Origin of the sequence: Sulfitobacter sp. 15WGC (assembly GCF_005068605.1) — a bacterium.
Taxonomy (GTDB): Bacteria; Pseudomonadota; Alphaproteobacteria; order Rhodobacterales; family Rhodobacteraceae; genus Sulfitobacter; species Sulfitobacter faviae.
This window is the reverse complement of the sequence record NZ_SZNL01000017.1, coordinates 6,919-47,536: the sequence shown is the minus strand read 5'-3', so window position 1 is coordinate 47,536 and position 40,618 is coordinate 6,919. Positions and strand designations below refer to the sequence as shown.

The 40,618-nt window shown below is 63.1% G+C and carries 39 protein-coding genes; 20 read left to right on the top strand and 19 right to left on the bottom strand.

Annotation, left to right across the window (positions count from 1 at the left end; all coding sequences use genetic code 11):
• Positions 1-49: 49 nt before the first annotated feature.
• Both cpaB and FCK22_RS14170 read right to left on the bottom strand, forming a co-directional pair.
• On the bottom strand, positions 50-910 hold the full coding sequence (gene cpaB, locus FCK22_RS14175; RefSeq protein WP_067267253.1) for a Flp pilus assembly protein CpaB: 861 nt from the start codon (positions 908-910) through the stop codon (positions 50-52).
• A 410-nt stretch (positions 911-1,320) separates the two neighbouring features.
• A complete protein-coding gene (locus FCK22_RS14170) occupies positions 1,321-1,515 on the bottom strand; it encodes a hypothetical protein (protein WP_067267255.1) in 195 nt (64 codons plus the stop codon).
• Positions 1,516-1,875: 360 nt separating this feature from the next.
• Here FCK22_RS14170 and FCK22_RS14165 point away from each other — a divergent pair, with 360 nt between their 5' ends.
• The gene (locus FCK22_RS14165) at positions 1,876-2,691 is read left to right on the top strand and encodes a lytic transglycosylase domain-containing protein (protein WP_067267256.1); all 816 of its coding nucleotides are present in this window, start codon (positions 1,876-1,878) and stop codon (positions 2,689-2,691) included.
• Between the two features lie 45 nt (positions 2,692-2,736).
• On the opposite strand, the gene FCK22_RS14160 is transcribed toward FCK22_RS14165, so the two are convergent.
• The 6 genes from FCK22_RS14160 to tldD all read right to left on the bottom strand — a co-directional run bounded on the left by FCK22_RS14160 (position 2,737) and on the right by tldD (position 10,483).
• Entirely contained in the window at positions 2,737-3,360 is a 624-nt protein-coding gene (locus FCK22_RS14160; RefSeq protein WP_067267257.1) for a CoA transferase subunit B, read from the bottom strand.
• Entirely contained in the window at positions 3,360-4,064 is a 705-nt protein-coding gene (locus tag FCK22_RS14155; protein ID WP_067267259.1) for a CoA transferase subunit A, read from the bottom strand. The genes FCK22_RS14160 and FCK22_RS14155 overlap by 1 nt, the downstream gene beginning before the upstream one ends.
• 95 nt (positions 4,065-4,159) lie before the next feature.
• Entirely contained in the window at positions 4,160-4,747 is a 588-nt protein-coding gene (locus FCK22_RS14150; protein WP_067267261.1) for a L,D-transpeptidase, read from the bottom strand.
• Between the two features lie 150 nt (positions 4,748-4,897).
• Positions 4,898-7,567 carry a type I DNA topoisomerase gene (topA, locus tag FCK22_RS14145; RefSeq protein WP_067267263.1) on the bottom strand — a complete coding sequence of 890 codons (2,670 nt, stop codon included), beginning with the start codon at positions 7,565-7,567 and terminating at the stop codon, positions 4,898-4,900.
• A gap of 243 nt (positions 7,568-7,810) precedes the next feature.
• Complete coding sequence (dprA, locus tag FCK22_RS14140; RefSeq protein ID WP_136720517.1) at positions 7,811-8,965, bottom strand: DNA-processing protein DprA; 1,155 nt, start codon at positions 8,963-8,965, stop codon at positions 7,811-7,813.
• Positions 8,966-9,061: 96 nt separating this feature from the next.
• On the bottom strand, positions 9,062-10,483 hold the full coding sequence (gene tldD / locus FCK22_RS14135; RefSeq protein ID WP_067267783.1) for a metalloprotease TldD: 1,422 nt from the start codon (positions 10,481-10,483) through the stop codon (positions 9,062-9,064).
• A 179-nt stretch (positions 10,484-10,662) separates the two neighbouring features.
• Between tldD and coxB the strand changes: the two genes are divergently transcribed.
• From coxB to FCK22_RS14085, 10 genes are all read left to right on the top strand, one after another.
• Positions 10,663-11,580, top strand: coding sequence for a cytochrome c oxidase subunit II (gene coxB / locus FCK22_RS14130; protein ID WP_067267785.1), 918 nt, complete (start codon positions 10,663-10,665; stop codon positions 11,578-11,580).
• 60 nt (positions 11,581-11,640) lie between these two features.
• Entirely contained in the window at positions 11,641-12,576 is a 936-nt protein-coding gene (cyoE, locus tag FCK22_RS14125) for a heme o synthase (RefSeq protein ID WP_067267787.1), read from the top strand.
• Positions 12,576-12,743, top strand: coding sequence for a cytochrome C oxidase assembly protein (locus FCK22_RS14120; protein WP_067267789.1), 168 nt, complete (start codon positions 12,576-12,578; stop codon positions 12,741-12,743). The genes cyoE and FCK22_RS14120 overlap by 1 nt, the downstream gene beginning before the upstream one ends.
• Positions 12,743-13,318 carry a cytochrome c oxidase assembly protein gene (locus FCK22_RS14115; RefSeq protein WP_067267790.1) on the top strand — a complete coding sequence of 192 codons (576 nt, stop codon included), beginning with the start codon at positions 12,743-12,745 and terminating at the stop codon, positions 13,316-13,318. The genes FCK22_RS14120 and FCK22_RS14115 overlap by 1 nt, the downstream gene beginning before the upstream one ends.
• A gap of 35 nt (positions 13,319-13,353) precedes the next feature.
• Positions 13,354-14,160 (top strand): cytochrome c oxidase subunit 3, encoded by an 807-nt coding sequence (locus FCK22_RS14110; protein ID WP_067267792.1) that lies wholly within the window; start codon positions 13,354-13,356, stop codon positions 14,158-14,160.
• Positions 14,161-14,255: 95 nt separating this feature from the next.
• Complete coding sequence (locus FCK22_RS14105) at positions 14,256-14,942, top strand: SURF1 family protein (protein WP_067267794.1); 687 nt, start codon at positions 14,256-14,258, stop codon at positions 14,940-14,942.
• Positions 14,943-14,946: 4 nt separating this feature from the next.
• Positions 14,947-16,335 (top strand): threonine synthase, encoded by a 1,389-nt coding sequence (gene thrC / locus FCK22_RS14100; RefSeq protein WP_067267796.1) that lies wholly within the window; start codon positions 14,947-14,949, stop codon positions 16,333-16,335.
• Positions 16,332-17,594, top strand: a complete 1,263-nt coding sequence (locus FCK22_RS14095; protein ID WP_067267797.1) for a pitrilysin family protein — start codon at positions 16,332-16,334, stop codon at positions 17,592-17,594. The genes thrC and FCK22_RS14095 overlap by 4 nt, the downstream gene beginning before the upstream one ends.
• A complete protein-coding gene (locus FCK22_RS14090) occupies positions 17,591-18,175 on the top strand; it encodes a GNAT family protein (RefSeq protein ID WP_067267819.1) in 585 nt (194 codons plus the stop codon). Before FCK22_RS14095 ends, FCK22_RS14090 begins: the two co-directional genes overlap by 4 nt.
• A 135-nt stretch (positions 18,176-18,310) precedes the next feature.
• Complete coding sequence (locus FCK22_RS14085; RefSeq protein ID WP_067267799.1) at positions 18,311-19,726, top strand: FAD-binding oxidoreductase; 1,416 nt, start codon at positions 18,311-18,313, stop codon at positions 19,724-19,726.
• On the opposite strand, the gene FCK22_RS14080 is transcribed toward FCK22_RS14085, so the two are convergent.
• Entirely contained in the window at positions 19,723-20,253 is a 531-nt protein-coding gene (locus tag FCK22_RS14080) for an adenine phosphoribosyltransferase (protein ID WP_067267801.1), read from the bottom strand. The genes FCK22_RS14085 and FCK22_RS14080 overlap by 4 nt on opposite strands.
• Before the next feature lie 167 nt (positions 20,254-20,420).
• Positions 20,421-21,293 (bottom strand): S-methyl-5'-thioadenosine phosphorylase, encoded by an 873-nt coding sequence (locus FCK22_RS14075; protein WP_067267802.1) that lies wholly within the window; start codon positions 21,291-21,293, stop codon positions 20,421-20,423.
• 266 nt (positions 21,294-21,559) lie between these two features.
• Here FCK22_RS14075 and FCK22_RS14070 point away from each other — a divergent pair, with 266 nt between their 5' ends.
• Positions 21,560-23,191 (top strand): SulP family inorganic anion transporter, encoded by a 1,632-nt coding sequence (locus FCK22_RS14070; protein WP_067267804.1) that lies wholly within the window; start codon positions 21,560-21,562, stop codon positions 23,189-23,191.
• Positions 23,192-23,480: 289 nt separating this feature from the next.
• Here FCK22_RS14070 and FCK22_RS14065 read toward each other — a convergent pair whose 3' ends face one another.
• Positions 23,481-24,086 (bottom strand): flavin reductase family protein, encoded by a 606-nt coding sequence (locus tag FCK22_RS14065; protein ID WP_067267806.1) that lies wholly within the window; start codon positions 24,084-24,086, stop codon positions 23,481-23,483.
• A gap of 105 nt (positions 24,087-24,191) precedes the next feature.
• Between FCK22_RS14065 and FCK22_RS14060 the strand changes: the two genes are divergently transcribed.
• Both FCK22_RS14060 and FCK22_RS14055 read left to right on the top strand, forming a co-directional pair.
• The gene (locus tag FCK22_RS14060) at positions 24,192-24,671 is read left to right on the top strand and encodes an N-acetyltransferase (protein ID WP_067267820.1); all 480 of its coding nucleotides are present in this window, start codon (positions 24,192-24,194) and stop codon (positions 24,669-24,671) included.
• A gap of 51 nt (positions 24,672-24,722) precedes the next feature.
• On the top strand, positions 24,723-25,490 hold the full coding sequence (locus FCK22_RS14055; RefSeq protein ID WP_067267807.1) for an EcsC family protein: 768 nt from the start codon (positions 24,723-24,725) through the stop codon (positions 25,488-25,490).
• Here FCK22_RS14055 and modC read toward each other — a convergent pair whose 3' ends face one another.
• Genes modC through modA form a run of 3 tightly spaced genes read right to left on the bottom strand, consistent with a single transcriptional unit; the run spans position 25,491 to position 27,995 of the window.
• Complete coding sequence (modC, locus tag FCK22_RS14050; RefSeq protein ID WP_067267809.1) at positions 25,491-26,579, bottom strand: molybdenum ABC transporter ATP-binding protein; 1,089 nt, start codon at positions 26,577-26,579, stop codon at positions 25,491-25,493. It abuts the gene before it with no gap.
• On the bottom strand, positions 26,576-27,268 hold the full coding sequence (gene modB, locus FCK22_RS14045; RefSeq protein ID WP_067267810.1) for a molybdate ABC transporter permease subunit: 693 nt from the start codon (positions 27,266-27,268) through the stop codon (positions 26,576-26,578). The genes modC and modB overlap by 4 nt, the downstream gene beginning before the upstream one ends.
• Positions 27,258-27,995, bottom strand: a complete 738-nt coding sequence (gene modA, locus FCK22_RS14040; RefSeq protein WP_067267812.1) for a molybdate ABC transporter substrate-binding protein — start codon at positions 27,993-27,995, stop codon at positions 27,258-27,260. The genes modB and modA overlap by 11 nt, the downstream gene beginning before the upstream one ends.
• Before the next feature lie 110 nt (positions 27,996-28,105).
• Here modA and FCK22_RS14035 point away from each other — a divergent pair, with 110 nt between their 5' ends.
• The 5 genes from FCK22_RS14035 (at position 28,106) to ptsP (ending at position 33,537) form a co-directional block, all read left to right on the top strand.
• Entirely contained in the window at positions 28,106-28,573 is a 468-nt protein-coding gene (locus FCK22_RS14035; protein ID WP_067267814.1) for an NUDIX hydrolase, read from the top strand.
• Between the two features lie 94 nt (positions 28,574-28,667).
• Positions 28,668-29,135 carry a DUF1178 family protein gene (locus FCK22_RS14030; protein ID WP_067267815.1) on the top strand — a complete coding sequence of 156 codons (468 nt, stop codon included), beginning with the start codon at positions 28,668-28,670 and terminating at the stop codon, positions 29,133-29,135.
• 26 nt (positions 29,136-29,161) lie between these two features.
• Positions 29,162-29,806 carry an SDR family oxidoreductase gene (locus FCK22_RS14025; RefSeq protein ID WP_067267817.1) on the top strand — a complete coding sequence of 215 codons (645 nt, stop codon included), beginning with the start codon at positions 29,162-29,164 and terminating at the stop codon, positions 29,804-29,806.
• An 87-nt stretch (positions 29,807-29,893) separates the two neighbouring features.
• A complete protein-coding gene (locus FCK22_RS14020) occupies positions 29,894-31,132 on the top strand; it encodes an aspartate kinase (RefSeq protein ID WP_136720516.1) in 1,239 nt (412 codons plus the stop codon).
• Positions 31,133-31,293: 161 nt separating this feature from the next.
• The gene (gene ptsP, locus FCK22_RS14015; RefSeq protein WP_067263814.1) at positions 31,294-33,537 is read left to right on the top strand and encodes a phosphoenolpyruvate--protein phosphotransferase; all 2,244 of its coding nucleotides are present in this window, start codon (positions 31,294-31,296) and stop codon (positions 33,535-33,537) included.
• A gap of 9 nt (positions 33,538-33,546) precedes the next feature.
• Here the strand turns inward: ptsP and FCK22_RS14010 are convergent, their stop codons facing one another.
• Positions 33,547-34,569, bottom strand: coding sequence for an NAD-dependent epimerase/dehydratase family protein (locus FCK22_RS14010; RefSeq protein ID WP_067263816.1), 1,023 nt, complete (start codon positions 34,567-34,569; stop codon positions 33,547-33,549).
• Positions 34,570-34,766: 197 nt separating this feature from the next.
• On the opposite strand from FCK22_RS14010, the gene FCK22_RS14005 reads away from it, so the two are divergent.
• Entirely contained in the window at positions 34,767-36,395 is a 1,629-nt protein-coding gene (locus FCK22_RS14005; protein WP_067263819.1) for an alkaline phosphatase family protein, read from the top strand.
• 51 nt (positions 36,396-36,446) lie between these two features.
• Here FCK22_RS14005 and FCK22_RS14000 read toward each other — a convergent pair whose 3' ends face one another.
• The 4 genes from FCK22_RS14000 to FCK22_RS13985 all read right to left on the bottom strand — a co-directional run.
• Positions 36,447-38,135 (bottom strand): amidohydrolase, encoded by a 1,689-nt coding sequence (locus tag FCK22_RS14000; RefSeq protein ID WP_067263820.1) that lies wholly within the window; start codon positions 38,133-38,135, stop codon positions 36,447-36,449.
• Positions 38,136-38,210: 75 nt separating this feature from the next.
• Entirely contained in the window at positions 38,211-39,230 is a 1,020-nt protein-coding gene (locus FCK22_RS13995) for an extracellular solute-binding protein (RefSeq protein ID WP_136720515.1), read from the bottom strand.
• Positions 39,231-39,250: 20 nt separating this feature from the next.
• On the bottom strand, positions 39,251-40,054 hold the full coding sequence (locus tag FCK22_RS13990; protein ID WP_136720514.1) for an ABC transporter permease: 804 nt from the start codon (positions 40,052-40,054) through the stop codon (positions 39,251-39,253).
• Positions 40,047-40,618: ABC transporter permease (locus tag FCK22_RS13985; protein WP_136720522.1), on the bottom strand; the 572-nt coding region annotated here is incomplete at its 5' end. The genes FCK22_RS13985 and FCK22_RS13990, both read right to left, overlap by 8 nt.

The window sequence follows — 40,618 nt, the reverse complement described above, 5'->3', positions numbered from 1 at the left end:
CAGGGGGGGTGCGGCGCCTTCATTAACTTAGCAAGAGGTTGTTTTCAGGTCAGTTTGTGCAGGGGATCGGCAGTTCGACCACCTCAGCCCCGCGGCGGGTGCGGATCGTGCAAACCTTCTCTTTGGTTACTTCGGCGATGGTCTCTTGCGCCTCGATTCCCAGAAGCGAACGTTGGTCGACTTCGATGGCCTCGGCCACGGTGTCGTCATTCGTGCCGACGAGAGCGAGGGAGAGTTTGCCGGTAGATTGTGCCTGGGCAAGGGCGGCCACCTGTTGCGGCTTTACGGCCACCGTCACTGTCTTGGCGATCGAGGCTTCTTCCATCACCAGCGCATCGGCGCTCTGGTCGATGGCGATCAGTTGCACGCCAGATTCGATCAGCTTGGTCACATCGCCGTTGCTGGATTGGTTGCCCACGTTCACGCGGCCCGTCCAATAGACGTCAACCCGGTCCCCGGGGCGCAGGAAGCCCGAAACGCCGCTAGAGACGTCGACTTTGATGGTGAAGGCACGCGTGCCGCGGGCCAAACGGGAGGTGAGACCGGAATCTTCGCCCGGCTCGGTCACCTTGACGGCCATGATCGCTTCATCTTTCTCGATGTTGCGCAGCACGATGCGTTGTTCTTTGGTGTTCTCCGGGAAAAGGGCGATTTCTTCGACGAAACTGCCCTCGGGAATGGCATTCTCAGGCCATTTCACCGCACGAACGTCCTCGCGGGTGAGGGGCTGCCCGTATTTCAAGGGCTTGTCGGCCACCCAAACGGTTTTCGTTGGCACGACCTGCGCCAGCGCGGCTTGGGCTTGCGCGTTGGCGGCTTGATACTGTGAAATCCGGTCTTTCGCCAGATAAACGGCGCCGCCGGCAAGTGCGACACCTACCAAAAGAACCAATCCGAATACGGCTCGCATGATGTTACCTCTTTGCTATGGAAGCGAATCTCGGCTCGCTTTGATCACCCCAGAAAGTTAGCTGCCGATTATGGCGAGAATTGGTCTGTGTGGGGGCGACGGGAAGGACTTTGGCCTAGTGCATCGCGGCATTAGATGGCTCAAGTTGTGAGCTTTACCCGGATATATTCAACAAGTACGTCTAGGCTGTCGGAGAACAGGCTCAGCGCTAGGATCGCTAGGCCGGCCAGCCCGGCGGTCAGGACAAGCCAATCTACAGTGATGGCACCAGATTGACTGCGTAAAAAATAGTGAAGGGCGCGGCGCATAAGGTTTTTTTCCTAAGAAGCTTCGTGCCTAGTTTGAAGACAAAAGGGGCCGCTCCCGGCTGGAGGTGCGGCCCTAATGATTAGATTTCGCTCAACTAGCGATTAGTTGCTGCGGTCAGCTGTTGTTTCGAAGTTAGTGATGTCTGTGGCGATATTGTCCGACATTGTTTCGACGTTGTCACCGATTGTGTTGAACGCAACAATGGCCAGGCCAACGATCGCAGCGGTCAGAACGACCCAGTCAACTGTCACGGCACCGTCTTCGTCTTTGCGGAAGTTTTTGATAAAGTTCATCATGTCATGTCCCTCCAAGGATCACTGAGTAAAAGGTCTTAACCTCGCCGTCCGGTTTGCCTCGCTCTCTCATTTGAAGCTGTCCGACTTGGTATGACCCTATATAGCCGTCAGATTGGGGCGCGAATTTGGCAGCAAACGTGCCTTTTCCAGACTGTCCGCGTTTTTCTTGCGGAAACATGTTAACTCTCTGTTTATAGTCGTTTTAATTCTCGTATCGGGTCTTCCGCCTGCGCTTTCCCACCGTCGAACACCGCAATTGCGGCGAAATTGCCATGATCCCCCGCCTCAAACGCTGGCCCGATTCCACGATTCGTGTGATATTGCCGCGCAAAGGCGCGTTAGACGCAAGGTAGAGCAGGCATGTATCGCATATTGGCATTCTCGCTGGTCACGGCTCTTATGGCCCCTGCCGCCATGGCAGAAGGGCCGAAACCGTTCCCTGAGTTCTCGGCCAAACGGGTCGGCCCGCCCAAGAAGGGGGCCAAACGCATCACGGTGCAAATCGATCCGGCGGCCCGCGCCGCGGCAGCGGCGGAGGTGGACGCAGGCCCCGCGGTCGCCGCGACCCCGAGCGGCGCGATTGCGCCTTTGAATGCCGGGCAGTTCGATTGGTTCTGGGATAAAATCTCTCCAGCGGCTGAGCGGAGCGGGGCAGGGCGGTTGGCGCCCGCGATGGCGGCGCTTTCCGGCGGTCAAGTCCCCGCGCCGCGTTTGCAGCATCTGCAGGATATCGCGCGCAGCAATGGGGTGGATATCCTGCGCGCTACGGTTGGTACGAATGTCTCTCCGGCGCTGGTGCTGGCGGTGATCAGCGTGGAATCCGCAGGCCGCGCCGATGCGGTCAGCCGGGCGGGGGCGGCTGGCCTGATGCAACTGATGCCCGATACCGCCGCCCGTTTTGGTGTGCGCGACAGTATGGTCGCGGCCGAGAATATCTCGGGCGGGGTCAAATACCTCGACTGGCTGATGGGGGAGTTCGACCGCGATCCGATTCTCGTGCTTGCGGGTTATAACGCGGGGGAGGGGTCGGTGCGCAAACATGCGGGCGTGCCGCCTTTTGCCGAGACGCGCGACTATGTGCCCAAGGTGCTGGCGGCGTTTCAAGTGGCGCAGGGGCTTTGCCTAACACCGCCGGAACTGATCAGCGATGGCTGCGTTTTTGCCGCGATGAACTGAGCGCGACGGGCATGCCCCCGGCGGATGCCGCCGAGGGCTGTTTTCTCAAACGATGGTCGCTTGGGTCGCGGCGCGCAGCTCGTCCTCGGTCACGCCATCGGCGCATTCGACGATCTTCAAGCCACCTTCGACCACATCGAGCACACCGAGGTTGGTGATGATCCGGTCGACCACACCCTTGCCGGTCAGCGGCAGGGTGCATTCTTTCAGCACCTTCGAGTCACCGGCCTTGTTCTGGTGGTCCATCACCACGATGACCTTGCGGACACCGGCCACGAGGTCCATCGCGCCGCCCATGCCCTTGACGAGCTTGCCGGGGATCATCCAGTTCGCCAGATCGCCGTTCTCGGCCACTTCCATGGCGCCGAGGATCGCCGCTGCGATCTTGCCGCCGCGGATCATGCCAAAGGACATGGCGCTGTCGAAATAGGCGGTGCGGCTCAACTCGGTAATGGTCTGCTTGCCAGCGTTGATCAGGTCGGGGTCTTCCTCGCCCTCGTAAGGGAAGGGGCCCATGCCCAGCATGCCGTTCTCGGACTGAAGGGTGATGTCCTTATCGCCGACGTAATTCGCCACCAGCGTCGGGATACCGATGCCGAGGTTCACATACATGCCGTCTTCGAGTTCCTCTGCGGCCCGCGCCGCCATCTGATCTCTATCCCAAGGCATTATGCGTCCTCCCGCTTGCGTGTCGTGACCTTCTCGATGCGTTTCTCATGCTCGCCTTGAATGATGCGATGCACGTAGATGCCCGGCAGGTGGATGTGGTCGGGGTCGAGGCTGCCGCGGGGGACGATCTCTTCGACCTCGACGATGCAGACCTTGCCGCACATGGCCGCGGGCGGGTTGAAGTTGCGCGCGGTCTTGCGGAAGACGAGGTTGCCGGTGTCATCGGCCTTCCACGCTTTCACGATCGACAGATCGGCAAAGATGCCCTCTTCGAGGATGTAATCCTCGCCGTGGAACTGTTTCACTTCCTTGCCCTCGGCGATCTGGGTGCCGACGCCGGTCTTGGTGTAGAAACCCGGGATGCCCGCACCACCCGCGCGCATGCGCTCGGCCAATGTGCCCTGAGGGTTGAATTCGAGCTCAAGTTCGCCCGAGAGATACTGGCGCATGAACTCGGCATTCTCCCCCACATAGGAGGAGATCATCTTCTTCACCTGCCGCGATTGCAGCAGAATGCCGATGCCGAAGTCATCGACGCCCGCATTGTTCGACGCAAAGGTGAGGTCTTTGGCCCCGTTTTCCTTGATCGCCTGCAACAGCAATTCCGGAATGCCGCAAAGGCCAAAGCCCCCGGCGGCGATCAGCATGCCATCCGACAGAACGCCTTCCAGCGCCTCGGCGGCGGATCCATAGATTTTGTTCACGGGCGACCTCCCTACAGTTTCGCTGCGCCATATGTGACCCTGCGTCGGGGCAGTGTCAATTACGTGGTGCTACGCAGGAAAGGCCGCCCGGAAGGTCAGATGATGCGCACCTGCGTGCCCACGGGGCAGAGGCCGAAAAGCTCTTCGATCTTCTCGTTATAAAGCCCGATGCAACCGTCCGAGGACCGCCGCCCGATCTTGCGCGTGTCATGGGTGCCGTGAATGATATAGGCGGGCCAGCTGAGGTACATCGCATGGGTGCCGAGCGGGTTGTCGGGGCCCGGCGGCATGTATTTGTAATGCGGAAAGCGCTCCATCATCGAGGCGGTGGGCGTCCAGTCGGGGCCTTCCTTCTTGCGCACGATCTCGGTGTAGCCGCGCTTGGTCAGCTCTTCGGTGGCGGGCACGGAGGTAGGGTAGACCTTATAGGTCTGACCGTCCGCGCTCCAGTAATGCAGGGCGCGGCTGGTGGTGTCGGCTACGATCGCGCCTTTGCCAAGGCTGTCGAAATGGTCCTGCCAACGCTGGGTGGCAAAGCTCGACGTGTTGCGCGACACCGGAGGTTCGGCGGAATATTCGCGGGGCGCTTGGCCGGGTTCCTGCGCGCGCAGGATCTGCGGCGTCATCAGCGCCGCGCCGCTTGCGGCGATCAGCCCGCGCCGGGTGAATTTCATGCCTGACATTGATCTGCCTTTCATAGTGGTCTTGCCGCCGCCCCTGATCCGAAAATCGAAGGGGAATGGCAAATCACATATTCATGATGCCGGATATAAAGGCAGGCCGCAGGCGGAACCACGCCGACCCCCGGCGCGGTTGCTGTGCCTAGGCGCGGCTTACGCGCTGTCGGCTTTTTTCGCGGTTGTTTTCTTGGCCGCGGGTTTCTTGGCCGCCGTCTTTGCCGGGGCCTTTTTGGTGGACGTCTTTTTCGCCGCGGGCTTCTTGGCTGCCGTCTTCTTGGCCGGTGCCTTCTTCGTCGCCGCTTTGCGTTTGGCGGGGGATTTGGCGAGCTTCTCTTCGATCAACTCCACCGCGCGCTCCATGGTCAGGTCTGCCGGTTCGATCTCCTTCGGGATCGTGGCGTTGACCTTTTCCCATTTCACATAAGGCCCGTATTTGCCCTCCATGACGTTGACCGCGCCGCCCATATCCGGGTGCTCGCCCATCTCGCGGATCGGTTTCGCGGCCTTGCCCCGGCCACCGCGGCTGGCGACTTTCTCGGCCAACAACTGCACGGCGCGGTTCATGCCGACGGTCCAAACCTCATCGATGCCTTCGAGATTGGCATTGGTGCCGCCCCGGTGCGAGGTGCTTTCGGCGTGTTTGATGTAAGGCCCATAGCGCCCGATGTTGGCCCAGACCATGACGCCATCCTCGGGGTGGGGGCCGATCTCACGCGGGAGCGACAGGAGCATCACGCCCTGTTCCAGCGTCAGATCCTCGGGCACCCAATCCTTGGGGATCGACTGGCGCGGGGGCTTCTTGTTTTCTTCCGTCACCGGGCCGCGTTGAACGTAGGGCCCGAAGCGGCCCTTGAAGACGCGGATTTCGTCGCCCTGATCCTCACCTAGAAGCTTGCCGTCGGGCGGAATGGCCGAGGCTTCGGCCTCCGGGTCTGGCGGGCCGAAGGGGCGGGTGTAGCGGCATTCGGGGTAGTTCGAGCAGCCGATGAAGGCGCCGCCCGAGCGCGCGGTGCGCATCGACAGGCGGCCAATCTCGCAATTGGGGCAAAGCCTCGGGTCGCTGCCGTCTTCGGTGGGCGGGAAGAGATGCGGCTCCAGCACCTCGTTAATCTTTTCCAGCACTTCGGTAATGCGCAGCTCGGATGTCTCGGCGATGGCGGCCGAGAAATCGCGCCAGAAGCGGCGCAGCACTTCTTTATAGGCAGCATCCCCGGCGCTGACCTTATCGAGTTGGTCTTCCAGATCGGCGGTGAAGTCATAGCCGATGTAGCGGCGGAAGTAGTTTTCAAGAAAGGCGGTCACCAGACGGCCCTTATCCTCGGGGATCAGGCGGTTGCCATCCTTGCGAACATATTCGCGGTCCTGAATCGTGGTGACGATGCTGGCATAGGTCGAGGGGCGGCCGATGCCGAGCTCTTCCATCTTCTTGACCAGCGTCGCCTCGGTGTAGCGCGGCGGGGGCTGGGTGAAATGCTGCTCGGGCGTGACGCTGCGCTTGTCCATCGCATCGCCCTGATGGATCTGCGGCAGGCGCTTGTCGTCCTCATCAACCACATCGTCGCGGCCTTCCTCGTAGACCCGCAGGAAACCGTCGAAGAGCACGACCTGACCGTTGGCGCGCAGGCCGACCTGCGCATCGTCGCTGCCGATCTCGACGGTGGTGCGTTCCAGCCGGGCGCTTTCCATCTGGCAGGCGAGGGTGCGTTTCCAGATCAGATCATAGAGTTTCGCCTGATCGGCGTCGAGCTTCAGCGCTTTGGCGTCCTTGGTCATATCCGTCGGGCGGATACATTCGTGGGCTTCCTGCGCGTTCTTCGCCTTGTTCTTGTAGATGCGCGGCTCTTTCGGCACGTAATCCGCGCCAAAACGGTCCTTGATCGCGTCGCGCGCCATGGAGACGGCCTCGGGCGCCATGTCGATGCCGTCGGTCCGCATGTAAGTGATGTGGCCGGCCTCGTAGAGACGCTGCGCGGTCGACATGGTCTGGCGCGCGCCCATCGAAAACTTGCGGCTGGCCTCCTGTTGCAGGGTCGAGGTCATGAAGGGGGCCGAGGGGTTGCGGCTGGCCGGTTTCGCCTCGACATTCATCACCTTCAGCGCGCGGGAGGTGATCGCCTGCACCGCCATCTCGGCCTGTGTGGCGTCAGCCAGATCGAAACGTTCGAGCTTGTTTCCGGCCAGCGAGACGAGGCGGGCCTCGAATTCCTGACCGCGCGGGGTGGCGAGCAGCGCCTTTACCGACCAGTATTCCCGGGCGCGAAACGCCTCGATCTCCATCTCGCGCTCGACGATGAGGCGCAGGGTGACCGATTGCACGCGGCCCGCGGATTTCGCGCCGGGCAGTTTGCGCCAAAGCACGGGGGAGAGGTTGAACCCCACCAGATAGTCCAGTGCGCGGCGGGCGAGATAGGCCTCGACCAGCGGCATGTCGACCTGACGCGGGTTCTGCATCGCCTCGGTCACCGCCTTTTGGGTGATCTGGTTGAAGACCACGCGGCTCACCGGCGTGTCCTTCTTGATCGATTTGCGCTTGGTCAGCGCCTCTTGCAGGTGCCAGCTGATCGCCTCGCCCTCGCGGTCGGGGTCAGTCGCGAGGATCAATGCGTTGTCTTGGGCCAGCGCGTCGGCGATGGCTTTGACGTGTTTCTTGCTGTCGCTGGCGACCTCCCATTTCATGTCGAAATCGGCGTCAGTGTCGACCGAGCCGTCTTTTGGCGGCAGGTCACGGACATGGCCGTAAGAGGCGAGAACGGTGTAATCGTCGCCCAGATATTTGTTGATCGTTTTGGCCTTGGCTGGGGATTCGACGACGACGACGGGCATAAATACAGGCACCTTAGATCAAAAACGGGGGCGGCTTTGCGCTGTCTCATGTGGGATTGCAGGGGTGTTTGTCAATGCAGCTGCTGCGTATCGCGGATTTGCGGCGCAGCGGTTTCGCAGGCCGGATGGGCCATTTCGGCGGCATCGACCCTCGGCATTCGAGGCTTGCTTGGCCCGACCAACTGCCCCCCGGTTGGTCCCCGGTTTCGCGGCGCTTTAACCGGGCCGCGCTCCTTCGCGGCGTCAGGCAGAGCGGCTGAGCAGCCCGCCGGGTTGGCGCTGAATTTCCCCCTCCATCTCAAGATCGAGGAGCGCGGGGGCGACATCGCTACTCGGCACTTGCAGGTCGCGGATCAATTGATCCTCCGCAACCGGCGCATGGCCGAGACGAGAGAGGATCTGCGCATGGAGCTTCGCGACAGGGCTTTGGTTTCGCGGCGGCGATTCCGGGCGCGGGGCCGCGGGGGGCTTTCTGCGGGGTGGCGGGGTGTGAGCTCCCCCCTCCGGCAAAACCTCCAACACATCCGCGGCAGAGCGCACCAGCACCGCGCCGTCGCGGATTAGCATGTTGCAGCCTGCCGCGCGGGCGTCCATCGGATGGCCGGGGACCGCAAGCACGTCGCGGCCCTGATCCAGCGCATCGCGGGCGGTGATTAAACTGCCCGAGCGGGCCGCCGCCTCAACCACCACCGTTGCACGGCTCAGGCCCGAGATGATGCGATTGCGGCGAGGGAAGTGCCGCGCCATCGGTTGCAGCCCCATCGGTTGCTCTGACAAACGCAGCCCCTGCGCGGCAATTTGACCGGCCAGCGCAGTGTTCTCATTAGGGTATATAATGTCGACCCCGCCCGCCTGCACGGCGATGGTGCCGCGGGGCAATGCAGCCTCATGCGCCGCCGCGTCGATGCCCCGAGCAAGGCCGGAGACCACGACTAACCCAGCTTCCCCCAGTTCGGCGGCGAGGTTGCGGGCCATGCGCAGCCCAAGCGAAGAGGCGTTTCGCGCGCCCACGAGGGAGATCATCGGACGGCCCAGCAATGCCGGGTCGCCGATCAGCCATAGGAAGGGCGGCGCATCGGGAAGGTCGCTGAGCAGGCGCGGGTAGGGTGCCTCCCCCTCAACCAGTAGCCGGGCCCCGGCGCGGCGGGCGGCGTTGAGTTCCGCCTGAACCACCCCTTCGGGGCAGATGCGGTAGTCTGATATCCCGGCGGCACGCGCGACTTCCGGCAGCGCCTTCAGCGCCTCTTGGGCAGAGCCATGTTCATCCAGCAGGCGGCGATAGGTCGAAATACCCACGCGGCGAGAGCGCAACAGACGAAGCCGGGCAAACTGTTCATCTTCCTGGGTGGGTGGGAGTGGGGGGTGAGTGGAAGAAGGATGTAGGTCCTTGTCAGTCATCCCGAAACTCCGTCCGTTGCAGAATCAGGTATAGGATTTAGTGCTTAACAACCTATGAACATTTCCCCGCGTATTTGATTCAACCCCAGCGTGCTGTCAGGTCGCAGCCCCGCCGACGGTCAGCCCGCCGATCATCAAAGTGGGCTGGCCCACACCCACCGGCACCCATTGCCCCTGTTTGCCACAGTTGCCCATGCCGGGGTCGAGCGTCGGGTCATTGCCGATGGCGCGGATCTTTTGCAAGGCCGTGGCCCCATCGCCGATCAACGTGGCGCCTTTGACCGGCGCGCCGATCTTGCCGTTCTGCACACGGTAGGCCTCGGTGCAGGAGAAGACGAATTTACCATTGGTGATATCCACCTGCCCGCCGCCGAAGCCCACGGCATAGATCCCGTCCTTGAGATCAGCCACGATATCGCCCGGGGCCGCCTCGCCGCCCAGCATATAGGTGTTGGTCATGCGCGGCATCGGGATATGCGCATAGGACTGCCGCCGCCCGTTCCCGGTCGAGGCGCCGCTCATGAGCCGCCCGTTCTGACGGTCCTGCATATAGCCGACCAGCACGCCATCTTCGATCAGCACATTGCGCGCCGAGGGGGTGCCCTCGTCATCGACTGAGATTGAGCCGCGCCGGTCGGGGATCGTGCCGTCATCCAGCACGGTCACGCCCTTGGCGGCGATCTGTTGGCCCATCAGCCCGGCGAAGGCGCTGGAGCCCTTGCGGTTGAAATCGCCCTCAAGCCCGTGGCCGATAGCTTCGTGCAGCAGAATGCCGGGCCAGCCGGGGCCAAGCACCACGTCCATCACGCCCGCGGGCGCAGGGACGGCTTCAAGGTTCACACAGGCGATGCGCAGGGCTTCGCGGACCTTGGCCTGCCAATCTTCGGGGGCCAGCATACCGTCGAGGCCGATCCGCCCGCCGCCGCCGACCCCGCCGCTTTCGCGGCGGCCTTCCTGCTCGACAATGACCGAGACATTGACCCGCGTCATCGGGCGCACGTCGCGCACCGAATGTCCTTCGGGGCGGAGAATCTCGACTTCTTGAATGCTGGCGGCGATCGTGGCGCTCACCTGTACCACGCGGGAATCGAGGCTGCGGGCATAGGCGTCGATCTCGCGCAGGGTATCGACCTTGACCGGGAAGGCGTGGCCCGCGATCGGGTCTTCGTCCGTATAGAGACGCGTGTTGCTGGCCTGAGGCGCATCCGCCCAAGTGCCGCCGCCATCGCCCACCGCCAGCCGCGCCGTTTCCGCCGCGCGGCGCAGGGCGGCCTCGCTCAGCTCGGTCGAATGGGCGTAGCCTGCCACCTCACCGCGCACGGCGCGCAGGCCAAAGCCCTCGGCGGCGTCATAGCTTGCGGTTTTGAGGCGTCCGTCGTCGAAAACCAGCGCCTCTGAACGGCGGCGTTCGAGGAACAATTCCCCGTCATCGGCACCGGCCACGGCCTCGCGCAGCACGCTCAGAGCGGTTTCTCGGTCCAGATCGGCCTCGAAGGGGGTGAAATGCGCGCGGCTCATCGGGGGTATCCTTGCTTGCTGTCACAAAACTGTCTCGCGCGGCTCTATGACGCAAGCATGTGACTTTATCTTGTAGGCAGAATATGATTGTAAGCACCCAGGATTACAACGGCACCGGATCGCAGCCGCGGTTTGGGGTGCTTATCGGCTTCTTAATGGTCACAAGATCAGGACGACATATGAAACATCTACTCCCCCTTTCCGGTCTTTTGACCAGCCTTGCCGCCCTGCCTGCATTGGCACAGGACAGCCTGCGCATTGACGGGCTTGATGTCATCGGCAGACCTGTTGACGGCGAGACAGGCTTTCAACCCGCCGTTACCGAATTGGCGCGGGATATCCACGATCTCGATTACCTGATTCTCGTGATCATCACGGCGATCACCGTCTTCGTGACGGGTCTGATCGTCTGGGTCATGATCCGCTACAACAAAAAGCGGAACCCGAACCCCTCGTCCTTCACCCACCACACCCCGATCGAGATCGCTTGGACCATCGGGCCGATTCTCATTCTTGTGCTGATCGGTGCCTATTCGCTGCCGATCCTGTTCCGCCAGCAGGAAATCCCCGAGGCGGACATCACGATCAAGGCCATCGGCAACCAGTGGTACTGGACCTATGAATATGTCGACGAAGAGATCGCCTTTGACAGCTACATGATCGGCGCCCCGGCGACGCTGGGCGACGGCGATGAGGACGTGACCCCCTTCGTGCTGGATGACGCGATGGTCGCCAAGCTCGAAGACGAAGGCTACAGCCGCGACGACTTCCTGCTGGCCACCGACACATCCGTCGTGATCCCCGTGGGCAAGACCATCGTCGTGCAGGTGACCGCCAGCGACGTGATCCACTCTTGGACAATCCCCGCCTTCGGCGTGAAACAGGATGGCGTGCCGGGCCGTCTGGCCGAACTGTGGTTCACCGCCGAGCAAGAGGGCGTCTACTTTGGCCAATGTTCCGAGCTTTGCGGTCAGGCCCACGCCTATATGCCGATCACCGTCAAAGTGGTTTCGGAAGAGGCCTATGCGGAATGGCTTGGCAACGCCAAGGCGGAATATGCTGGCATCGAACAGCCGCTGACCGTCGCCTCTAAGTAAGCCAGTTCCACGGGGCAGGGCGCAGGCCCGTGCCCCGTGTTTACCCTTGGAAGGTTCGGGATGACTGACATCACCAATACGCCAACAAGTGAATACGACGCGCAGCTGGGGGATTACTTCGCCCTGCTGAAGCCGCGCGTCATGTCGCTGGTCGTCTTCACGGCCTTCGTGGGGCTGTTGGCCGCGCCGGTTTCGGTCAATCCCGTCATCGGCTTTTGCGCGATCTTGTTCATCGCCATCGGCGGCGGTGCCTCGGGCGCGCTGAATATGTGGTGGGACGCCGATATCGACGCGGTGATGCGCCGCACGCGCGGGCGCCCGATCCCCTCGGGCCGGGTCCAGCCCGGTGAGGCGCTGACGCTTGGCGTTGCGCTCTCGGGTCTGTCGGTGATGATGCTGGCACTGGCGACCAACCTGCTGGCGGGCGGGATGCTGCTCTTCACCATCCTTTTCTATGCCGTTTTCTATACCATGTGGCTCAAGCGTCTGACGCCGCAGAACATCGTCATCGGCGGCGCCGCGGGGGCCTTCCCACCGGTGATCGGCTGGGTCGCCGCCACGGGCAGCTTCTCGGTCGAGGCATGGCTGATGTTCGCGCTGATCTTCATGTGGACACCGCCGCATTTCTGGGCGCTGGCGCTCTTCATGCGCTCGGACTACGACGACGCCAAGGTGCCGATGCTGACCGTGACCCATGGCCGCCCGGCCACGCGGCTGCATATCTTCGTCTACACCGTCCTTCTGGCTGCTCTGGCCATTGGTACGGCCTTCACGGCCATCGGCGGCATCTTCTATTTCGCCGTGGCGCTGGTGCTGAACGCGGCCTTCCTCTTGGGCGCCTACCGCATCTGGAAGCGGGATGAGGTCATGGCCGAGGGTGACGACTATGCCGAAGAGCGCAAGTTCTTCCGCCTGTCGCTGGCCTATCTCTTCTTGCACTTCGGCGCGATCTTGGGCGAAGCGGCCCTGCGCACCTTTGGCTTGGGAGGCTGGTAATGGGCATCCGACCCGAGCATGAGCTGCACGACCGCCGCCGTGGCCGCAACATCGGCGTGGGCCTGATGCTGGGCGCCTTCGTGGTGCTGATCATGGCGCTGACCTACGTCAAGATCACCCAGACCGATTTCGAACTCCCCCCGGAGCAACGCGAGGTGACACAGTAATGGCGCTTTCCGGTCCTCAGAAAACAGTGATGCAAACCGTCGGCGTGGTGGTGCTCATGGGCGGGCTCGCCTGGGCGTCGGTGCCGTTTTACGACTGGTTCTGCCGCGTCACCGGCTTTGGCGGCACGCCGGGGCAGGTCTCTGCCGCCAGCGCCGATGTGCTGGATCAGACGGTCAAGGTGCGGTTCGACGGCTCCCTCAATGACGGCATGCCGTGGGAGTTCAAACCCGTGGTGCGCGAAATGGAAGTCCGCATCGGCGAGACCGGGTTGGCCTTCTACGAGGCTTACAACCCGACCGACAAACCGGTGGCAGGGCAGGCGAGCTATAACGTCACCCCCTATACCGCCGGGGCCTTCTTCGAGAAGATCGACTGCTTTTGCTTTACCGAACAGGTGCTGGCCCCGGGCGAGCGTGTGCAGATGCCGGTGAGCTTCTTCGTCGACCCGGAAATGGTCGAAGACCGTGATGGGAAGTTTGTACATACCATCACTCTGTCCTATACATTCTACGAAATTGACCTGCCCGAGGGCTATGCCGCCCTTGATCAGGTCAGCGCCACAACAACCAATTAACGACCTGATTGAACAAAGGTGAGGGACCCGCAACCATGGCCCATGCAAAAAACCACGACTACCATATTCTCCCCCCCTCGACCTGGCCGCTGCTGGGGTCGGTAGGCGGATTTGTCATGCTGGCGGGTGCCGTCATGTGGATGCACGGGATGACGCCCTTCGTCTTCTTGGGCGGTCTGGTCGCCACCCTCTACGTCATGTTCGGCTGGTGGGCCGAAGTCGTCTCGGAAAGCGAAGTGGGCGATCACACCGGCGTGGTGCGGATCGGCCTGCGCTATGGCTTCATCCTCTTCATCATGTCTGAAGTGATGTTCTTCGTCGCGTGGTTCTGGTCCTTCTTCAAACAGGCCCTCTACCCGATGTATGAATATGTCGGCACGGAATACGTCCAGCCCGAGATTCACGCGGTTGACGCTTTCCACCTGCCGCTGATCAACACGCTGGTCCTGCTGCTGTCGGGCTGTGCCGTGACATGGGCGCACCACGCGCTGGCGCATGAGAACAACCGCAAAGACCTGATCTCGGGCCTGACCATCGCGGTGATCCTCGGCGTGCTCTTCACCGCGCTGCAAGCCTACGAATACTACGAGCTGCTGGTCCATGACGATTGGACATTCGGCGGCGACATGTATTTCTCCAGCTTCTTCATGGCGACCGGCTTCCACGGTTTCCACGTGATCATCGGCACGATCTTCCTCTTCGTCTGCCTGCTGCGCGCCATGCGCGGCCACTTCACCCCCGAACGCCATGTCGGCTTCGAGGCGGCAGCGTGGTACTGGCACTTCGTTGACGTGGTCTGGCTGTTCCTCTTCTTCGCCGTCTACATGTGGGGCCAGCCCTGACCATAGGGCGGGGTTGCATCCGCGCCCCACACCCGTAAAACCCAAACGCGCGAAGCCCTCTTCGCGCGTTTGTCGTTTCAGCCAGAGAGATTCGAATGCGGCGCAGCCTGTTCTTCATCATCGTCGGCCTTGGCGGGGCAGCCATCCTCGTCGCACTCGGGGTCTGGCAGGTGCAGCGGCTGGCGTGGAAAGAGGCGATCATCGCCGACATCAACAACCGCATCGCCGCCGCGCCCGTCGCCTTGCCCGCCGATCCTGACCCGGAGGCCGACGCCTATCTGCCCGTCACCGTCAGCGGAGAGATCGGGGCGCAGGCGCTGCATGTGCTGGTCAGCCAAAAGCAGAAAGGGGCGGGCTACCGCGTCATCGCGCCTATGGCGCTGGAAAGCGGGCGGCGCGTGCTCATCGACCTCGGCTTTACCGCCACATCGAACAAAGACGCTATCGCCCCCGCAGGCACCGCCACCCTGACCGGCAACCTGCAATGGCCTCAGGAAGTCGACAGTTTCACGCCCGAGGCCGACATGGATCGCAACATCTGGTTCGCCCGCGATGTTGAACTCATGGCCGAAACCCTCGACACCGAACCGCTTTTGATTGTCATGCGCGAAGGCACCGGGCCGGACCCAAAGATCACCCCGCTGCCCGTCGATACCGCCCGCATCCCCAACGATCACTTGCAATATGCGATCACCTGGTTTTCCCTCGCCGCCATCTGGCTGGCGATGACCGTCCTTTTCCTGCGCCGCCGCCGCGCCCCTGCAACGCCGAAAGTCGACTGACCCTATGCGCTATATCTCTACCCGTGGCTCCGCCCCTGTTCTGTCCTTCGAAGAGGCGATGCTGACCGGCCTTGCCCGTGACGGCGGCCTCTACGTCCCCGAAACGATCCCGACGCTGAGCGCGGAACAGATCGCGGCCATGCAGGGCCAAAGCTACGAAGAGGTGGCCTTCACCGTCATGCGCCCCTTCATCGGTGACACTTTCACCGACGACGAATTCCGCGCCATCATCGCCCGCGCTTACGCAGGCTTCGGCCACTCCGCCCGCGCGCCGATGGTGCAACTCGCCCCGAACCACTTCCTGCTGGAACTCTTCCACGGGCCGACACTGGCGTTCAAAGACTTCGCCATGCAGCTCATCGGCCAGATGTTCCAAGCCGCCTTGGGCCGCAAGGGCGAGCGGGTGACCATCGTGGGCGCCACCTCGGGTGACACCGGCTCCGCCGCGATCGAAGCCTTCAAGGGGCTCGACAATGTCGATGTCTTCATCCTTTACCCCCATGGCCGGGTGTCTGACGTGCAGCGCCGCCAGATGACCACGCCTGCGGAATCCAACGTGCACGCGCTGGCCATCGACGGTGATTTCGACGATTGCCAAGCGCGCCTTAAGGACATGTTCAACGATTTCGACTTCCGCGATTCCGTGCGGCTGGCGGGCGTGAACTCGATCAACTGGGGCCGGGTGCTGGCGCAGGTGGTCTATTACTTCACCGCCGCCACCAGCCTTGGCGCGCCCCTGCGTGAGGTCAGCTTCACCGTGCCCACCGGCAATTTCGGCGACATCTTCGCGGGCTATATCGCCAAGCGCATGGGCCTGCCCATCGCCGATCTGGTCGTCGCCACCAACCAGAACGACATCCTGCACCGCTGCCTCTCGGGCCAAGGCTATCATAAGGGGAGCGTGACCCCCTCGATCAGCCCCTCGATGGACATTCAGGTCTCCTCGAATTTCGAACGCGCCCTCTTTGACGCCTATGACCGCGACGCCGGTGCCGTGGCGCAGTTGATGGACGAGTTGGGGCAGGGCGGTTTCGACGTCTCTCAAGGGGCGATGCAAGCGCTGCAAGACATCTACCGCTCGGGCCGCGTCTCCGAAGAGGAAACCACCGCCACCATCGCCGACCGCCGCCGCACCACCGGCGAGCTGCTTTGCCCGCATTCCGCTGTCGGTGTGAAAGTCGCGGATGATCTGCGCGATCCGGCAACGCCGATGGTCACGCTCGCCACCGCCCATCCGGCAAAATTCCCCGACGCGGTCGAAGCCGCCACTGGCATCCGCCCGGGCCTGCCGCCCCGCATGGCGGACCTTTTCGACCGGGAAGAACGTTTCACCCGGCTGTCCAACGACCTCGACGCGCTCAAGGCGCATATCAAAGGAAACCTCTCCGCGTGAGCCTACAACAGACCACATTGCCCAACGGCTTTCGCATCGTCACCGAACATATGGAGGGGCTTGCCTCCTCCGCCATCGGCGTCTGGGTCAACGCAGGCGCGCGCCACGAGACGCCGCAGCAAAACGGCATCGCGCATTTCCTCGAACATATGGCGTTCAAAGGCACCGCGACCCGCTCCTCGTTGCAAATCGCCGAGGCGATTGAGGATGTGGGCGGCTATATCAACGCCTATACCTCGCGCGAAGTCACCGCCTATTATGCCCGCGTGCTGGAAAACGATGTGGCGCTCGGCCTCGACGTGATTGCCGACATTCTGCGCAACCCGGTGCTAGACCCTTCGGAGGTTGAAGTCGAACGCGGCGTGATCCTGCAAGAGATCGGCCAAGCGCTCGACACGCCCGACGATGTGATTTTCGACTGGCTGCAAGAGCAGGCCTACCCGGATCAGCCCATCGGTCGCACGATCCTTGGGCCAAGCGAGCGGGTCTCGGCCTTCTCGCGTGACGACTTGCAACGGTTCATCGCCGATCACTACGGGCCCGAGCAGATGATCCTTTCGGCGGCCGGTGCGGTGGACCATGACAGAATCGTCAAACTCGCCGAAAGCCTCTTTGGCGACATGCCCGCCAAGACGCTCTACCAGATCGACAGCGCCCGTTTCGGCGGCGGCGAATATCGACAGGTCAAACAGTTGGAACAGGCCCATTTCGCGCTTGGCTTTGAGAGCCCCGGGTACCGCTCCGACGACATCTACATCGCCCAGATCTATGCCTCGGCCTTGGGCGGCGGCATGTCCTCGCGCCTGTTCCAAGAGATTCGTGAGAATCGCGGCCTTTGCTATACGATCTTCGCCCAAGCCGGCGCCTATGCCGACACGGGCATGACCACGATCTACGCCGGCACCAGCGCCGAACAACTGCCCGAACTGGCCAATATCACCATCGACGAGATGAAACGCGCGGCCGCCGACATGTCGCCTGCCGAAGTCGCCCGCGCCCGTGCGCAGATGAAGGCCGGGCTGCTCATGGGGCTCGAAAGCCCCTCCAACCGTGCCGAACGACTTGCCCGTCTGATCCAGATCTGGGACCGCGTGCCGCCGCTGGAAGAAACAGTCGCGCAGATAGACGCGGTGACCACCGGCGACGTGCGCGATTTCGCCGAACGCATGGCCACACAAGCCCCTGCGGCTCTCGCGCTCTACGGTCCGGTCGATGCCGCCCCGACGCTGGACGACCTTCACAACCGACGCGCCGCCTGATGCTGGGGCGACGCAAACTGCGGATAGAGACGGAACGGCTGACCCTGCGCCCGCCGATCCACGCCGACTTCCGCGCCTGGGCGGCCCTGCGCCGCGCCAGCAACGACTACCTGCGCCCGTGGGAGCCGACATGGGCCGAGGATCACTTGACCCGCAAGGCTTTCACCAACCGTGTCTACTGGGCGCAGCGCTCGGTCTCCTCAGGCAACGCCATGCCGCTCTTCCTGATCCGGCGCAGCGATCAAAACCTCGTCGGTGCGATCACCCTCGACAACATCCGCCGCGGGCCGGCCCAATCCGGCACCTTGGGCTATTGGACGGGCGAACCCTTCGCCCGCCAAGGCTACATGCGCGAGGCGATCGAAGCGACGGTGCATCAGGCCTTCACCCGGCTCGACCTGTCGCGCATTGAGGCCGCCTGCCTGCCGGAAAACCAAGCCTCCCGCGGCCTGCTCGAAAAGGCGGGCTTCAAATACGAAGGCGTTGCGCAGAGCTATCTGCAAATCGATGGCCGCTGGCGGACCCATGTGCTCTACGCCTCCCTGCGCAAGGACCGGCGGGGCCGCACGGACGTAGGCTAAGCCCCAACGCGAAACGCTTCGCTGACAACATAAGCATCGCCGGGGCATGATCGCCCCGCCTCATGCCCCGCATTCTCCCAGCCGTTCCGACGCTTTGCCCTTGCATCCGCGCGCCACGCGCAGGATCAAAGGCCCATGACATTGAACCCCGCCGACACCGCCTTCACCGACACCCTGCGCGCGCAACTGCCAGACGATGTGCTGCGCGACCCAGAGCAGCGCTACCTCGAAGAACCCCGCGGCCGCTACGCGGGCCAGGGGGGCGTTTTGGCCCTGCCGCGCAGCACCGAAGAGGTCGCCACCCTGATCCGCGCCGCCCATGCCGCCCGCGTGCCAGTCGTGCCCTATGGCGGCGGCACCGGCCTTGTTGGCGGCCAGATCAGCAGCGATGGCCTGGCGCCTCTCATCCTCTCCCTCGAACGCATGAATCGCATCCGAGCCGTCCTGCCCGAAGAGAACTTATTGGTTGCCGAAGCAGGCACGATCCTCGCCGATGTCCAAACCGCCGCCGAAGAGGTAAACCGCCTCTTCCCCCTATCCCTCGCCGCCGAAGGAACCGCGCGCATCGGCGGCACGCTTTCGACAAACGCAGGCGGCACCGGCGTGCTGCGCTACGGCAACGCCCGCGACCTCTGTCTCGGCCTCGAAGCCGTCCTGCCTGATGGCCAAATCTGGCATGGCCTGACCCGCCTGCGCAAAAACAACACCGGCTACGATCTGCGCAACCTGCTGATCGGCGCCGAAGGCACCCTCGGCGTGATCACCGCCGCGGCCCTCAAGCTCTACGCCCGCCCCGCCCGCAGTGGCACCGCACTCATGGTGGTCGAGAGCCCCGCCGCCGCATTGGCGCTCCTCTCCCTCGCGCGCGACCACTTGGGCGAAATGATCAGCGCTTTCGAATTGATGCACCGAAGAGGTTTCGATTTCCTTAACGAAACCCTGCCCAACATCCGCCAACCCTTCGCCGAAACCCCGCAATGGTGCGTCCTGATCGACATCGGCACCCCCGGAGAGATCGATACCGACGCCGCCCTAGAGGCCCTCTTCGCTGCAGCCCTCGACGCCGGCCTCGTCTCCGACGGACTTATCGCCCAGAACGCCCAACAGGCCCAAGACTTCTGGGCCATCCGCGAAACCATCCCCGAGGCCAACCGCCTGATCGGCTCGGTTTCCAGCCACGACATTTCGGTGCCCCTCGGCGCGATCCCCGAATTCATCACCCGCGCCACCGATGCGCTCTTGGCGCTTGGCGACTTCCGCATCAACTGTTTCGGCCATGTCGGAGACGGCAACCTGCACTACAACGTCTTCCCCGCAAAGGGCAAAAGCCGCGCCGATTACGAAGACAAGCGCGACGCCGTGAAACGTCTGGTGCACGACCTCGTCCACGACCTCGGCGGGTCGTTCAGCGCGGAACATGGCGTGGGCCGCATCAAGGTAGACGACCTCGAACGCTACGGCGACCCCGCCAAACTCACCGCCATGCGCGCCATCAAAACGGCGCTCGACCCCCAAGGCATCATGAACCCCGGCGCCGTCCTAAGGGCTTAAAGCCCGTCGAAAGCGCAGAGCGCATGGACCTCTTTGCCAAGCGCTTCCAACCGCTTGCGCCCGCCCAACTCGGGCAGATCAATGATAAAGGCGCAAGAAACGATTTCGCCGCCCAAACGCTCAATCAGCTTGATCCCAGCCTCCGCCGTGCCGCCGGTGGCCAAAAGATCATCCACAACCAGAACCTTCTCGCCCGGTTTGATCGCATCGTCATGCAGCTCGACAATGGCCTCGCCATATTCAAGCTGATAGTCCTGACTGATCACCGTGCCGGGGAGCTTGCCCTTCTTGCGGATCGGCACGAAACCCACGCTCAACTGATGCGCAATCGCCCCGCCAAGAATAAAGCCACGCGCCTCCAGCCCCACGACCTTATCAATCGCAATCCCCGCATAGGGGTGCAGCATCTGGTCGATCGCCATGCGAAACCCGCGCGGATCGGCAAAAAGCGTTGTCACGTCACGAAACATGATCCCCTCATGGGGAAAATCTACGATCGTGCGAATATAGTCCTGAACCTGTTTCATGCCGCCCTTCCGCGTGTTTGACCGGACCCGTCTTAGCGCAACGCGCCGCCCGGGCGAACCCCCCATCTGCGCCCGCCGCACAACATCCAAGAAGGGGCGCCAACCCCCTCCCTTCATCCTTTCTTAAATACCTTCCGCCCTCCGCCAAGCAGAGCCGCCGCCTGCGGTCAAAGCATCCGCCCCGCCACCGCATCCAGCTTGGCCAGCAGTTCCGGATCGCGCGCATCCGGCTGGGTCAGGATCGCAAATTCCAGCGCCCGGTCACAGCCGTGCGGGCAGGGCGCGCGCGCGGCCCCCAGAAGCGCGGGCAGGCGCGAGACCATGGCGCGGCCCTTGTCGGCGTTGCCCATCAGCGTGGCGATGATCTGCGTCACATCCACCTCGCCGTGGTCCGGGTGCCAGCTGTCGTAATCGGTGATCATTGCGACACTGGCATAGCAAAGCTCCGCCTCGCGGGCGAGTTTCGCCTCGGGCATATTGGTCATGCCGATCACATCCGCCCCCCAGCTGTCGCGGTACATCTTGGATTCCGCAAGCGTTGAGAACTGGGGCCCCTCCATCGCCAGATAGGTGCCGCCCCGGTGCACGTTGATGCCCGCGTCTCGTGCTGCGGTCTCGCAGGCGTCCCCCAAGCGCGGACAGGTGGGATGGGCGACCGAGACATGGGCCACGCAGCCGGGGCCGAAGAAGCTCTTCTCGCGCGCCATGGTGCGGTCGATGAATTGGTCGACGATCACGAAGTCGCCCGGGGCCATCTCCTCGCGGAACGACCCGCAGGCCGAGACGCTGATCACATCCGTGCAGCCCAGCCGTTTCAGCGCGTCGATATTCGCGCGGTAGGGGACGGAGGTTGGCGTATGCACATGCCCGCGGCCATGGCGTGGCAGAAAGACCATGGCGACCCCATCCAGCGTGCCGGTCAGCACTTGATCCGAGGGTGCGCCCCATGGGGTCTCCACGGTGACCCAATCGGCATCCTGAAGCCCGTCGATGTCGTAAATGCCGGAGCCGCCGATCACGGCGATTTTCGTATCTGTCATGAGGGGTAAGCCTGTGCCTTGGATGGTTGCGGGTAAGGGTCAAAGAACCTCATAGAATGCCACGGGGATCAAGTGTTTTTGCCGAGAAGCAAGACACGACTGCGTCAGGGGAGGGGGTGAAAGTGTTTCTGCAATGCAGCAACTTCCGTGGCCCAATCGCCAAGATGCTTTTCTTTGCGGCGAAATTCCTCTAGGTGCAGCCAAAAGCGCCCCGCATCCGCGGTCAGGGCGCTCTATCCGTTTTCCGAAAGTCAAAGGACGCCCCCATGCGCGCCACGCTGCACAATTTCGCCAAGAACCTCGATGTGACCGATCTGCGTTGGATGCCGGATGACGGTTTCTCCATCGGGCGGCTGCGGATCGAACTGCTGTCGGGGCTGACCGTGGCGCTGGCGCTGGTGCCCGAGGCGGTGGCCTTCGCCTTCGTCGCCGGTGTGCACCCGCTGGTCGGGCTCTATGCCGCCTTTCTCGTGGGTCTCATCACCGCGCTGATCGGTGGGCGGCCCGGGATGATCTCGGGCGCGACCGGGGCGCTCGCCGTGGTCATGGTGGCGCTGGTGGCGCAGCACGGGGTCGAATACCTCTTTGCCACCGTCGTGTTGATGGGGCTGTTGCAGATTTTCGCGGGCGTCATGCAATGGGGCAAGTTCATCCGGCTGGTGCCGCATCCGGTGATGCTGGGCTTTGTCAACGGCCTCGCCATCGTGATTTTCCTCGCCCAGATGAGCCAGTTCAAAGTGCCGGGCACCATGGTCGACACCGGTCATGGCGTGGGCGGTGGTGAATGGCTTTCGGGCCAGCCGCTCTACCTCATGCTGGTGCTGGTGGCTGCGACCATGGCGATCATTTGGATCACCCCGCGCATCACCAAGGTGATCCCCGCGCCGCTTGCGGGCATCGGCGTGATTGCCGCCGTGGTGATCGGTTTCGGCCTCGACGTGCCGCGGGTGGGTGACTTGGCGTCGATCCAAGGTGGCTTGCCGAGCTTGCATATCCCCATGGTGCCGCTGACTTGGGAAACCTTTGAGATCATCCTGCCTTACGCCGTCATCCTCGCTGCCATCGGTCTGATTGAAAGCCTGCTGACCCTGAACCTCGTCGGTGACCTGACGGGCAAGCGCGGCGGCGCGAGCCAAGAATGTATCGCCCAAGGTGTGGCCAATACGGTCACCGGTTTCTTCGGCGGCATGGGCGGCTGTGCGATGATCGGGCAAAGCATGATCAACGTGAAATCCGGCGGTCGCACCCGTGTCGCCGGGATCGCGGCGGCGGTGTTCTTGTTGCTCTTCATCCTCGTCGGCTCCTCGGTGATCGAGCTTATTCCGCTGGCCGCTCTGGTGGGCGTGATGTTCATGGTGGTGATCGGCACCTTCGCGTGGAACTCCCTGACCATCCTGCGCAAAGTGCCGCTGATGGACGCTTTCGTCATCATTCTGGTGACCGTGGTGACCGTGATGGAAGACCTCGCCGTGGCGGTGGTCGTCGGCGTGATCGTCTCGGCGCTGGCCTATGCATGGAACAACGCCCGGCGCATCCACGCGACCACGCGGGAATCGGTGACCGAGAAGGGGGCCAAGGTATATGAGATCCACGGGCCGCTGTTCTTCGGCTCTTCCGATGGCTTTGCCGAGCTTTTCGACGTGGAGAACGACCCCGAGGTGGTGATCGTCGATTTCGCCGACAGCCGGGTGGTGGACCAATCCGCGCTTCAGGCGATCGAAGCGATGGCCGCGAAATACGAGGCCGCGGGCAAGCGCTTGCAACTGCGCCACCTCAGCCGGGATTGTCACCGTCTGCTGAACAAGGCGGGGCATTTGATGGTCGATAGCGATGACGACCCCGATTACGAATTGGCGGTTGATTACGATGTGCGCACCGGGGTTCTGGGCGGACACTGAATGGAAAACCCGGCGCCGAGAGGTGCCGGGTTTTTTGTAGCCTTCTTAGTCAGCAACTTTTCGGTCAAGTTTGCCAGCCGGCCCGGGACAAGCCGCAGGCGCCGGGCCATCGCCTGCCCGCCCGTCACGCCAAAGGCGTGCCGTATTATTCTGAGCGCACCTCCGGTGCGACCGGGTAGGCGATTTGGTGAGGCTAGGTGTGACACTGAGAAGGCACATCACGGCTGAGCCATAAAGTGGCACGACCCTAGCGTTGCATCGCCGACCCGCGGGCAGGCGATGGCCCTCATCAATCATCCGGCCGCTTCAATTCGAACACATCCCGCACCACTGTGTAATCGCGGTACCCCAAACGCGACAGCGGCTGGAAACGGGTCACGTCGAACCGCCCGTCGACCACGCAATCGTCGCGCATATGCACGCCCACGACCTCACCGAAAACCGCGAAATTCGCCTCGCCCGGCAGTTGCACGATCTGGGTCAGCTTGCACTCGAGGCTCGCGGGCGCATTGGCCACCCGCGCACAGGCGATCTGTTCGCACTCGGCCTTGTCGATCCCGGCGCGGGCGAATTCATCCTCGCCATGAGGCAGCATGGCAGAACTCACGTTCATCACGTCGCGCGCCGCATATTCCACCACGTTCACGCAGAACACCCCGGTCTCCCGGATGTTGGCCACGGAATCCTTGGTGCCGTCCACGTCTTCCTTGGCGCTGGTCGAGGCGAACATCACCTGCGGCGGCACATAGGCGACGGCGTTGAAAAAGGAATAGGGCGCGAGGTTGTCGCGGCCCGCACCATCACGGGTGGAGATCCAGCCGATCGGGCGGGGGCTGATGATGGCGTTGAACGGGTTATGCGGCAGACCATGGCCGTCTTCGGGACGATAGAACATGTACACTCCTTGATGGTTTGCACCCATGGCTAGCCTCATGCTACGTCCAGCGCCACCCGCAATTGCTCCCGAAAGCCTCCGGCCTTGCATCAGACGCCCTACAAGATGACCCCGGAGGTGCCCGGCGACCATTGGGAGGTCGAAGCGCTCTATGACACCTGTTTCGCGCCGGGGCGCGAGGCGCTGTCGTCTTACCGTCTGCGCGATGGCGTGCCGCCGGTGGCGGGGCTGAACCATGTGGCGCGCGATAGCGGTGGGATTCTGGCCGGGGCGATCCGCTATTGGCCCGTGCGCATCGGCGCGGCGAAAGCGCTTTTGCTGGGGCCGGTGGCGGTGCACCCCACAAGGCAGGGCGAAGGGCTGGGCGCGGGGCTGATCGAGACCTCGCTTGCGCAGGCGCCCCCCCTGGGCTGGGAGCGGGTGATGCTGGTGGGCGACGCGCCCTATTACAACCGCTTCGGCTTTGCCCTGTTGCAGGGTGTCGAGATGCCGCCGCCCACGAACCCCGCGCGCATCTTGGGCCGCGCCTTGACCGAGGGGGCTTGGGCCGGGGTGACAGGCAAGGTTCGCCGCTGGCACGATTGATTTTACCCCGCTCGCGACCCACATTGAGCCTAAGCTCAAAGAGGGACGCCCATGCAGATCGAAAGCAACCTGCCCAGCACCATTGATGTCGATGCCCGGCTGGATGAGATCGCCCGCCGGTATAAACAGGCGGGTGGCGTGGGCATCCATGTGCTCAACCTCATCGGCGGCAGCGCGGATGGGTTGATCGACCGTTTGCCGGGGGCGGTGCGCCGCAACCTCGAAGGGGCGACGATGAAGGCGCTTAGCCATGCCATGCAGGCCGCCCATTCCAGCCGCAGCTATGTGAAAGACCAACAGAGCTGGCTGAACCAAGCCGTCTCGACCGCGATGGGCGCCGCAGGCGGGGCCGGGGGGCTGCCGACCGCATTGGCTGAACTGCCGGTGACCACCACGCTGCTGTTGCGGGTCATCCAAGGGGTGGCGGCGGAACATGGGTTCGATCCCTCGGCGGAGAATGTGCAGTTCGACTGCGTGCATGTCTTTACCGCCGCCGGGCCGCTGGCGGATGACGATAGCGCCGATCTGGGGTTTCTTACCGTGCGCATGGCGCTCACGGGCCGCGCGATGAATGCGGTGATCGCCCGGGTGGCGCCGCGTCTGGCGCTGGTGCTGGGGCAAAAGCTTGCGGCGCAGGCGGTGCCGGTGCTGGGTGCAGTGGCTGGGGCTGCGACGAACTATGCCTATACCAGCTATTATCAGGACATGGCCCATGTGCATTTCGGCCTGCGCAAACTGGCGATTGAGGCGGATATCCCGCAAGAGGAACTGGTCGCCCGCCTACGCAAGAAAATGGGCAGGACGCCGCCCAAACTATGATCAGCGCCCGATGCTGCCCGGGGCTACGGTGGTGGCCTTGAGGATGGCATAGCAGCTCATGCCCGCGCGCAGATCAAGGTCGCGGACCGCCCGCGCTGTCACCCGCGCCAAAAGGCGGTCTCCGCCTGCGTCGAGCGCGATGGCCGCACCGGGGCCGTCGCCGGGATGCACGGCCTCGACCCGCACGGGCAGGATGTTGACCGAAGACAGCCCCTCGGGCCGCGCGCGCGACAGGATCACATCCTGCGCCAAGACCCGCAGCCGCACCCGCGCGCCCACCGGCGCTTGCACGCCGGGAAGCTCCAACTGCCCCGCCCGCACGGCGAGGGTCGAAAGCCCGTCTTCGGCATGGGCAATGACATCGGCCTCCAACACTGCGCCCGCCTCGCGCACGCCCAGCAGCGGCACGGCGGCGGGGTCGGCCATCACGTCAAACAGGGCGCCCTGCGCCTTCAACCGCCCGTTTTGCAGCAGCACCAAGCGATCGGCGAGGCGGGCGATCTCGTCCACCGCGTGGCTGACGTAGAGGATTGGCAGGCCCAACCCCCCGTCGCGCAGCCGTTCGAGATAGGGCAGGATCTCTTGCTTGCGCGGACCGTCAAGGCTGGCCAGCGGTTCGTCCATCAGCAGCATGCGCGGATGGCACAGCAGGGCGCGACCAAGGGCGACGCGCTGTTTTTCTCCGCCTGAAAGCGTTGCCGGGGCACGGCCGAGCAGGGGCTCAAGCCCCAGAAGTGCCACGACATCGGCAAAACCCGCACCTTGGCTGCCGCGGGGCGCATAGCGCGCGCCGAAGGTCAGGTTGCCGCGTACGTCCAAATGAGGAAAAAGCCGCGCGTCTTGAAAGACATAGCCCAGCCTGCGGCGATGCGGCGGCACCCAGATGCCGCGCTGCGTATCCAAAAGCACCTCACCGTCCAGCACCACGCGCCCGGCACTGGGGCGCAGCAATCCGGCAAGCGCATTGATCACCGTCGTCTTGCCCGCGCCGGAGCGGCCAAAGAGCGCGGTGATTCCGCCTTGGGTGGTGAAAGAAAGGTCCAGATCAAAGCCGTCGAACCCATGGCGCAGCGTGACCTCTAGCATCAGCGCGCCCCCGAAATGCGTTTGGCGACCCGCCGCGCCAAGGCTTCGGAGAGCAGCACGGCGGCCAGCGCCACCAGCCCGGCCAGCGCGGCCATCGCCAGCGCACGGTTCTCACCGCCGGGCACCTGCAAGGCTGTCCAGATCGCGCTTGGCAGGGTTTGGGTCTGGCCGGGGATATTGGCGACAAAGGTGATCGTGGCGCCGAATTCACCCATCGCCTTGGCAAAGCCCATCACCGCCCCGGCGAGGATGCCGGGAAAGATCAGCGGCAGGGTGACGCGGCAAAATACGCTCAGGCGCGGCGCGCCCAAGGTGGCGGCGGCGTCTTCGATCCGGGGGTCGACCGCTTCGATCGCCAGCCGCATGGCGCGAACCATGAGCGGGAAGCCCATGATCAGCGCGGCCAGCACCGCGCCCGTCCAATGAAAGGCAAGACCAATGCCGAGGCTCTCTAACAGGCGGCCCAAAGGGGCGTTGCGGCCAAAGCTGAGCAGCAGCAGATAGCCCGTCACCACCGGCGGCAGCACCAGCGGCAGATGGACCAGCGCGCTCACCACACCTTTGCCGCGAAACTCCTTCCGGGCGAGGATCCACGCCACCCAAAGCGCCAGCGGCAGGGAGCAGAGCATCGCCACGCTGGCCACCCGCAGCGACAGCAACAGCGCGCTCCAAGCGGCGGCATCAAGATCCATGATCGGCCCGAAGGAACCCGTGGTCCACAAGGATCGCCTGTGCCGCCTCGGTGGTCAGGAAATCGACCAGCGTCTTGCCCTCGGGCGTCAATGCGGCGGCGGGATAGGTGATCGGGGCATGGGCCTCGGCGGGCACCTCATAGACGGTCTGCACCGCCGGCTCGGCCTGCGCGTCGCTGGCATAGACCACGCCAAGCGGCGCATCGCCTCGCGCGACCAAGGCCAATGCGGCGCGGACATTGTCGGTCTCGGCCAAGCGGCTTTGCAGCCGCTGCCAAAGCCCCGCATGGGTGAGCCATGCACGGGCATAGCTGCCTGCGGGAACGGCATCGCGTTGCCCCATGGCAAGCCGCCCCTCGGGGCCAAGCCGGGCGGGCATCTCGGCGGGATCGGCCAGCGGCGCGCTGTCGGCGAGGGCAATTAAAACGAGCCGGTTGCGGGCGATGATCTGCGCAGTCTCTGCCCCCTCCACGCCTTTGTCCGCGAGCCATGTCATCCAGTCGCTATTGGCCAGCAAGACCACATCGGCGGGCGCTCCGGAGGCGACTTGCCGTGCCATCGTGCCCGACCCGCCGTAAGACAGCACCACCGGCGCGGGGAAATCCGCCGTGACCTCCTCCAACGCGCCGCGCAGGCTGGCGGCGGCAAAGACCGTCACGGGCGCCTCGGCCCGAAGGGGCAGGGCAAGGCTGCAAAGCACGGTCAGAAGAGCGGAAAATCTTATCATTTTGGTAGTATCTTTGATGCGATGAAAGGGGGCAAGGGGATATGGCCAGACGGGGATCGCCGCGCTAGGGTCAAGGGGAAACAACCTGCCAAGGGGCGCGGCTGCAACGGATGGTGAAACAGGCTCCGATATCCTTGAACGGCGGACAGAAGGATGAGCTGCGCATTCAATTCGCGGCGCTTTGCTGGCGTCGTAAACGGGGCAAGTTGCAGATCCTGCTGATCACTTCGCGCGGGAGCAAACGTTGGATCATTCCCAAGGGCTGGCCGATGGAGGGCAAGACCCCCGCCGCCTCGGCCTTGGTCGAGGCTTGGGAGGAAGGCGGCGTTGTGGGGCAGGCGCGGGGGCAATGTCTGGGCGTTTATAGCTATGCCAAAACCGGCGCGGATGGGACCTTGCCCTGTCTGGCGATGCTCTACCCGGTGAAGGTCAAGGCGCTGGCCAAACACTTCCCCGAGAAGGGACAGCGCAAGCGGATGTGGTGTTCGCGCCGCAAGGCCGCCCGGCTGGTGGAGGCCCCCGATCTGGCGCGGCTGATCCGAGATTTCGATCCGCGCAGCGGTGGTTTGGCAGGCTGACCGCGCGGCGTTTCGATGCGCGCCGCGCCCGCGCTTGTCTTGACCTCTTTCGCGCTGCAGCCCATTTAAAGCAGAGAGTTTGAGGACCGGGCGAATGATCCGTTATGCACTGAAATGCGAAGCCGGGCATGGTTTCGAAAGTTGGTTCCAATCCGCGGCAGCCTTTGACAGCCTCGCCCGTGCGGGCCATCTGAGCTGCGCGGTCTGCGGGTCGACGGAGGTGAGCAAATCGCTGATGGCCCCGCGGGTCACCTCGGGCGGCAGCGCTCCGGCTGCGCCGGAAGCGGCAGAAGAACCGCAACCCGCCGAGACACCGGCTCCGGCCCTGTCCAATCCGGCAAGTGATGTGGAAAAGGCGCTGAGCGCCCTGCGCAAAAAGGTCGAATCCACCTCCGATTACGTCGGCAAGAATTTCGTGCGCGAGGCGCGGGACATGCACGCAGGGCGCAGCCCCGAGCGCCCGATCTATGGCGAGGCGCGCTTGGATCAGGCGCGGGCCTTGGTGGCGGAGGGTGTGCCCCTGATGCCGCTCCCGTTCAAACCCAAACGCCAACTTTCCTAAAGGCCCGTTTTCATAAAGGATCGCCCATGACCATCGTTATCACCGGCGCCAGCCGCGGCATCGGCGCGGCGCTGGCCCGCCAGTATAAAGACGCGGGCGAAGAGGTGATCGGCACCGCACGCGGCGCAGGCGCGCAGGCCGTGCTGGACGTGACCGACCCGGCAAGCCACGCGTCCTTCGCCGCAAGCCTGCAAGACCGTCCGCTGGACCTGCTGATCTGCAATGCGGGTGTGTATCTCGACAAGGGCGATGGCTTGGATACCGGCTTTGGCCCCGACCTCTGGGCGCAGAGCTTTGCGACCAATGTGACCGGGGTTTTCCTCACCGTGCAATCCCTGCTGCCCAACCTGCGGGCGGCGCAGGGGGCGAAAATCGCGATCATTGCCTCGCAGATGGGGTCGCAGACGCGGGCGCCGGGGGGCAGCTATATCTACCGCGCCTCCAAAGCGGCGGCGATCAATCTGGGGCGCAATCTGGCGGTGGATCTAAAGCCCGAGGGCATCTCGGTGGGCATTTACCACCCCGGCTGGGTGCGCACCGATATGGGTGGCGATCAGGGCGAGATCAGCGTTGAGGACTCCGCACAGGGGCTCGCCGGGCGGATCGCCGCTCTGGACCTCGCCCAAACGGGTTGTTTCGAAACATGGGATGGCCGCGCGCATCCGTTCTAGGCGGCGCTACATAACGTCATGTTAAATAGGCTTGCCCTTGCCGTGCCGTGGGCTTAGACCGCGCTGGACTGTTGCGCGGGGGACAATATGCCTGTTCTGGTTATGAAATTTGGTGGGACTTCGGTTGCCACTTTGGACCGTATCCGCCGCGCGGCAAAGCGCGTCGGCGTCGAGGTGGCCAAGGGCTATGACGTGATCGTCATCGTATCCGCCATGTCGGGCGAGACGAACAAGCTGGTGGGCTTCGTCAATGAGACCTCGCCGCTCTATGATGCGCGCGAATATGACGCCATCGTGTCGAGCGGGGAGAATGTCACCGCTGGCCTGATGGCGCTGACTTTGCAGGAAATGGACGTGCCCGCACGCTCGTGGCAGGGCTGGCAGGTGCCGGTGCGCACCACCGATGCCCATTCCGCCGCGCGGATCGAAGAGATCCCCACCGACAACATCAACGCCAAGTTCGGCGAAGGCATGAAGGTGGCCGTGGTCGCAGGTTTTCAGGGCATCAGCCCGCAGGGCCGGATCACCACGCTGGGCCGGGGCGGGTCTGATACAACCGCCGTCGCCTTTGCCGCCGCCTTTGGCGCGGAGCGCTGCGATATCTATACCGACGTCGATGGTGTCTACACCACCGACCCGCGGGTCGAATCCAAGGCCCGCAAACTTGACAAGATTTCCTTTGAAGAGATGCTGGAACTGGCCTCTCTCGGGGCGAAGGTTTTGCAGACCCGTTCGGTCGAACTGGCGATGCGCTACAAGGTTAAACTGCGGGTGCTGAGCAGTTTCGAAGAACAATCTGACGACGCCGGGACGCTCGTCTGCGATGAGGAGGAAATCATGGAAAGCAATGTGGTGGCCGGGGTCGCGTTTTCCCGTGATGAGGCAAAGATGACCTTGGTGTCCGTGGCGGACCGCCCCGGCATCGCCGCGACGATCTTTACCGCGCTCAGCGAGGGCGGCGTGAACGTCGATATGATCGTTCAGAACATTTCCGAAGAGGGGCGCACCGATATGACGTGGTCCTGCCCCGTCGATCAGGTGATCCGCGCTGAAAAGGCGATGGAAAAGGCCCATGAAGAGGGGATCATCAACTATCAGGAGTTGATCGCCGACAAGGCCGTGGCCAAGGTTTCCGTGGTGGGGATCGGCATGCGCAGCCATACCGGCGTGGCCGCCAAGATGTTCAAGGTGCTCTCGGACGAGGGGATCAACATCAAGGTGATCACCACTTCTGAGATCAAGATCAGCGTGTTGATCGACCGCAAGTATATGGAATTGGCCGTGCAAGCCCTGCACGACGCTTTCGAGCTTGATAAAGCGGCCTAAACACCTGCGATGACACGGGTTTTACGCAAGGTGACCCCTTGCGTAAATCTGCAGCATCCCGCCGATATGCTGGCTGAGGATGTAGGGTATGGCGCGAATAGCATTTCTATCCTTGCGCGAGTGCGCTAAACCCTGCTCCAGAGGGACAGGGACCGGATCATATGGCCGAACGGGTTGAGACAGAAAGCCGCAAGCTGCTGGGGCGGCTGCGTGATGCGATGGCCAGCGATGTGGCGGGCCAAGCGCGGCTGGACAAGATCACCCAGTTGATCGCCAATTCCATGGGCTGCGAAGTCTGCTCGATCTATCTGTTCCGCGACGAAGACACGCTTGAGCTTTGTGCCACCGAAGGGCTGAACGAAGCGGCGGTGCACGAAACGCGCATGAAACTGGGCGAAGGTCTGGTCGGTCGGGTCGCCAAGAGGCGCACGGTCATTAACACGCCCGATGCGCCCCAAGCCGCCGGTTTCCGCTTCATGCCCGAGACGGGGGAGGAGATTTATTCCTCCTTCCTTGGGGTGCCGGTGCAACGTCTGGGTGAGACGCTGGGTGTTCTGGTGGTGCAGTCGAAAGTCGCGCGGGAGTTCTCCGCCGATGAGGTCTATGCGCTTGAGGTTGTCGCGATGGTGCTGGCCGAAATGGCCGAGCTTGGCGCCTTTGTCGGCGAGGGGGCTGCGATGTCGGCCCGGCATAGCCAGCCGGTGCTGCTGCGCGGCACCGTGGGGCAGGAAGGCGTGGCCGAGGGGCACGTCTGGCTGCATGAGCCGCGGGTGGTGGTCTCCAACCCCATTGCCGATGACCCTGAACGCGAGACGGAGCGGCTGACCGAAGCGGTTGAGCAATTGCGGCTCAGCGTTGACCAATTGTTAAGCCTTACCGCCGACAAAGAGCAGCAGAAGGTGCTCGAAGCCTACCGCATGTTCGCCAATTCCAAAGGCTGGATGCGGCGCATGGTGGAGGATATTCAAAGCGGGCTGAGTGCTGAGGCCGCGGTCGAGAAAGAGCAATCTATGGCCCGCGCCCGTCTGGGGCAGGTCAATGATGCCTACCTGCGCGAGCGGTTGTCGGATCTGGATGATCTGTCGAACCGCTTGCTGCGCAATTTGACGGGGCAGGGCAGCGATACCGGGGCCGAGATGCCGGTCGATCCGATCCTCGTGGCGCGCAACATCGGCCCGGCGGAACTGCTGGATTACGGGCGGTCGCTGCGCGGCATCGTGCTGGAGGGCGGCTCGGTCGGCTCGCACGCCGCTGTTGTCGCGCGAGCACTGGCGATTCCGCTGATCGTCCATGCCAGCCGCGTGACCAATGACGCGCTGAACGGTGATCACATCATGGTCGATGGTGAGCAGGGCGTGGTGCATCTGCGCCCGGACGATACCGTGGCCACGGCCTTTCGCGACAAGATCGCGATGCAGGCGGCGGCGCAGGAACGCTATGCCTCGATCCGCGACAAACCGGCTGAGACGAAATGCGGGCGGATCATCAGCCTACAGATGAACGCAGGTCTGATGGCCGATCTGCCCTCGCTCGAAGGGTCGGGGGCCGAAGGGGTCGGGCTCTTCCGCACCGAATTGCAGTTTCTGGTGCGCAACCAGATGCCCCGCCGGACCGAGCTTGCCGCGCTTTATGCCCGCGTGCTCGATGCCGCCCATGGCCGCCGCGTGGTCTTTCGTACGCTCGACATCGGGTCGGACAAGGTGCTGCCCTATATGAAGCCCCATGATGAGCCGAACCCGGCCCTCGGCTGGCGCGCGATCCGGGTGGGGCTGGATAAGCCCGGTGTCATGCGGATGCAGTTGCAGGCCCTGATCCGCGCCGCCGCGGGCCGCCCGCTGGCGGTGATGTTCCCCTTTATCGCCCAGTTCGAGGAGTTCCGCGCCGCACGGGCCGAGGTCGACAAGGCGATGGAGCGAGAGCGTATTCTGGGCCATGTCCTGCCTGAAAAGCTGGAGGTCGGCGCTATGCTAGAGACCCCCAGCCTCGCCTTTGCCCCAAAGAAATTCTTTGAGGAGGTCGAGTTCCTGTCGATCGGGGGCAATGATCTCAAGCAGTTCTTTTTCGCCGCCGACCGTGAGAACGAGCGTGTGCGGCGGCGCTATGACACGCTGAACGTCTCTTTCCTGACCTTCCTTGAGGGCATCGTAGAACGCTGCGCCGAAACAGATACTGCGCTGTCTTTTTGCGGGGAGGATGCGGGCCGCCCGGTCGAGGCGCTGTGTTTCGCGGCCATCGGGCTCAAGACCCTGTCGATGCGCCCGGCCTCCATCGGGCCGGTCAAAAGCCTGCTGCGGCGTTGCAATCTCGACGACGTGCGCGCGGTCATCCATGCCGCACGAGAGCAGGGCGAGATGTCGGTCAGGGGCGCGGTGATGGACTACGTCCGCCAGCAGCACCAGCATTGAGCGCTGCGGCTATCTGCCGTGATAGTCCCGAAACCAAGCGACGAAACGCGCGATGCCTTCGTGAATGCCGGTCTGTGGGCGGTAGCCGGTGAGCCTATGTAGCAGGGCCGCATCGGCCCATGTGGCGGGGGCGTCACCCATCTGCATCCCCATGTAATTACGGACCGCCCGCTTGCCGAGCGCGGCTTCGATCGCCTCGACGAAATCCAGCAGGCGCACCTTTTCGGAATTGCCGATATTCACCACACGGTAGGGGGCCGCGGGGGAGAGCGAATCCCAGTCCGGCGGCGGTGGCGCCGTGCCCGGTTGCGGCGGGACGCAATCCATCAGCAGCCGGATGGCGCGCACCAGATCGTCGACGCAGGTGAAATCGCGGTACATCTCGCCGTGGTTGTAGATGTCGATCGGGCGGCCATCGAGGATCGCGTCGACGAATTTACTCAAGGCAAGGTCGGGCCGACCCCAAGGCCCGTAGACGGTGAAAAACCGAAACATCGTCGTCGGCAGACCCCAGAGATGCGCATAGGCATGGGCCATCCCCTCATTCGCCTTTTTCGTGGCGGCGTAGATCGACAGGGGCCGGTCGGTGGCCCCGGCCTCGGCGAAAGGCATATCGGTATTGGCCCCGTAGATTGACGAGGAGGAGGCCATGAGCAGGTGTTTCACCTCCAACCGCCGCGCGGCTTCCATCACGTTGAAGGTGCCGGTGATATTCGCCTCCAGAAAGGCGCGGGGGTGGTCGATGCTATGACGCACGCCCGCCTGTGCGGCAAGGTGCACGATCATGTCGGGGGCAAAGTCATCGACCAGCGCGTCGAAGGTCTCGCGGTCTTCCAGCAGGGCTTCTTTGGTGGTGAAATGCTCATGCTGAAGCAGCATCGCGTGGCGGCGTTGTTTCAGGGCGACATCGTAGTAATCGGTCATCCCATCATAGCCCTGCACCCGCGCGCCTTCGGCCAGCAACAGCCGGGCAAGGTGAAAACCGATGAAACCGCCCGTGCCGGTGACAAGTATCCTTTGCGTGCTGTCCATTCTGGCATCCTCGCTTTGCGCGGCTTGAGTTGCCTTTCCCATCGTCCTGGTAAAGGTTGGGCCGTGAATGCTAAAAATTTGGTTAAACTTGGCTAAGAAACTGCAAAGCATTGGCAGGCGAGCCAAAATCAAGTCGCGGCACGACGAAATGCTTCGCGGGCAGGGCGCGCGAAGGACCATCACAGGGAAAGCGGCCCATGCCCAAGAACGTTCTTTTCATCATGTGCGACCAGCTTCGCTGGGATTACCTCTCCTGCACCGGCCATCCGCATCTGCACACGCCGCATATCGATGCGTTGGCCGCGCGCGGGGTGCTTTTTGACCGCGCCTATGTGCAATCGCCGATTTGCGGCCCCTCGCGCATGTCGTTCTATACGGGCCGCTATGTCAGCTCGCATGGGTCAACTTGGAATGGCATCCCCCTGAAGGTGGGGGAGATGACGCTGGGCGACCATCTGCGCCCCTTGGGTGTGCGCACGGCGCTTTGCGGCAAGACCCATATGGCCGCCGATATCGAAGGGCTGCGCCGCCTTGGCCTGTCGCCCGACAGCGAGATTGGCGTGCTGATTTCGGAATGCGGGTTCGAACCCTATGAGCGTGACGACGGCCTGCACCCCGACGGCGGGCCCTACGCCCGCAACTCCGCCTATGACGCGCATATGAAGGACCGCGGGTGGCAGGATGAGAACCCCTGGCATTCCGTCGCCAACAGCGCCGAGGACGCAGAGGGCAATATCCTGAGCGGCTGGTTTCTGGACCACGCCGACAAACCGGCCCGCGCGGCGGATGAAGATAGTGAGACACCCTATATCACGGGCCGCGCCATGGATTTCATCCGCGAGGCCGGCGATCAGCCGTGGTGCCTGCACCTGAGCTATATCAAACCGCATTGGCCCTATATCGTCCCCGCGCCCTACCATGATCTCTATGGGCCTGAGCGCCATCTGGACCCGGTGCGCAGCGCGGCGGAAAAGCGCGACCCGCATCCCGTCTATGGCGCATTCATGCAGGAGCGCGTCTCTCAAGCCTTTGCCGATGATGCCACCCGAAGCCGGGTTCTGACCGCCTATATGGGGCTGATCAAACAGCTCGACGACCAGATCGGCCGGCTGATGGCGTTCCTGACCGAAGAGGGGGTCGCGGATGACACGATGATTGTCTTCACCTCGGATCACGGCGATTACCTTGGCGACCACTGGATGGGGGAGAAAGAGCTTTTTCACGACCCCTCCGCGCGCATCCCGATGATCGTCGTCGACCCTAGCCCCGAGGCCGATGCGACCCGCGGCGCAAAATCCTCGGCACTGGTCGAGGCGATCGACGTGGTGCCCACCATCCTTGATTATTTCGGCGGCGCCGCCGTGCCGCATATCATCGAAGGCCGATCCCTCTTGCCGCTGCTACATGGCAAGGCCGAAGGGCTGCGCGATTTCGTGGTCTCGGAATACGACTACGCGCAGCGCGACGTGCGCAAACGCTTGGGGGTCGAGGTGAAGGACGCCAAGCTGACGATGCTCTTCGACGGGCGGTGGAAATACGTCTTTGCCGAAGGGTTCGGCCCGATGCTGTTCGATCTTGAAAGCGATCCCGATGAGTTGGTCGATCTGGGGGCCGACCCCGCCCACGCGCCTGAGCGCGCGCGGCTGGAGCAACTGCTGTTTCGCTGGACGCGCCGTACCGCTCAGCGCACCACCATCACCGACGCCAAGATTGCAGCCAGCGATGCCACGATGGGCGAGGCGACGGCGGGTATTCTAATCGGCTACCGGAATGAGGATGAGTTGCGCGAGGTTTTGGCGGCGGCGGGGAAAGGTGGTGGGGGGTGAGGCCGGCCGCGCCCGCGCCGCCATGCCTGAACTTAAGCTGCTCTTAAAACGTCAGCCTGCAGCGCCCCGCTGAAACGTGATCTGACCGTCCATGACCACCGCAATCGCATTCACATCGGTGACCGCCTCGGCAGGGCATTGGGTCAGATCATGGCTCAGAACCGCGATGTCAGCGTCCATGCCCTCTGCCAGCCGCCCCCGCCTGTCCTCGGCGAACTCCGCCCAAGCGTTGTCGCGGGTATAGCTGGCGAGGGTGTCTTGCAGGCTTTGCGCTTGATCTGGCCACGTCTCTCCAAGGTCCAGCGGCGCGATGGCGGCTTTGACCGTGGCCATCACATCCACCGGGATCACGGGCCAGTCGGTCGAAAAAATGACCTTGGCCCCTGTCTCCCGAATGGTTTGCCATGCATAGGCGCCTTCGATCTGCTGGGGATGGATGTAGTTGCCCACCCCAGAAGGCGGAAAGATATGGCCGCGGGGGGCGTGCCCGGGCTGGAGGGAGGCCACGATGCCCAAGGCGGCAAGCCGGGGAATGTCGTCGGGGTGGATCACTTCGATATGCTCGATCCGGTGGCGGCTGTCCCGTTTGCCATTTGCCTTTTGGGCAGCCTCGAAAGCGTCGATGGTGCGGCGCACGGCGGCATCGCCGATGGCATGGACAGCGATCTGAAACCCTAGCCGATCCGCTTCGACACAGGCCGCGACGAAATGCTCTTGGGTGAAAACCTCATCGCCGCAATTGCCGTCTTTGCCCATTTTGCCCGGATAGGGCTGAAGCATCAGCGCGGTGCCGCTTTCGATCACCCCGTCGATGAACATTTTGACGTGGCTACAGCGGACCTTATCGCCTTGAAAATCGGCGCGCAGGGCAGGGGCTTCGCGGGCCAGCCGCGCAACGGGGTCCGTGCCTTTGAGGTGAAAGGGGACAAGACAGCGACAGAGCAGGCGGCCCTCGGCCTCCAACTCGGACAGGAGTTCGAGTTGATAGCGGTTGCCGTCCATCAGATGCAGACCGGTGATGCCCTGCGCCGCGCAATGGGCCAGCCCGCGTGCGATGACATCCTTGTCCATCTCACGTTCTGCCGGTGTGGCGGGCGGCTCGGGGTCGCGCCCGGCGGTGAGACCCAGCATATCGCGGCCGCCATATCGGGTGAGCGACAGGATCGGACTATAGGCGCCGGGCTCAAGCAATTCGCCGCTGGCAAGCCCGTCATCCCCCATCACGATCTCGGAGCCTGCATCGACCGTGCCGCCTTGCAACAGCCCCGCCGCCTCTAATGCCGCGGTATTGGCCCAGACGGTGTGATGGTCCGGGGCGAACATCGCCAGCGGGCGGTCGGGCAGGATGGCGTCGAGATCATGGCGGGTGAGGGTCTTGCCGGTGCCCAGAATGCCGTAATCCGCCATGACGCAGAACAGCATCTTATCCTCGGGGTTGGCCTCGGCATAGGGCAGGATGGCTTGGCGCATGTCCTCCAGCCCGGTGATGCCGTAGAGGCTGAGATATTCCAGTTCGACCGATCCGCCAAAAAGATGCACATGGCTGTCGATGAACCCGGGCAGCACCGTGCCGCCCTGCGCGTCGATCACCTTGGTCGTTGGGCCGATCAGCACCATGATCTGAGCGTCTGATCCGACCGCCGCAATCTTGTTGCCGGTGATGGCCAGAGCGCTGGCATGAGGCTGGTCCGGATCGAAGGTGACCAACGCGCCGTTATGGATGACGATATCTGCCGACATGGGCTTGAAGTCCTTATTGCGATGCGCGCCCCGACCAAGGCCGGGGCGCAATGTGTGTATCGAGCCGGGTTGGCGTTACTTCTGAAGGTCGGTCCAGATCGCGGTGTAGAGCTTTTGCGCCTCGGGCGGGCAGACCTTGGCGACATAGGCGGCCCCCTTCAGGTCTTCTGGCACCACCACTTCCGGGGCAGACTTCATGTCTTCTGGCATGAACGCCTCGGAGCCCTTGATGCCATTGGCATAGCGAGCGAACTCGGACAGCATCGCAGCATTTTCCGGGTCCATGATGAAGTTGAGGAAGGTCTTGGCCTCTTCCACATTCTGAGCGTCGGACAGGATCGCGGCATTGTCCATCCAGACCGGATAGCCCTCTTGCGGGTAGCCGAAGGCGATGTCCGGGTTCTGGTTGCGCGCACGGAAGGAGGCGCCGTTCCAGTTCACCCCGGCGGCGAGGTCACCCTTGGCGTATTTCTCGATATTGCCATAGTCCATCGATAACCAATTGGGCTTGGCCTCACGCAGGATGTCGCGGACTTTCTTCAGCATTTCCTTGTCGGCGGTGCACTGCTCCCCCCCCGCAAAGTGGATCGCCATGCCCATCACGTCATTCATCTCGGGCACCACATTGATCTTGCCCTTCAACTCTTCTGGCGGGTCAAAGATCACGGCGGCGGTGTTGATATCCCCATCATAAACGGAGGTGTTTACCGTCACGCCCACGGTGCCCCACTGCCACGGAACGGTGTAATTGCGGCCCGGATCGAACTCCACATCGACCCATTGCGGGTCCATATTCTTGAAGTTCTCCATCTCATTGGGCTTGCTTTCCATCAAAAGCCCTTCGCCCACGAAGATTGGCACATAGGTGCCCGAGGGCACGACGATATCAAAGCCGTGACCGCCCGCTTTGATCTTGGCCAGTGCTGTATCGTTGCTGTCGTAGTCGGTGATTGTGACCTTGATGCCGGTCTCTTTCTCGAACTTCTCGATCATCTCGGGACTGGTGTAATTGCCCCAGTTGTAGATGTTCAGCTCGCCCTCGGCCATGGCTGGCCCGGCGAGGATGAGGGTAAGTGCCGTCAGTGTCTTTTTCATTTTAAGCTCCCGTTGGTTGATTATTTTTTGACTTTGCTGAGCAGGGTATAGGCGATCACCATCGTCACGGAGATAAAGAGCAATACGGTCGATATTGCGTTGATCTCAGGTGTCACCACCCGCCGTAATTGGCCCAGCATATAGGTTGGCAGGGTATCCTGCCCGGCGGATTTCACGAATTCGGTTATGACCACGTCATCAAGGCTGATCACGAAGGCCAGCATCGCCCCGGCAAGGATCCCCGGCCAGAGCTGGGGCAGGGTCACATGGCGGAAGACCTGAAACGGTGTGCCATAAAGGTCCGCCCCCGCCTGTTCGAGGGTCAGGTCCATGCCTTGCAGCCGTGCGCGGATCGGAAGATAGGCAAAGGGAATGCAAAAGGCCGAATGCGCGATGATCAGATACATCAGGCCAGTATAGCCCGTGACGACCTTGATCGAGGCAAAGAAGATCAGCAGCGCCACTGCGGTCACGATCTCGGGCACCATGAGCGGCTGATGGATTAGCGCGAAGACAGCGGTCTGGCCCCGAAACTTGCCCGTGCGGGTGGTGCCGAGGGCGGCAAGCACCGCCACACTGGTCGAGATGGCCGCGGCGGAGACGGCGATCACGAGGCTGCGCACCGTGGCCTCCTGCACCATCTCATTGTCCCAAGCCGAGACGTACCACCGCCAAGAAAACCCCTCCCAGATCGCGACCGAGGTGCCCGCGTTGAAGGAATAGACCACCAGCAGGATGATCGGCATGTAGAGCATGAAGAAACATGCCATCGCGATGGTGGAAAAGCCCGGAAGCTTGCGAATGTCGAAGCCACGATTAGCCATGTTTCACCTCCTCATTCCCCGCCGCGCGGACATAGGCCAGCAGAGCCACCATCACAATGGCGAGCAAGGTGATCGACAGCGCCGCCCCCAAGGGCCAGTTGCGCCCCTGCCCGAATTGCAATTCGATCAGATTGCCGATCATCAATTGATTGCCCCCGCCCATGACGCGCGGCGTCACATAGGCTCCCAGCGACGGTACCAACACGAGGATAGACCCCGCGATCACCCCCGGCTTCACCAGCGGCAGGATGACCCGGCGTAGCACGTGAAAGCGCGTCGCATAGAGGTCGTAGCCTGCTTCGACGAGCCGGAAATCCAACCGCTCAAGCGAGGCATAGATCGGCAGGACCATGAGCGGCAGGTAGACGTACACCATGCCCAGAATGATCGAAAACTCGGTGAAAAGCATTTGGATCGGCTCATCAATGATGCCAAGCGCGATGAGGATCGAATTCACCGTGCCTTCGTTTCGGATCAACTCCAGAATGGCGAAGGTGCGGATCAGCAGGTTCGTCCAAAAGGGGATGATGATCAGCAACATCCAGAATTCGCGCTGCTTTTTTG

Excerpts from the sequence above, each read along its gene's own strand:
- cpaB (WP_067267253.1), bottom strand. The coding sequence starts at position 910 with ATGCGAGCCGTATTCGGATTGGTTCTTTTGGTAGGTGTCGCACTTGCC.
- FCK22_RS14170 (WP_067267255.1), bottom strand. The coding sequence starts at position 1,515 with ATGATGAACTTTATCAAAAACTTCCGCAAAGACGAAGACGGTGCCGTG.
- FCK22_RS14165 (WP_067267256.1), top strand. The coding sequence starts at position 1,876 with ATGTATCGCATATTGGCATTCTCGCTGGTCACGGCTCTTATGGCCCCT.
- FCK22_RS14160 (WP_067267257.1), bottom strand. The coding sequence starts at position 3,360 with ATGCCTTGGGATAGAGATCAGATGGCGGCGCGGGCCGCAGAGGAACTC.
- FCK22_RS14150 (WP_067267261.1), bottom strand. The coding sequence starts at position 4,747 with ATGTCAGGCATGAAATTCACCCGGCGCGGGCTGATCGCCGCAAGCGGC.
- topA (WP_067267263.1), bottom strand. The coding sequence starts at position 7,567 with ATGCCCGTCGTCGTCGTCGAATCCCCAGCCAAGGCCAAAACGATCAAC.
- dprA (WP_136720517.1), bottom strand. The coding sequence starts at position 8,965 with ATGACTGACAAGGACCTACATCCTTCTTCCACTCACCCCCCACTCCCA.
- tldD (WP_067267783.1), bottom strand. The coding sequence starts at position 10,483 with ATGAGCCGCGCGCATTTCACCCCCTTCGAGGCCGATCTGGACCGAGAA.
- coxB (WP_067267785.1), top strand. The coding sequence starts at position 10,663 with ATGAAACATCTACTCCCCCTTTCCGGTCTTTTGACCAGCCTTGCCGCC.
- cyoE (WP_067267787.1), top strand. The coding sequence starts at position 11,641 with ATGACTGACATCACCAATACGCCAACAAGTGAATACGACGCGCAGCTG.
- FCK22_RS14120 (WP_067267789.1), top strand. The coding sequence starts at position 12,576 with ATGGGCATCCGACCCGAGCATGAGCTGCACGACCGCCGCCGTGGCCGC.
- FCK22_RS14115 (WP_067267790.1), top strand. The coding sequence starts at position 12,743 with ATGGCGCTTTCCGGTCCTCAGAAAACAGTGATGCAAACCGTCGGCGTG.
- FCK22_RS14110 (WP_067267792.1), top strand. The coding sequence starts at position 13,354 with ATGGCCCATGCAAAAAACCACGACTACCATATTCTCCCCCCCTCGACC.
- FCK22_RS14105 (WP_067267794.1), top strand. The coding sequence starts at position 14,256 with ATGCGGCGCAGCCTGTTCTTCATCATCGTCGGCCTTGGCGGGGCAGCC.
- thrC (WP_067267796.1), top strand. The coding sequence starts at position 14,947 with ATGCGCTATATCTCTACCCGTGGCTCCGCCCCTGTTCTGTCCTTCGAA.
- FCK22_RS14085 (WP_067267799.1), top strand. The coding sequence starts at position 18,311 with ATGACATTGAACCCCGCCGACACCGCCTTCACCGACACCCTGCGCGCG.
- FCK22_RS14080 (WP_067267801.1), bottom strand. The coding sequence starts at position 20,253 with ATGAAACAGGTTCAGGACTATATTCGCACGATCGTAGATTTTCCCCAT.
- FCK22_RS14075 (WP_067267802.1), bottom strand. The coding sequence starts at position 21,293 with ATGACAGATACGAAAATCGCCGTGATCGGCGGCTCCGGCATTTACGAC.
- FCK22_RS14070 (WP_067267804.1), top strand. The coding sequence starts at position 21,560 with ATGCGCGCCACGCTGCACAATTTCGCCAAGAACCTCGATGTGACCGAT.
- FCK22_RS14065 (WP_067267806.1), bottom strand. The coding sequence starts at position 24,086 with ATGTTCTATCGTCCCGAAGACGGCCATGGTCTGCCGCATAACCCGTTC.
- FCK22_RS14060 (WP_067267820.1), top strand. The coding sequence starts at position 24,192 with ATGACCCCGGAGGTGCCCGGCGACCATTGGGAGGTCGAAGCGCTCTAT.
- FCK22_RS14055 (WP_067267807.1), top strand. The coding sequence starts at position 24,723 with ATGCAGATCGAAAGCAACCTGCCCAGCACCATTGATGTCGATGCCCGG.
- modB (WP_067267810.1), bottom strand. The coding sequence starts at position 27,268 with ATGGATCTTGATGCCGCCGCTTGGAGCGCGCTGTTGCTGTCGCTGCGG.
- modA (WP_067267812.1), bottom strand. The coding sequence starts at position 27,995 with ATGATAAGATTTTCCGCTCTTCTGACCGTGCTTTGCAGCCTTGCCCTG.
- FCK22_RS14035 (WP_067267814.1), top strand. The coding sequence starts at position 28,106 with ATGGTGAAACAGGCTCCGATATCCTTGAACGGCGGACAGAAGGATGAG.
- FCK22_RS14030 (WP_067267815.1), top strand. The coding sequence starts at position 28,668 with ATGATCCGTTATGCACTGAAATGCGAAGCCGGGCATGGTTTCGAAAGT.
- FCK22_RS14025 (WP_067267817.1), top strand. The coding sequence starts at position 29,162 with ATGACCATCGTTATCACCGGCGCCAGCCGCGGCATCGGCGCGGCGCTG.
- FCK22_RS14020 (WP_136720516.1), top strand. The coding sequence starts at position 29,894 with ATGCCTGTTCTGGTTATGAAATTTGGTGGGACTTCGGTTGCCACTTTG.
- ptsP (WP_067263814.1), top strand. The coding sequence starts at position 31,294 with ATGGCCGAACGGGTTGAGACAGAAAGCCGCAAGCTGCTGGGGCGGCTG.
- FCK22_RS14010 (WP_067263816.1), bottom strand. The coding sequence starts at position 34,569 with ATGGACAGCACGCAAAGGATACTTGTCACCGGCACGGGCGGTTTCATC.
- FCK22_RS14005 (WP_067263819.1), top strand. The coding sequence starts at position 34,767 with ATGCCCAAGAACGTTCTTTTCATCATGTGCGACCAGCTTCGCTGGGAT.
- FCK22_RS14000 (WP_067263820.1), bottom strand. The coding sequence starts at position 38,135 with ATGTCGGCAGATATCGTCATCCATAACGGCGCGTTGGTCACCTTCGAT.
- FCK22_RS13995 (WP_136720515.1), bottom strand. The coding sequence starts at position 39,230 with ATGAAAAAGACACTGACGGCACTTACCCTCATCCTCGCCGGGCCAGCC.
- FCK22_RS13990 (WP_136720514.1), bottom strand. The coding sequence starts at position 40,054 with ATGGCTAATCGTGGCTTCGACATTCGCAAGCTTCCGGGCTTTTCCACC.